The 57,671-nt window shown below is 71.8% G+C and carries 39 protein-coding genes, 1 tRNA gene and 1 pseudogene (2 of these 41 running past the window's edge); 23 read left to right on the top strand and 18 right to left on the bottom strand.

Going from position 1 to position 57,671, the window contains the following annotated elements; all coding sequences use genetic code 11:
* Window positions 1–3,496, top strand: the 3' portion of a protein-coding gene (locus ACFWPT_RS10820) for a beta-N-acetylglucosaminidase domain-containing protein (RefSeq protein ID WP_380481101.1). The gene continues 521 nt to the left of window position 1, outside the view; only the last 3,496 of its 4,017 coding nucleotides appear in the window; its start codon lies beyond the left edge, outside the window; its stop codon occupies window positions 3,494–3,496.
* A 112-nt stretch (window positions 3,497–3,608) separates the two neighbouring features.
* On the opposite strand, the gene ACFWPT_RS10815 is transcribed toward ACFWPT_RS10820, so the two are convergent.
* Window positions 3,609–4,253: an HNH endonuclease gene (locus ACFWPT_RS10815; protein WP_063349454.1), complete on the bottom strand. Its 645-nt coding sequence runs from the start codon at window positions 4,251–4,253 to the stop codon at window positions 3,609–3,611.
* A 436-nt stretch (window positions 4,254–4,689) separates the two neighbouring features.
* Here ACFWPT_RS10815 and ACFWPT_RS10810 point away from each other — a divergent pair, with 436 nt between their 5' ends.
* The 8 genes from ACFWPT_RS10810 (at window position 4,690) to ACFWPT_RS10775 (ending at window position 13,958) form a co-directional block, all read left to right on the top strand.
* Window positions 4,690–5,871, top strand: coding sequence for a mechanosensitive ion channel family protein (locus tag ACFWPT_RS10810; protein ID WP_380376748.1), 1,182 nt, complete (start codon window positions 4,690–4,692; stop codon window positions 5,869–5,871).
* Between the two features lie 235 nt (window positions 5,872–6,106).
* Window positions 6,107–7,297: an ROK family transcriptional regulator gene (locus ACFWPT_RS10805; protein ID WP_244293469.1), complete on the top strand. Its 1,191-nt coding sequence runs from the start codon at window positions 6,107–6,109 to the stop codon at window positions 7,295–7,297.
* Window positions 7,298–7,462: 165 nt separating this feature from the next.
* On the top strand, window positions 7,463–8,818 hold the full coding sequence (locus ACFWPT_RS10800) for an ABC transporter substrate-binding protein (RefSeq protein ID WP_380481099.1): 1,356 nt from the start codon (window positions 7,463–7,465) through the stop codon (window positions 8,816–8,818).
* 23 nt (window positions 8,819–8,841) lie between these two features.
* Window positions 8,842–9,840: a carbohydrate ABC transporter permease gene (locus ACFWPT_RS10795; protein ID WP_079135906.1), complete on the top strand. Its 999-nt coding sequence runs from the start codon at window positions 8,842–8,844 to the stop codon at window positions 9,838–9,840.
* Window positions 9,841–9,881: 41 nt separating this feature from the next.
* The gene (locus ACFWPT_RS10790) at window positions 9,882–10,790 is read left to right on the top strand and encodes a carbohydrate ABC transporter permease (RefSeq protein ID WP_063351434.1); all 909 of its coding nucleotides are present in this window, start codon (window positions 9,882–9,884) and stop codon (window positions 10,788–10,790) included.
* Complete coding sequence (locus ACFWPT_RS10785) at window positions 10,790–12,079, top strand: 6-phospho-beta-glucosidase (protein ID WP_380481096.1); 1,290 nt, start codon at window positions 10,790–10,792, stop codon at window positions 12,077–12,079. The genes ACFWPT_RS10790 and ACFWPT_RS10785 overlap by 1 nt, the downstream gene beginning before the upstream one ends.
* A 153-nt stretch (window positions 12,080–12,232) precedes the next feature.
* On the top strand, window positions 12,233–13,252 hold the full coding sequence (locus tag ACFWPT_RS10780) for an N-acetylglucosamine kinase (protein ID WP_380481093.1): 1,020 nt from the start codon (window positions 12,233–12,235) through the stop codon (window positions 13,250–13,252).
* Between the two features lie 130 nt (window positions 13,253–13,382).
* Complete coding sequence (locus ACFWPT_RS10775; protein WP_063349449.1) at window positions 13,383–13,958, top strand: hypothetical protein; 576 nt, start codon at window positions 13,383–13,385, stop codon at window positions 13,956–13,958.
* 44 nt (window positions 13,959–14,002) lie between these two features.
* Here the strand turns inward: ACFWPT_RS10775 and ACFWPT_RS10770 are convergent, their stop codons facing one another.
* A complete protein-coding gene (locus ACFWPT_RS10770; protein ID WP_063349448.1) occupies window positions 14,003–14,665 on the bottom strand; it encodes a response regulator transcription factor in 663 nt (220 codons plus the stop codon).
* Window positions 14,662–15,837, bottom strand: a complete 1,176-nt coding sequence (locus tag ACFWPT_RS10765; RefSeq protein ID WP_380481090.1) for a sensor histidine kinase — start codon at window positions 15,835–15,837, stop codon at window positions 14,662–14,664. Before ACFWPT_RS10765 ends, ACFWPT_RS10770 begins: the two co-directional genes overlap by 4 nt.
* 134 nt (window positions 15,838–15,971) lie before the next feature.
* Here ACFWPT_RS10765 and ACFWPT_RS10760 point away from each other — a divergent pair, with 134 nt between their 5' ends.
* Window positions 15,972–16,886, top strand: a complete 915-nt coding sequence (locus ACFWPT_RS10760; protein ID WP_063349447.1) for an ABC transporter ATP-binding protein — start codon at window positions 15,972–15,974, stop codon at window positions 16,884–16,886.
* Window positions 16,883–17,746 (top strand): ABC transporter permease, encoded by an 864-nt coding sequence (locus ACFWPT_RS10755; protein ID WP_380481086.1) that lies wholly within the window; start codon window positions 16,883–16,885, stop codon window positions 17,744–17,746. Before ACFWPT_RS10760 ends, ACFWPT_RS10755 begins: the two co-directional genes overlap by 4 nt.
* A 20-nt stretch (window positions 17,747–17,766) precedes the next feature.
* On the opposite strand, the gene ACFWPT_RS10750 is transcribed toward ACFWPT_RS10755, so the two are convergent.
* Window positions 17,767–18,534: a tyrosine-protein phosphatase gene (locus ACFWPT_RS10750; RefSeq protein WP_063349445.1), complete on the bottom strand. Its 768-nt coding sequence runs from the start codon at window positions 18,532–18,534 to the stop codon at window positions 17,767–17,769.
* Window positions 18,535–18,891: 357 nt separating this feature from the next.
* Here ACFWPT_RS10750 and ACFWPT_RS10745 point away from each other — a divergent pair, with 357 nt between their 5' ends.
* The 4 genes from ACFWPT_RS10745 to ACFWPT_RS10730 all read left to right on the top strand — a co-directional run bounded on the left by ACFWPT_RS10745 (window position 18,892) and on the right by ACFWPT_RS10730 (window position 28,000).
* A complete protein-coding gene (locus ACFWPT_RS10745) occupies window positions 18,892–20,007 on the top strand; it encodes a PucR family transcriptional regulator (protein ID WP_380481083.1) in 1,116 nt (371 codons plus the stop codon).
* A 155-nt stretch (window positions 20,008–20,162) separates the two neighbouring features.
* A complete protein-coding gene (locus ACFWPT_RS10740) occupies window positions 20,163–20,897 on the top strand; it encodes a hypothetical protein (protein ID WP_380481080.1) in 735 nt (244 codons plus the stop codon).
* A gap of 107 nt (window positions 20,898–21,004) precedes the next feature.
* Window positions 21,005–23,023 carry a flotillin family protein gene (locus tag ACFWPT_RS10735; protein ID WP_380481078.1) on the top strand — a complete coding sequence of 673 codons (2,019 nt, stop codon included), beginning with the start codon at window positions 21,005–21,007 and terminating at the stop codon, window positions 23,021–23,023.
* A gap of 81 nt (window positions 23,024–23,104) precedes the next feature.
* Window positions 23,105–28,000 carry a DNA repair ATPase gene (locus ACFWPT_RS10730; protein ID WP_380481075.1) on the top strand — a complete coding sequence of 1,632 codons (4,896 nt, stop codon included), beginning with the start codon at window positions 23,105–23,107 and terminating at the stop codon, window positions 27,998–28,000.
* Window positions 28,001–28,061: 61 nt separating this feature from the next.
* Here the strand turns inward: ACFWPT_RS10730 and ACFWPT_RS10725 are convergent, their stop codons facing one another.
* From ACFWPT_RS10725 to ACFWPT_RS10715, 3 genes are all read right to left on the bottom strand, one after another.
* Complete coding sequence (locus ACFWPT_RS10725; protein WP_380481072.1) at window positions 28,062–29,141, bottom strand: restriction endonuclease; 1,080 nt, start codon at window positions 29,139–29,141, stop codon at window positions 28,062–28,064.
* Window positions 29,142–29,239: 98 nt separating this feature from the next.
* A complete protein-coding gene (locus ACFWPT_RS10720) occupies window positions 29,240–30,916 on the bottom strand; it encodes an FAD-dependent oxidoreductase (RefSeq protein WP_380481069.1) in 1,677 nt (558 codons plus the stop codon).
* Window positions 30,917–30,987: 71 nt separating this feature from the next.
* Entirely contained in the window at window positions 30,988–31,917 is a 930-nt protein-coding gene (locus tag ACFWPT_RS10715; protein ID WP_380481066.1) for a diiron oxygenase, read from the bottom strand.
* Window positions 31,918–32,121: 204 nt separating this feature from the next.
* Between ACFWPT_RS10715 and ACFWPT_RS10710 the strand changes: the two genes are divergently transcribed.
* Window positions 32,122–32,826: a tyrosine-protein phosphatase gene (locus ACFWPT_RS10710; RefSeq protein ID WP_380481063.1), complete on the top strand. Its 705-nt coding sequence runs from the start codon at window positions 32,122–32,124 to the stop codon at window positions 32,824–32,826.
* A 95-nt stretch (window positions 32,827–32,921) separates the two neighbouring features.
* On the opposite strand, the gene ACFWPT_RS10705 is transcribed toward ACFWPT_RS10710, so the two are convergent.
* From ACFWPT_RS10705 to ACFWPT_RS10695, 3 genes are all read right to left on the bottom strand, one after another.
* The gene (locus ACFWPT_RS10705; RefSeq protein WP_380481060.1) at window positions 32,922–33,974 is read right to left on the bottom strand and encodes an alpha/beta hydrolase; all 1,053 of its coding nucleotides are present in this window, start codon (window positions 33,972–33,974) and stop codon (window positions 32,922–32,924) included.
* A gap of 456 nt (window positions 33,975–34,430) precedes the next feature.
* Window positions 34,431–35,489, bottom strand: coding sequence for an RNA ligase family protein (locus tag ACFWPT_RS10700; protein WP_380481057.1), 1,059 nt, complete (start codon window positions 35,487–35,489; stop codon window positions 34,431–34,433).
* Between the two features lie 215 nt (window positions 35,490–35,704).
* Window positions 35,705–39,502: a ricin-type beta-trefoil lectin domain protein gene (locus ACFWPT_RS10695; RefSeq protein WP_380481054.1), complete on the bottom strand. Its 3,798-nt coding sequence runs from the start codon at window positions 39,500–39,502 to the stop codon at window positions 35,705–35,707.
* A gap of 377 nt (window positions 39,503–39,879) precedes the next feature.
* Here ACFWPT_RS10695 and ACFWPT_RS10690 point away from each other — a divergent pair, with 377 nt between their 5' ends.
* Entirely contained in the window at window positions 39,880–47,121 is a 7,242-nt protein-coding gene (locus tag ACFWPT_RS10690; protein ID WP_380481051.1) for an RHS repeat-associated core domain-containing protein, read from the top strand.
* Between the two features lie 9 nt (window positions 47,122–47,130).
* Entirely contained in the window at window positions 47,131–47,373 is a 243-nt protein-coding gene (locus tag ACFWPT_RS10685; protein WP_380481048.1) for a hypothetical protein, read from the top strand.
* A 125-nt stretch (window positions 47,374–47,498) separates the two neighbouring features.
* Here ACFWPT_RS10685 and ACFWPT_RS10680 read toward each other — a convergent pair.
* Window positions 47,499–48,380: pseudogene (locus tag ACFWPT_RS10680) on the bottom strand (tyrosine-type recombinase/integrase); the annotation flags it as partial.
* A gap of 543 nt (window positions 48,381–48,923) precedes the next feature.
* Here ACFWPT_RS10680 and ACFWPT_RS10675 point away from each other — a divergent pair.
* The 3 genes from ACFWPT_RS10675 to ACFWPT_RS10665 all read left to right on the top strand — a co-directional run bounded on the left by ACFWPT_RS10675 (window position 48,924) and on the right by ACFWPT_RS10665 (window position 50,979).
* Window positions 48,924–50,003, top strand: coding sequence for an alpha/beta hydrolase family protein (locus tag ACFWPT_RS10675; protein WP_380481046.1), 1,080 nt, complete (start codon window positions 48,924–48,926; stop codon window positions 50,001–50,003).
* A 190-nt stretch (window positions 50,004–50,193) separates the two neighbouring features.
* Window positions 50,194–50,484, top strand: a complete 291-nt coding sequence (locus ACFWPT_RS10670; protein ID WP_371519152.1) for a hypothetical protein — start codon at window positions 50,194–50,196, stop codon at window positions 50,482–50,484.
* A 180-nt stretch (window positions 50,485–50,664) separates the two neighbouring features.
* Complete coding sequence (locus tag ACFWPT_RS10665) at window positions 50,665–50,979, top strand: hypothetical protein (protein ID WP_380481043.1); 315 nt, start codon at window positions 50,665–50,667, stop codon at window positions 50,977–50,979.
* A 187-nt stretch (window positions 50,980–51,166) separates the two neighbouring features.
* Here ACFWPT_RS10665 and ACFWPT_RS10660 read toward each other — a convergent pair whose 3' ends face one another.
* Entirely contained in the window at window positions 51,167–52,219 is a 1,053-nt protein-coding gene (locus ACFWPT_RS10660) for an alpha/beta hydrolase (protein WP_380481041.1), read from the bottom strand.
* Window positions 52,220–52,333: 114 nt separating this feature from the next.
* Here ACFWPT_RS10660 and ACFWPT_RS10655 point away from each other — a divergent pair, with 114 nt between their 5' ends.
* Entirely contained in the window at window positions 52,334–52,969 is a 636-nt protein-coding gene (locus tag ACFWPT_RS10655; protein ID WP_380481038.1) for a TetR/AcrR family transcriptional regulator, read from the top strand.
* Between the two features lie 83 nt (window positions 52,970–53,052).
* On the opposite strand, the gene ACFWPT_RS10650 is transcribed toward ACFWPT_RS10655, so the two are convergent.
* The 6 genes from ACFWPT_RS10650 to ACFWPT_RS10625 all read right to left on the bottom strand — a co-directional run bounded on the left by ACFWPT_RS10650 (window position 53,053) and on the right by ACFWPT_RS10625 (window position 57,268).
* A complete protein-coding gene (locus ACFWPT_RS10650) occupies window positions 53,053–53,727 on the bottom strand; it encodes a hypothetical protein (protein ID WP_380481035.1) in 675 nt (224 codons plus the stop codon).
* Window positions 53,728–54,137: 410 nt separating this feature from the next.
* A tRNA-Leu gene (locus tag ACFWPT_RS10645) sits at window positions 54,138–54,221 on the bottom strand.
* 61 nt (window positions 54,222–54,282) lie between these two features.
* The gene (locus ACFWPT_RS10640) at window positions 54,283–55,611 is read right to left on the bottom strand and encodes an esterase/lipase family protein (protein WP_380481033.1); all 1,329 of its coding nucleotides are present in this window, start codon (window positions 55,609–55,611) and stop codon (window positions 54,283–54,285) included.
* A gap of 132 nt (window positions 55,612–55,743) precedes the next feature.
* Window positions 55,744–55,995, bottom strand: coding sequence for a DUF397 domain-containing protein (locus ACFWPT_RS10635; protein WP_380481122.1), 252 nt, complete (start codon window positions 55,993–55,995; stop codon window positions 55,744–55,746).
* A gap of 228 nt (window positions 55,996–56,223) precedes the next feature.
* Window positions 56,224–56,364 carry a DUF397 domain-containing protein gene (locus ACFWPT_RS10630; RefSeq protein ID WP_380481120.1) on the bottom strand — a complete coding sequence of 47 codons (141 nt, stop codon included), beginning with the start codon at window positions 56,362–56,364 and terminating at the stop codon, window positions 56,224–56,226.
* Complete coding sequence (locus ACFWPT_RS10625; protein ID WP_380481031.1) at window positions 56,318–57,268, bottom strand: Scr1 family TA system antitoxin-like transcriptional regulator; 951 nt, start codon at window positions 57,266–57,268, stop codon at window positions 56,318–56,320. Before ACFWPT_RS10625 ends, ACFWPT_RS10630 begins: the two co-directional genes overlap by 47 nt.
* Window positions 57,269–57,428: 160 nt before the next feature.
* Between ACFWPT_RS10625 and ACFWPT_RS10620 the strand changes: the two genes are divergently transcribed.
* A protein-coding gene (locus ACFWPT_RS10620; protein ID WP_380380141.1) for an ATP-binding protein crosses the window boundary here: on the top strand, window positions 57,429–57,671 show its 5' portion. Its footprint extends 213 nt past the window's final position; 243 of the gene's 456 nt are visible here — the first part of the coding sequence; its start codon is at window positions 57,429–57,431; the stop codon falls past the right edge of the window.

Genomic DNA, 57,671 nt, shown 5'->3' with positions numbered 1-57,671 from the left:
CGGGGCGACGACCGTCACCCCGGAGCCGGACGCCGACGCGCCGGCCGCCGGGTCGCTGGTGGTGTACGTCGGCGGACCGGCCGAGGCCGCCGGCGGCGGGACGGACCGGGCGCTGCGCGCGCTGTCCGCCGCGGCCGGCGGCAAGGACGGCGCCGCCCCCTCGACCGCGGGCATGCCGGCCGGCGGGTACGTGCTGTCGGTCGGTCAGCTGCCGGCCCAGGGCGGCGGGACGTACGGCGCGGTGGTGCTGGCGGGCGCGGACGCGACGGGCACCTTCTACGCCGCGCAGAGCCTGCGCCAGCTGCTCGCCGCCGTCCCGGCCGGGCAGGGGCAGGCGCCGGGCGCCGCCGGGCTGGGCCTGCCCGGGATCACGCTGCGGGACTGGCCGAGCGGCGCGCCGGTGCGCGGCACCGCGGAGGCGTTCTACGGCAGCCCGTGGACGGCGCAGCAGCGGCTCGACCAGGTGGACTTCCTCGGCCGCTCCAAGCAGAACTTCTACCTCTACGCCCCCGGTGACGACCCGTTCCGGCTCTCCCGCTGGCGCGACGCCTACCCCGCCGCCCAGGCCGACGAGCTGCGCGAACTGGGCGGCCGGGCCCGGCGCGACCACGTCACGCTCGGCTACGCGATCGACCCGGGGCAGTCCCTCTGCTTCAGCTCCGGCAAGGACGTGGACGCGCTGGTGGCCAAGCTGGACGGGCTGCGCAAGCTCGGCTTCACCGCCTTCCAGCTCCAGTTCCTGGACGTCAGCTACGACGAGTGGCACTGCGGCGACGACCGCGACACGTACGGCACCGGCCCGGCTGCGGCCGCCAAGGCGCAGGCCGCGCTGGTGACCAAGGTGCGGGACCGGCTGATCGCGCGCAACCCGGGCCTGGCGCCGCTGTCCGTCGTGCCCACCGAGTACCACAAGCAGGGCGTCACGCCGTACCGCAAGGCGCTGGCCGCGGCGCTGCCGGACGGCGTGCAGGTGGCCTGGAGCGGGGGCGGGGTGATCCCGGAGAAGATCACCGGCGCCCAGGCCGCCGAGACCGGCGACCTGTACGGCCACCCGCTGGTCACCATGGACAACTACCCGGTCAACGACGCCAGCCCGGACCGGCTCTTCCTCGGCGCCTACACCGGGCGCGAACCGGAGGTGGCCACCCGCTCGGCGGTGATGCTCACCGGTGCCATGCAGCAGCCGGTGGCCTCCCGGATCGCCCTCGCCACGGCCGGCGACTTCGCCTGGAACCCGGCCGGCTACCGGCCGGAGGACTCCTGGCAGGCCGCGGTGCGCTCGCTCGCCGGCCCGACCGGCGCCGGCAGCACGCCCGCCGGCACCGCCCTGTCCGCGGTCACCGCACTGGCCGGCAACAGCTCCTCCTCGCCGCTGTCCAAGCAGGAGTCCGGCTACCTGACGCCGCTGCTCGACCGGTTCTGGGCCGCCGCCGAGCCCACCTCGGGCACCGCGTCGGACCTCGCCAAGCTGATAGAGGCCGCCGCGCCCCTGCGGGACGCCTTCGCCGCGATGGCCACCGCCCAGCAGACCCTCGCCGGCACCCAGGCCACCGCCCAGCTCGCCGCCGAGGCCGCGCCCTGGCTCGCCCCGCTGCACGACTACGGGCTGGCCGGGCAGTCCGCGCTGGACATGCTGCTGGCCCAGCACGGCGGCGACGGCGCGGCCGCCTGGAAGGCCCGGGTGGAGCTCAACCGGCTGCGCGAGCAGCTCGCGCAGAGCCCGGCCACGATCGGCGCGGACGTGCTCGGCCCGTTCCTGGAGCGGGCCGTCCAGGCCGCCGACAACTGGGCCGGGGTGGCCGGCGGCGGGATCACCCCGACCACCACCATGGGCACCGCGCACGACCACCTGCCCGCGCTGATGACCGACGGCGTGGCCGACACGTTCTACTGGAGCTCCGCTCCCCCGCAGCCCGGCGACGCGGTCGGCGTCGACCTCGGCGGCGGGCGCCCGGTCGGCGCCGTCACCGTGCTGATGGGCTCCTGGGGCAACGGGCCGGACGGCCGGAGCGCGGTCGACGACTACCTCCACGACGGCGTGCTGGAGTACAGCACCGGCGAGGGCGGCTGGAAGCAGCTCGCCGTGGTCAAGAACCAGAAGTCGGTCAGCGCCAAGCTGCCGGCCGGCCCGGTGGTGCGGGCCGTGCGGCTGCGGGCCACCGCCGCCCAGAAGACCGCCGTCGCGGTGCGCGAGTTCACCGTCACCGCGCCCGACGACGCCCCCGCCAGCGTCACCGGCGGCCCCGCCGCGCTGCCCGGCTCCTCGGCGTCCGCAGTGCTGGACGGCAATCCGGACACCGCGTACCGGGCCGCCAAGCCGCCCACCGCGCAGGACGAGCCGCTCACCGTCGAGCTGGGCGCCGCCCGCCCGCTCGACCGGCTCACCGTGCTCACCGACCCGGGCGTGCACGCCACCGCCACTGTCTCGGTGCGCCGCTCGGACGGCGGCTGGACGGACATCGGCACCGTGCAGCCCGGCTACAACGAGCTGCCGGCCGGCGGGCAGGCCGCCGACGCGTTCCGGCTGACCTGGAAGCCGGGCGGCGACCCGCCGGTGGTCAACCAGGTGATCCCCTGGTACGCGGACGTCCCGGCGGCCCGGCTCAGCCTGTCCGACCCGACCCTGGACGTGGTGACCGGCGCCGCCGCGCCCGCCCAGACCCGGGCCACCGTCGAGGCCGGCCGCCCCGAGGGGACCACCGGCGAGCTGCGCACCGAGGTGCCGGCCGCGGCCAAGGGCCTGACCGTGACCCCGGCGGCCGGGGTGACCGTGCCGCGCGGCGGCCGCATCGGCGTGCCGCTGCTGGTCAGCGCCGATCCCGGGACGCCGTTCGGGACGTACCAGGTGCCGGTGCAGTTCGTGGCCGGCGCCACCACCGTGAAGCAGGTACTCCAGGTGCACGTGGTGCCGCCGACCAGCGGTCCGGACCTGGCGCTCCACGCGAAGGCCACCTCCTCGGGCGACGAGACGCCGAACTTCCCCGCCTCGGCGGTCACCGACGGTGACCCGAAGACCCGCTGGTCCTCCCCCGCCAAGGACGACGCCTGGGTGCAGCTGGAACTGCCGCAGACGACCCACCTGGGCGCTGCGGTGCTGCACTGGCAGGCCGCGTACGCCGCCGCCTACCGGCTCCAGGTCTCGGCGGACGGCACCACCTGGACCGACGCGGCGACGGTGGACAACGGCAGGGGCGGCGACGAGACCGTGCGCTTCGACGCGCCGGGCGCCCGGTTCCTCCGGGTGCAGGGCGTGGCCCGGGCCAACAAGTACGGCTACTCGCTGTGGGGCGTCGAGCTGTACGCCGTCACCCCGCCCGCCCCGCCGCAGCCGCCGACCGTCCCCCCGGCCCAGCCGGACGGCGGCGCCACCACCGCGCCCACGGCCCCGACCACGGCCCCGACCGCTCCGAGCGCCCCGGCCACGCCCCCGGCGGGCGGGACTCCGGGCGGTACGACAGGCGGCACGACGGGCGGGACAGCGCCGCCGAAGAAGTAGTCGCCGCGCTCCCCACCGGACAACGCGGCGGGCCGCCGTGCTCCCCGGTGGGGGGCGCGGCGGCCCATGAGGCGTACCGACGATATGACGGGCTGGCCCTTGTGGAGCGGGGTCAGGCGGAGAGCGGTTCGGGCTGCTCACCGCGGCGGACGGGGGCGGAGTGGGCCGAGTGCGCCCGGCCGAGCGGGACGGGGAGGCCCTGCTCGGTATGGTCGAGGTGCTCGTACTCGCCCCACTGCGGGGCGCGCAACTGGTCGGAGCCGCCGTACGGCTCCAGGTAGGGGCGCCAGCGCGGGTCCTTGATGCCGGTGCCGATGATCCGCCAGGCGAGGCCGCTGGGCGGGGCCGGTGGGCGCTTCATCCGCCAGCCGAGTTCGGTGAGGTGGCGGTCGGCCTTGGTGTGGTTGCAGCGGCGGCAGGCCGCCACCACGTTGTCCCACCGGTGCTGGCCGCCCCGGCTGCGCGGGATGACGTGGTCGACGCTGGTGGCGGCGGCCCCGCAGTAGACGCAGCGGCCGTGGTCACGGGCGAACAGCGCCCGGCGGGTGAGCGGGACGGGCCCGCAGAACGGGACCCGGACGAAGCGGGTCAGGCGGACGACGGACGGCGCCGGAAGGGCGCTGGTGGCGCTGTGCAGAGTGACTTCCGAGTCCTCCAGGCTGACCGCCTTGTGGTTGAGGACCAGGATGAGTGCGCGGCGCATCGATACGACGCCGAGTGGCTCGTAGGACGCGTTGAGGACCAGGACATGCGGCACGGATGCCTCCTTGGACGCCTGCGGCGCGTGGCTCGCGCCGGGACGAGCGGTTGGATCGCACAACTGGTGCGCGATCTCCCCCAGTGTCGCCTTACGCCTTTGTACGGCGCCACCACTCCTGTGTAACGGACCTGGTGTGAACTTCCGGTGTGGCTTCTGTCATAGCCGGTATGCCCTGGGGAAGGTCGGGTTGCACCCGGGTGCCCTCGGGGTGCCGCCCGTGGCCCTCCCGGGGGAGCGCTCGGCCGGTCGGAGCAGCGGCCGACCCCGTCGTCCGGGGGAGCGCACCGGTGCGCTGACGGGGCGTTCGCGTTGCTCCGTACGCCCTTCGGCGTGTCCGGTCGGGTGTTCGGCGCCGGTTAGGCTGAGGCGGACGGTCCGCGGGCCGCGTGCCGCGGCGCGGGCCCGCCACGCCCCCTTGCAGGAAGGCCCGCACGTGTTCCGCTCCGGCGCCACCGGTATCGCCGACGCGTCCTCGACGCTCTCCACTCCGACACCGGCGCCCAGCCCGACCGCGCCGCAGCTGCCGCAGCTGGACCTGAGAATCCCGACCAGCGCGCAGGAGGTCAGCGACACCACCAAGCAGGCCGCCAGCTGGTTCGACACGCACTGGCAGGGCTGGCTGGCCGGCGGGGTGCGGATCGTCTTCATCGTGCTGCTGGCACTGGTGCTGCGCGCCGTGGTGCGCAAGCTGATCACCCAGCTGATCACACGGATGGCGCGCTCGCACGACCACCACGAGGAGAGCCGGCTCGGCGGGCTGCTGGCCAACACCGGGGTGGTGAACCCGGAGCGGCGCCAGCAGCGGTCGGAGGCGATCGGCTCGGTGCTGCGCAGCGTGGCGTCGTTCTCCATCCTGGGCACGGCCGCGCTGATGGTGCTGTCCGCGCTGGGCGTGAACCTGGCGCCGCTGCTGGCCAGCGCCGGTGTGGCCGGTGTGGCGATCGGTTTCGGCGCCCGCAACCTGGTGACGGACTTCCTCTCCGGGGTCTTCATGATCATGGAGGACCAGTACGGCGTCGGCGACGAGATCGACACCGGGGTGGCCGCCGGCACGGTGCTGGAGGTCGGCCTGCGGGTGACCAAGCTGCGCGGGGCCAACGGCGAGATCTGGTACATCCGCAACGGCGAGGTGAAGCGGATCGCCAACATGAGCCAGGGCTGGTCGACCGCCTCGGTGGACGTGCAGGTCGGGTACAAGGAGGACCTGCTGCGGGTCGAGGACCTGATCCAGGAGACGGCCGAGGCGCTGTCCAAGGAGTCGCCGTACGACGAGCTGGTCTGGGCACCGGTGTCGATCCTGGGCGTGGAGTCGGTCGCGGCGGACTCGGTGATGGTACGGATCGAGGCGCGGACCGCGCCGGGCAAGGCGCCGGCCGTGTCCCGGGCGCTGCGCCAGCGCCTGAAGACGGCCTTCGACCAGGCCGGGATCAAGGTCAAGGAGGAGGCCGCGCCGGTGGCCGCCGCGGCGACGACGGCCCCGGCCACCGGGGTGGTGATCTCCCCCGCGACCGAGTCGGCGCCGCCGTCCGCGCTGTCCGACCCGACCTCGCCCCGGTACCGGGCGACCGAACCGATACCGGCGCCGAGGCCGGCCGACGACCTCGCCAAGCCGTAGGACTTCCAGGCCCGGCAGCACGAAGCCCCGTTTCCCAAGACCCTTGGGAAACGGGGCTTCGTGCTGCCCGGTAACGCTTCGGCATCCTCCGGGCCACGGACCATTGACACCCCGCTGACGGGGCCCGTACGGTCCTTCCCAAGCGACTGGAAACTTTCCTAACAGTTCGGCTCCCCGAACCCGAGGGTTCACCCTCGTCGCTCCCCCCACCAGCCGGAAGAGGAGGATTTCGCGCGTGACCAAGACCACCGCCAAGGCCCCCCTCGCCGGCACCCCCAGCCTGCTGCGCGCCATCAACGACCGCGCCGCCCTCGAACTGCTGCTGGAGAACGGACCGCTCTCCCGCACCCAGATCGGCACCCTGACCGGCCTCTCCAAGCCCACCGCCTCCCAGCTGCTGGCCCGCCTGGAGGCGGCCGGACTGGTCCTGCCGGTCGGCACCACCGCCGGCGGCCCCGGCCCCAACGCGCAGCTGTACGAGGTGAATCCGGCCGCCGGCCACGTCGCCGGACTGGACGTCACCAACAGCGAGATCAGAGTCGCCGTCGCCGACATCACCGGCTCCACGCTGGCCGAGCACGCCGTGCCGACCAAGGGCGTGCCGGCCGCCGAGACCGTCGCCAAGGTCGCCGCCGCCGTCGCCGAGACCGTCCGCGCCGCCGGGCTGGCCGCGGGCAGCCTGCGCACCGCCGCGATCGGCGTCGGCGGCGCCCCCGACCCGGTCACCGGCAAGCTGCGCTACGCCTCCCACCTGCCCGGCTGGCACTCGCCGCGGCTGGTCGAGGAGCTGTCCGAGGCGATCGGCGCGCCCGTGTCGATCGAGAACGACGTGAACCTCGCCGCCGTCGCCGAACAGGCCTCCGGCGCGGCGCGGGGCTCCGAGGACTTCGTCCTGCTCTGGGCCGGTGCGGGCACCGGCGCCGCGATCGTCATCGCCGGCCGGCTGCACCGCGGCTTCACCGGCGGCGCCGGGGAGGTCGGCTACATGCCGGTGCCCGGCTCGCCGGTCGCGCGGGACGTGCGCCGCCGCAAGTTCGGCGGGTTCCAGGAGCTGGTCGGCACACCCGCCGTCCGGACCCTGGCCCGCGAGCACGGGCTCGGCGCGCCCACCGCCGAGGACTCGATCGCCAAGGCCCTGGAGACCCCGGGCGCCGGCGACGCCTTCCTCGTCGAACTGGCCGGCCGGCTCGCCGTCGGACTGGCCGCGATCGTCGCCGTCGTCGACCCCCAGCTGGTGGTCCTCTCCGGCGCGGTGCCCACCGCGGGCGGCGAACGCCTGCGCGCCCTCGTCGAGGACGAACTGGCCAGGCTCTCCATCGCCCGGCCCGAGGTCCGCAGCAGTGCCCTGCCCGGCTCGCCCGTCCTGCTCGGCGCCCTGCAACGTGCGCTGGCGGACGCCCGCGAGGCGGTCTTCTCCACCCACTGACAGCCACCCACCGACAGCCACCCACCGACGTTCACCGACGTTCACCCGCCGACGCTCCCCGGTCGCCCGCCACCCCGCACGCACCCTGCACCCACCTCTCCCCACCCCCGAACGCGGGCCCCGAGGCAATGACGCCTGCCCGCGCACCCCCAGGAGGACCTCGAAGTGCACTCCACCACCTCCCGCAGAGGCCGTCGCACGATCGCCGCCGTCACCGGCACCGCCGTCCTGGCCCTGCTCGCCACCGCCTGCACCGGCAGCAGCGAGAGCAGCGGCAGCGACGACTCGGCCAGCGGCAAGGACGTCACCATCACCTTCTGGCACGGCTGGAGCCAGGACAACGAGGTGAAGGCGATCAACGACAACATCGCCGCCTTCGAGAAGGCCCACCCCAACATCCACGTCAAGGCCGTGGACAACATCGCGGACGACAAGGTCAACCAGGCCCTGCGGGCCGGCGGCGACGACGCGCCGGACGTGGTCTCCTCCTTCACCACCAACAACGTCGGCATGTTCTGTTCGACCAAGGCGTTCACCGACCTCAAGCCGCTGCTGCAGAAGAGCGGCATCGACCCGGTCAAGACCTTCCCGGCCGCGATGCTCAACTACACGCAGTTCCAGGGCAACCAGTGCTCGCTGCCGCTGCTCGGCGACGCCTACGGCCTCTACTACAACAAGAAGGCCTTCGCCGACGCGGGCATCGCCAACCCGCCGAAGACCTTCAGCGAGTTCGCCGAGGACGCCAAGAAGCTGACCCTCGCGGACGGCGACGGCTACAAGCAGCTCGGCTTCATGCCGCTGTACCACGGCTACGAGTCGACCACCGAGCACTTCCTCGGCCAGTACGGCCCGACCTACTTCGGCGCCGACGGCAAGTCGAACATCGCCGCCGACCCGAAGGTCGCCGCGATGCTCAAGTGGCAGAAGGACATGGTCGACCAGCTCGGCGGCTACACCAAGCTGGAGAAGTACCGCGCCACCTTCGGCGAGGAGTTCAGCGCCAAGAACCCCTTCCTCACCGGCAAGGTCGCGATGGCCATCGACGGCGAGTGGCGCACCGCCGCCCTCTCCGACAACAAGCCCGACTTCGACTGGGCCACCGCCGCGTTCCCCGTCCCGGACGACCAGGCCGACACCTACGGCCGCGGCTACCAGACCGGCACCATCGTCGGCATCGCCAGCAGCAGCAAGAAGCAGGCCGCGGCCTGGGAGCTGGTCAAGTACCTGACCACCGACACCGACGCGGTGGTCGGCTTCGCCAACGCGATCCACAACGTGCCCAGCACCTTCGACGCGCTCAACTCGCCGAAGCTGACGAACGACCCGAACTTCAAGACCTTCATCGACGTCGCCAAGAACCAGTACTCGGGCACCACCCCGGCGGCCGTCAACGGCAGCGGCTACATCGCCTCCCTGCAGAACCTCGGCTACGACTACGAGTCCGGCAAGCAGCCCGATCTCGCGGCCGGCCTCGCGGCCACCGCCAAGGAGATCGACGCCGCCATCGCCCAGGCGAAGTAGCGGAAACGGTCCACGGAGCTCCCATGTCACTCGCGTTCGGCACCCGCAAGGGCACCGGATCGACCGACCCGGCGGCGCCCTCCACGCAGCACCTGCTGCGCCGGAAGCGCCGCCGGGAGGCGGCCCGCACCCTCGCCTTCCTCTCCCCCTGGCTGATCGGCTTCGGCGTCTTCTTCCTGTACCCGCTGATCTCCACCGCCTACTTCTCCTTCACCAAGTACAACGGCTTCGGCGCCCCCACCTTCAGCGGCCTGAAGAACTGGGACTACGTCTTCAACGACCTCCCGGCGTTCTGGCAGGGCCTGCGCAACACCGTGTGGCTGGTCTTCATCATGGTGAGCCTGCGGGTCGCCTTCGGCCTCGGCATCGGCCTGCTCATCACCAAGGTCAAGACCGGCGCCGGCTTCTTCCGCACCGCGTTCTACCTGCCGTACCTGGCACCGCCGGTGGCCGCCACCGTCGCCTTCGCCTTCCTGCTCAACCCCGGCACCGGCCCGGTCAACCACTTCCTCGGTGAGCTCGGCCTCCCGCAGCCCGGCTGGTTCGCCAGCGCCGACTGGTCCAAGCCCGCGCTCACCATGCTCGCCATGTGGGGCATCGGCGACCTGATGGTCATCTTCATGGCCTCGCTGCTCGACGTCCCCAAGGAGCAGTACGAGGCCGCCGAACTGGACGGCGCCGGACCCTTCCAGCGGTTCCGGTACGTCACGCTGCCGAACATCTCGCCGATCATCATGTTCGCCGTGGTCACCGGCGTCATCCAGACCATGCAGTACTACACCCAGGCGATCGTCGCCGGGAAGGTCGCCGGCGGCATCGCGGGCAACTCCGGCCAGCAGTTCGAGCCCGGATTCCCGCAGGGCTCCACCTGGACCCTGCCGCAGATGGTCTACAACCTCGGCTTCCAGCGCTTCAACTACGGCGCGGCGTGCGTCGTCGCCCTGGTGCTGTTCGCCATCTCGATGGCCGTCACCTCGCTCCTGCTCCGCCGCAAGTCCGGCTTCATGGCGAGCGACGACTAGTCCGTGTGCTGCGGACCCAGCGGACCGATGAGGACCCGATCATGACTCTCAGCTCCACACTCACCAAGGCGCCCGCCCCGGCCGGCCCCTCCCGCGCCTCCGGCCCGGCCGCGCGGGCGGCCCGCCGCCGCGCGATGCTCCACTGGGTGGCCGTGCACTCGCTGGCCATCGCCGCCGCGCTGTTCTTCCTGCTGCCGTTCGTCTTCGCCTTCCTCACCTCGGTGATGACCGACCAGCAGGCGCTCACCACCGACTACTGGCCGACCTCCTGGCAGTGGGGCAACTACGGCAAGGTCTGGGACACCCCCGGCTTCCTCACCTGGTGGCGCAACACCCTGCTCTACGCGGGCCTCGGCACCGTACTGACCATCGTCTCCAGCCTGCCGGTCGCCTACGCGCTCGCCAAGTTCCGCTTCCGGGGCCGCAACCTGGCGCTGATGGCCGTCATCGCCATGATGATGCTCCCGCCGCAGGTCACCGTCATCCCGATGTACCTGTTCTGGGCCAAGCAGCTCGGCCTCGGCGGCTCGCTCTGGCCGCTCATCATCCCGATGGCCTTCGGCGACGCGTTCTCGATCTTCCTGCTGCGCCAGTTCCTGCTGACCATCCCCAAGGAGTACATCGAGGCCGCCCGGATCGACGGCTGCGGCGACCTGCGCACCCTGCTGAAGGTCGTGCTGCCGATGGCCAAGCCGGCCATCGCCGCCGTCGCCCTGTTCCAGTTCTTCTACTGCTGGAACGACTACTTCGGCCCGCAGATCTACGCCAGCAACAACCACGCGGCCTGGACGCTCTCGTACGGCCTGGAGTCGTTCAAGGGCGCCCACCACACCAACTGGAACCTCACCATGGCCGCCACCCTCCTCGTGATGGCACCGGTGATCATCCTCTTCTTCTTCGCACAGAAGGCCTTCATCGAAGGCGTGACACTGACAGGGGTCAAGGGCTGATGTCCGCACTCAAGTTGGCAATCGTCGGCGGCGGTTCGACGTACACCCCGGAGCTGATCGACGGCTTCGCCCGGCTCCGCGACACCCTGCCGATCGGCGAGCTGGTGCTCATCGACCCGGCCGCCGACCGGCTGGAGCTGATCGGCGGGCTCGCCCGGCGGATCTTCGCCAAGCAGGGGCACGGTGCCGTCGTCACCACCACCGTCGACGTCGAGGCCGGTGTCGCCGACGCCGACGCCGTGCTGCTGCAACTGCGCGTCGGCGGGCAGGCCGCCCGCAACCGGGACGAGACCTGGCCGCTGGAGTGCGGCTGCGTCGGCCAGGAGACCACCGGCGCCGGCGGCCTCGCCAAGGCGCTGCGCACCGTCCCGGTCGTCCTCGACATCGCCGAGAAGGTCCGGCGCGCCAACCCGGACGCCTGGATCGTCGACTTCACCAACCCCGTCGGCATCGTCACCCGCGCGCTGCGCAACGCCGGCCACAAGGCCGTCGGCCTGTGCAACGTCGCCATCGGCTTCCAGCGCAAGTTCGCGACCCACCTCGGCGTCGACCCGGAACTGATCCGGCTCGACCACGTCGGCCTCAACCACCTCACCTGGGAGCGCGGCGTCACCCTGCTCGACGCCCCGGGATCGGCGACGGGCCGGGAGGTGCTGCCGGAGCTGCTCGCCGCGCACGGCAAGGCGATCGCCGAGGACCTGCACCTGCCGCAGCCCGTCATCGAGCGGCTCGGCGTCGTACCGTCCTACTACCTGCGCTACTTCTACCAGCACGACGCCGTCGTCGAGGAACTCAAGGTGCAGGGCTCGCGGGCCGCCCAGGTCGCCGAGATCGAGCGGCAGCTGCTGGAGATGTACGCCGACCCGGCCCTCGACACCAAGCCGGAACTCCTCGGCCAGCGCGGCGGCGCGTTCTACTCCGAGGCGGCGGTCCAGCTGATCGCCGCGCTGCTCGGCACCGGCGGCGGGACGTCCGTACAGGTCGTCAACGCGCCGAACAACGGCGTGCTGCCGTTCCTGCCCGACGACGCCGTCATCGAGGTCCCGGCCGAGGTCGACGCCAACGGCGTCCGGCCGCTCCCCCAGCGGGCCGTCGAGCCGCTGTACGCCGGCCTCATCGCCGCCGTCACCGCGTACGAGCACCTCGCCCTCGACGCCGCCCTGCACGGCGGCCGCGACCGGGTCTTCGACGCCCTGCTCGCCCACCCGCTGGTCGGCCAGCTCGAACTCGCCGACCAGCTCACCGATCGGCTGCTCGCCCACAACCGCGAGCACCTCGCCTGGGCCTGACGGCCCGGGGCCCGGCTACGCACCCGGGCCCCGCCGGGAAAGCCGCCCGGCCCGCGATATGAGGGTGTCGCGGGCCGGGCACTGCGAGGAGACCGACCACCCCCGGCCGGGGACAACGCCACGGCCGGGCCACGTACGAGCCGCGGGGACCTGATGACCCACCAGCCCGAACCGATCCTGCCAGGCGTCCTCGCCATCGACGCCGGCAACTCCAAGACCGACGTCGCCCTGATCGGCGCCGACGGCACCGTCCACGGCACCGCCCGCGGCGGCGGCTTCGCACCCCAGAAGATCGGCGGCGCCGCCGCCGTCGCCGGCCTCGCCCCGCTCGTCGAACAGGCCGCCGCCGCGGCCGGCCACCCCGCCTGGAGCGGCGTCCTCACCAGCCACGTCAGCGCCTGCCTGGCCAACGCCGACCTGCCCGTCGAGGAGGAGGCCCTGCGCGCCGCGCTGGAATCCCACCCCTGGGGCGCCAGCAACACCGTCGTCAACGACACCTTCGGCCTGCTGCGGGCCGGCACCGACGGCCCGCGCGGCGTCGCCGTCGTCTGCGGCGCCGGCATCAACTGCGTGGGCCTGCTGCCCGACGGCCGCACCGCCCGCTTCCCCGCCCTCGGTGAGCTCACCGGCGACTGGGGCGGCGGCGGGGGCCTGGCCGTCACCAGCATGTGGCACGCCGTCCGCCACGAGGACGGCCGCGGCGGCCCCACCGGGCTCTCCCGCGCCATCGCCGAGCACTTCGGCCTGCCCAGCGCCGGCGCCGTCGCCGAGGCCGTCCACCTCGGGCACCTGCCGACCAGCCGGCTGCACGAGATCGTCCGGGTGCTGTTCGCCGTCGCGGAGCAGGGCGACGAGGTCGCCCTGGGGCTGATCGACCGCCAGGCCGACGAGATCGTCCGGCTCGCCGTCGTCGCCCTGCGGCGGCTGGAACTGCTCGACACGCGGACCCCGCTGGTGCTCGGCGGCGGCGTGCTCGCCTCCCGGCAGCCGCTGCTGATCGACAACCTGACCGCCCGTCTGGCCGAGGCGGCGCCGCTCGCCGAACCGCGGGTCGTCGTCGCGCCGCCCGTCCTGGGCGCGGCCCTGCTCGGACTCGACCACCTCGGGGCGGGCCCCGCGGCCCAGGCCCGGCTGCGCGAGGCGTACGAGGCGCAACGGCCCGTCGCCGTCTGACCGTTACGCCGCCCCTCAAGACTCCCGCCGCCACCGGATCCGCACATCCGGCGGCGGCGGGAACCACAGCCCGTGCACCAGTCGTGTACCTGTGTGACGAGTTCCGCCGCCGTCCGGGGAGACTAGTGCCATGGCCGTGCCCCGAACCCTCCTCGCCGCGCTGCTCTGCTGCACCGCCGCAGCCGCCCTCGCCGCCTGCACTCCCGCCGACTCCGCACCCACCATCGCCGCCGCCTCCGCCGCCGCCGTCGCCGACGGGGCGTACGACGACGAGGACGACCTGCTGGACGACGACCTCGCCGGCCCCGAGCCCAGCATGGACACCTCCCCCTCCCCCTCCGCCGACTGCGCCACCCCGACCCCGACCGAACGCCCCGGGCACACCGTCCTCGTGGTCATCGCCACCGACGACGGCGACGTCACCGCCCAGCCCGCCCGCTACTCCTGCGACGAGGCCCGCTACGAGGGGACGGGAGCGCCGGCCCGCTACGGCTTCGCGACCGCCGGGGTCGAGGCCACGCTCGTCGACCACCCGCACGCCGACCCGACCAGACCCGTCCGGCTGGAGGACGTGCTCGGGCACCTGGAGGACTGCCTGGCCGAGCACGAACCCGACCCGCCGTACGGGTGCTACGGCAACGTGTACGACGTGGTGCTGGACTCGCACGGGCGGATCATGCGGATCGGGGAGCTGGTCGGGCCGTGATCCGGCCGTGGACCGGCCGTGGCGCGGCCGTGGACCGGCTGGGCTCAGGACGGGGCGACGAGGCCGAACTCGTAGGCCTGGATGACCAGGTGGACCCGGTCCCGGGCGTCCAGCTTGGTGAACAGCCGGGCCACGTGCGCCTTGGCGGTGGCCACGCTGATGGTCAGCTCCTCGGCGATCTCGCCGTTGGACAGCCCGCGGCCGACCAGCGTCAGCACCTCGCGCTCGCGGTCGGTGATCCCGTCGACCGTCGCCCGGCCGGACCGGGCGGCGGCGGGCTGCGGGCGGGCGGCGAACTCGCCGATCAGCCGGCGGGTGATGCTCGGCGCGATCAGGGCGTCCCCGGCGGCGACCACCCGGACGCCGTCGAGGATGGTCTCCAGGGCGAGGTCCTTGACCAGGAAGCCGGCCGCCCCGGCCCGCAGCGCGCCGTACACGTAGTCGTCGTCGTCGAAGGTGGTGAGGACGAGGACGTGGGTCGGCAGGCCGGGGTCGGCGGTGATCCGGCGGGTGGCCTCGATGCCGTCCATGCCGGGCATCCGGATGTCCATCACGGCGACGTCGGGGCGCAGCCGGCCGACCAGCTCCACCGCCTCGGCGCCGTTGCCGGCCTCGCCGACGACCTCCAGGTCCGGGGTGTCGGCGATGAGCACGCGCAGACCGGTGCGGATGAGCGGCTGGTCGTCGACCAGGACGACACGGATCACGGGGAGACCTCCACGGGGAGCGGCAGTCGGGCGGCGACCTGGAAGCCGCCCGCGGGGCGCGGACCGGCGCTGAACTCGCCGTGCAGCAGGCCGACCCGCTCGCGCATGCCGGCGATGCCGTAACCGGAGCCGGCGGACGGCCCGCCGGCTCCGGCGCCGAGGTCGACGACGGTGACGGCGACCTCCTCGGAGCCGTAGTCGACGGTGACCCGGCAGTCCCGGGTGCCGGAGTGCTTGACCACGTTGGTGACCGCCTCCTGCACGATGCGGTAGGCGGCGAGGTCCACCTCGGGCGGCAGCGGGCGGGGCTCGCCGAGGCGGGTGAGCGCGACCCGCACGCCCGCGCCGGCCGTCTGTTCGACCAGCCGGTCCAACTCGCCCAGCCCCGGGGCGACCTCCATCGGCGCGGACTCCGGCTCGCCCTGGCGCAGTGCCCCGAGCATCCGGCGCAGCCCGGCCAGGGTCTCCCGGCTGGTCGCCTCGATGGCGTTCAGCGCGTTGCGGGTCTCGGCGGGCTGGGTGTCCATGACCCGGCTGCCCATCCCGGCCTGGATCGCGATGATGCCGATGCTGTGGGCGACCATGTCGTGCAACTCGCGGGCGATCCGCAGCCGTTCGGCGGTGATCGCCTGCTCGGTGGCGCGGCCGCGCAGGGCCTCGGTGTGCGCCCGGCTCTGCCGGACGGTGTTGCCGACCAGCCAGGCGATCGCGGCGGTCGAGGCGAACGCGGCTTGGGCGACGAAGTCGGTGTGGTAGTCGTTCGCCACCCGCCAGACCGCCAGGGCGGCCACCAGGGCGACCGGCATCGCGGCGGCGCACAGCGACACGGCCCGGGAGCGGGTGGCCGTGCAGTAGCCGATCGCCGCCTCGGCGAGCAGCAGCTGCACCACGGCCGTCTCCTGGATCCGCATGCCGATCGTGAACGCGCACGCGGCCAGCGGGATCGCCACCGCCAGCAGCGGAAGCCGGACCAGCAGCGACGCCATCAGGGTCGTGACCACCGCGGTGACCAGCAACGGCATGTCCTCGAAGTTGCCGTTGTAGCGGAACAGGTGGGCCAGCTCGTTGCTCCGCTGGAAGCTGCGGAACGTGATGACGGCCACCCAGAACGCCGCCACCCAGACGCCCGGCGGCAGGCGCCTGAACAGGGGCGGACGAGGGTTGGTGATCATCGCCCGATGGTAGCGGCGGCCCGCGCGGCGGCGCATTGGCCCGAGGGCGTAATCCCCCGGGCCAGTGCGGCCGCCGGCGGTTGTGGCCTGCGGCCCGATGCCCGTCCGGGGCCCCGGACGGCACCGTTGTCCCCGTGATCGAGATCGAGCGACTGACCAAGCGGTACGGCGCCACCACGGCCGTCGACCAGTTGACCTTCACCGTCCGGCCGGGCACCGTCACCGGCTTCCTCGGCCCCAACGGCGCCGGCAAGTCCACCACGCTGCGGATGATCCTGGGGCTGCACACCCCGACCGAGGGGTCCGTCACGGTGGACGGCGTGCCCTTCGCGGACCGGCCGCGCGGACTGCGCCACGTCGGCGCCCTGCTGGACGCCCAGGACGTGCACGGCGGGCGCAGCGCCCGAGCCCACCTGTCGGCGCTCGCCCGCGGCAACCGCATCCCGCTCCGCCGGGTGGACGAGGTGCTCGCCGAGGTCGGCCTCGGCAAGGCCGCCGGGCGCCGGATCGGCGGCTACTCGCTGGGCATGAAGCAGCGGCTCGGCATCGCCGGCGCGCTGCTCGGCGACCCGCCGGTGCTGCTGTTCGACGAGCCGCTCAACGGCCTCGACCCGGAGGGCGTGCTGTGGGTGCGCGGCCTGTTCCGCCGCCTCGCCGAGGAGGGGCGGACGGTCTTCGTCTCCAGCCACATGATGGCCGAGATGGAGCACACCGCCGACCGGCTGGTGGTGATCGGCCGGGGCCGGCTGATCGCGGACGAGAGCCTGGCGGAGTTCTCCGCCCGCAACGCCGTCACCAGCGTGGCCGTCCGGGCGCCCGAACTGCCGTCGCTCGCCGAGGTGTTGCGGGCCGAAGGGGCGGCCGTACGGCAGGCGCAGGAGCCGGACGGGGCGGTGGTGACCGGGCTGCCCGCCGCCCGGATCGGCGAACTCGCCCTGCGGCACGGCCTGGTGCTGCACGAGCTCGCCACCCGTACCTCGTCCCTGGAGTCGGCGTTCATGTCGCTGACCGCCGACAGCGTCGAATACCTGGCAGGAGATGCCCGATGAGTACCGCCGCCCTCGCCCCCGCCCGCCCCCGCACCCGCCCGGCCGAGCCGCGGGCCCGGTTCGGCGACCTGCTCGCCGCCGAGTGGATCAAACTGCGCTCGCTGCGGTCCACGTACTGGGTGCTGGCGCTGGCCTCGCTGGCCGCGATCGTGGTCAACCTGAACGCCGTCCACACCGACCTGACCTACATCGACCACCCCCGCCCGCCGGTGCCCGGCTTCCCGCCGTACCGGTACGACCCGCTGTACCACGGCCTCAGCAGCATCTCCGGCGCCCTGATGGCCGTCGCGGCCGGCAGCCTCGGCGCGATCACCGTGTTCGGCGAGTACACCACCGGCATGATCCGCACCACCTTCGCCGCCGTGCCCGACCGGCGGGGCGTGGCCGTGGCCAAGGTGGTGCTGGTCGCCGGCCTCACCTCGCTCGCCGGGGCGGTGGTGTCCGCGGTGTCCTTCTTCGGCAGCAACGCCATGCTGGCCTCCCGGCGCGCCGGGCTCTCCATCACCGACGAGGGCTGCCTGCGGGCCGTCCTCGGCTACGCGGCGATCGTGCCCGTCTGCGCGCTGATCGGGATGGCCCTCGGCGCCCTGCTGCGGCACGCCACCGCTTCGATCGTCTCGCTGGTCATGCTGCTGTTCATCGTGCCGATGCTGTTCGGCGGCGACCGCTACCGCTGGCTGAAGGAGATCGGCAACCACCTGCCGCTCGCCGCCGAGGGGAGGCTGACGATCAACCCCAACTCCTCGACGACGATGGGCAAGTACGCGCCGAGCGTGCTCGACTCCTGGATCACCCTGGGCGCCTGGGCGGCCGTCGCGCTGGCGGCGACGGTGGTCCTGATGCGGCGGCGGGACGTCTGACCCCGACGGAAGCCGGGGTGTCAGGCGGCCGAGGTCGCCGCGGCGGCCGCCTTGGCGCGGAAGGCGCCGAGGGTGGCGGCGGGGACGCCGCAGGCGGGGAGGAAGGCCTCGGCGCCGCCGTGGCGGGTGCGGACGCGGTCGAGGAAGACGGCCATGGCCTCCGCCGGGGCGTCGAGGAGCGGGGCGGGGATGGTGAGTTCGCGGCCTTCGGAGTCGGTGACCCGGGCGCCGCGGGCGTTGAGCGCGGTGCGGTGGCGCTCGGAGAGGCCGGCGAAGATCTGCGGCAGGGCGTCGGCGGTGCGGGCGTAGTCGGCGACGATCCGCTCGGCGGGCACGCCGAGGAGGTCCAGCAGCAGGGCGGTCAGCAGGCCGGTGCGGTCCTTGCCGGCGGCGCAGTGCAGGAGGACGGCGCCCGGGCGGGCGGCGGCCTCGACGGCGGCGGTGACGGCCTCGGGTGCGGACTCGGCCAGCAGCACGTAGTAGTCGCCGAGGTCGGCGGCGGTGGCCATGGTGCGCATCCGGGCGGCGAGGCCGTCGCCGGTGGGGTTCACCGGGGCCGCGACGACGGCTATCCCGGCGGCCTCGGCGGCGGCCCAGTCGGCGGGGTCGGTCTCGCGGGTGTCGCGCAGGTCGACGATGGTGCGGATGTCGCAGGCGCGCAGCTGGGCGACGGTCGCCTCGTCGGCGGCCGGGAACGGCTGGGCGGAGCGGTACAGCACGCCGGGGCGGATCCGCCGGCCCTCGGGGTCGCCGAGGACGGCGGGGTCGCGGAAGTTGACCAGGGACATGCGCGGGCCTTTCGGTGGGGCCGTGGGGGGGGCCTGACATCCAGACGTCCATCTAGACGTCTAGATGTCTAGTCCCTCCCCGGGGTGCGGAGCAAACCACGGTCGCCCGCACCCCTCCATCCCACCCCCGCCGACCGGCCCCGTCGACCGGAGGGAGGGGACGGGAAGAAGGAGGGCGGGGAACCGGCGGTGGACGGGCGGCGGCCGAGCCGTCCCGGATGGACACGGTGATCCGGACCTCCGCCCGGCCCGCGATAGCGCCAGGTCAGCCGCCCACCCCGCACCGTTCGGCGCCGTATCGATCCTGCTAAAGTTCCGCGCCGGATCATCACGCGTCACGGGGGGCGGAGTACCGCGGTGTCCGAGGGGACCGAGCACGACATACCCACCGAACTCGCCGAGGTCTACCTCGGGCTGCTCGCCGACGCCTCCCGCACCGGGAGGCTGCTGCGCCGGGACGAACTGGAGTGCCTGCGCACGCTCGGCGAGCACTGCGCCGAGGCCGGGTACGGGCTGCGCGACGTCGTCGCGCACTGCCTGTCGGCCGCCCGGCGGGCCTGGCAGACGCTGCCGGGCATCACCGCGGCAGGCGGCGTCGGGGAACTGCGCCGGATCGGCGACGCCGTGCTCGCGGCGACCGAGGCCGCACTGGCCGCACTCGGTGAGGGGCACGAACGCGCGCAACGCATGGCGGTCCGCCAACAGGAGTCCGCGCGGCGCGAGTTCATCGACGACCTGCTGTACGGCCGCAGCGACCTGGGCCTGCTGGCGGAGCGCGCCGAGCGGTTCGGGCTGCGGCTGGCGGGCGCGTACGCGGTGGCGGTGGCCGTCGGCGACACGCCGTACGCGGACGTCCACCCGCTGGTGCACCGGGTGGAACGGGAACTGGTCGGGCGGTTCGGCGAGCGGGACGTCCTGCTCGCCGGCAAGGACGGCCGGCTGGTGTGCATCGTCCCGGACACCGAACGCGCCGTCCTGGAGGCCTTCGCCGACCTGGCGCTGCGCCCCGGCCCCGGCTACCGCCCGGTGCTGCGGGTGGCCACCGGGCGCCGGCACTCGGGGGCCAGCGGGGTGCTGCGCAGCTACGAGGAGGCGCTGGGCGCGCTCGACTACGCGGACCGGCTGGACCTGCCGGCGCAGCAGCTGAAGGCCGAGGAACTGCTGGTCTTCCCCGTGCTGATGCGCGACCGGGCGGCGATGGCCGACCTGGTGCGCAGCGTGCTGGGCCCGCTGACCGAGGCGCGCGGCGGCGCCCGCCCCCTGCTGGACACCATCGCGGTGCAGGCGGAGGCCGCGTACGTGAACGCGGAGGCGGCCCGGCGGCTGGGGCTGAGCGTGCGCACGCTCGGCTACCGGCTGGAGCGGATCAAGGCACTGACCGGCTACGACCCGTCGGACGCCCTGCAGCGGTTCACCCTGGAGACGGCGGCGATGGGGGCCCGGCTGCTCAACTGGCCGGAGCAGCCGCTGTAGACGGCGGCCAAACGCCCCCGGGCCGTGCGTTCCAGGGTGTCAAAGGACCGTAAAGATTGCCGGATCCTGGCAATGTGCGAACGGCCCCTCCGCTGTCACGATCTCCATGGCGCCGAGGTGCGGTGCCGTGGGAACAGCGGGGGAGCGTGGCCGGGATGGGGGGATTCGTCGCGGCCGCGCTGGCTTTTCCGACGGCGCTGTTCAGCTTCGCGCTGGTGGTGGTGGTCGGGTACTGGCTGCTGATGCTGGTCGGCGGCCTGGGCTTCGACGCCCTGCACGGGGGACACGGCGTCGGGCATGCCGGTCACGTCGGCCATGCCGGCCACGCGGGCGACCTGGGGCACGGTGCCGGGGGGCACGCGACCCACGGGGGACACGGGGGACCCGGTGCCCAGGACGGGCACGGCGCCGACGGCCGGGGCGCCCACCACCACGGAGGCGTGCTGGGCGCGCTGGGGCTGGGCGGGGTGCCCGTGACGGTGGCGGTGTCGCTGCTGGTCGCGCTCGCCTGGTTCGTCAGCCTGGCCGGCACCGTCCTCACCTCGGGGGCACCGGCGCGCGGCGGCGTGTTCGCCGTCGCGCTGGTCGCCTCCTGGGCGGGCACCCGGCTGCTGGTCCGGCCGCTGTCCCGACTGTTCCCCGAGGACCGCCCGGCGACCCGGGGGGACTTCGTCGGCCACGTCTGCGTGATCCGCACCGGCCGGGTGACGGCCGACTTCGGGCAGGCGGAGGTCACCGCCGAGGACGGCTCCACCGCGACCGTCCAGGTCCGCACGCTCACCGAGGAGCCCGGGCTGGCGGCCGGCCGTACCGCCCTGATCTTCGACTACGACGCCGACGGCGAGCACTTCCTGGTGGCGCCGTTCGACCCGGCGCTACCGGGCGACTGACTCCCCCGCGCTGCGCCTGAGGGCCGCAGGCGTCCGCTTGTTCCGCTTATCTCTCTCTCATCCGCTCGACTTCGCACCATCTCGTCATCTCGTCAAAGGACTCCGTGATGGACACCATCGCCGTGGGTTTCGGCATTCTCGTCGCCGTCGTACTGCTCATCGTGCTCGCCATGCTGCTGTTCGTGGGCCGCTTGTTCCAGAAGGTCGAGCAGGGCAAGGCGCTGATCGTCTCCCGCACCAAGAAGGTGGACGTCACCTTCACCGGCGCGATCGTCCTCCCGGTGCTGCACAAGGCCGAGTTGATGGACATCTCGGTGAAGACGGTGGAGATCCACCGCGCCGGCCGGGACGGGCTGATCTGCCGGGACAACATCCGGGCGGACATCCGGATCTCCTTCTTCGTACGGGTGAACAAGACCGTCGAGGACGTCATCAAGGTCGCGCAGGCCATCGGCACCGCCCGCGCCAGCGACCCGTCCGCGATCCAGGACTTCTTCGCGGCCAAGTTCGCCGAGGCACTGAAGACCGTCGGCAAGCAGCTCGACTTCACCGACCTCTACACGCACCGGCACGAGTTCCGGGACCAGATCATCGCGGTCATCGGCACCGACCTCAACGGCTACACCCTTGAGGACGCGGCCATCGACCACCTCGAACAGACCCCGATGAACCAGCTGGACTCCGACAACATCCTCGACGCCCAGGGCATCCGCAAGATCACCGAGCTGACGGCGATCGAGCACGTGCGCACCAACGAGTACCAGCGCACCGAGGAGAAGGAGATCACCCGGCAGAACGTGGACGCCCGGGAGGCCGTCCTCGAACTCCAGCGCCGCCAGGCCGACGCCGAGATCCGCCAGCGCCGCGAGATCGAGACCCTGCGGGCCACGGAGGACGCGGTGATCGCCCGGGTCCAGGAGGAGGAGCGGCTGAACGCCCAGACCGCCTTCCTCCGGACCGAGGAACTGCTCGGCGTGCAGCGCGAGAACCAGGCCCGCGAGGTCGCGGTGGCGCAGAAGAACCGCGAGCGGGTGATCGCCGTGGAGAACGAGCGGATCGAGAAGGACCGCCTGCTGGAGGTCATCGGCCGCGACCGGGAGACCGAACTCGCCACCATGGCCAAGCAGAAGGAGGTCGAGTCCCGCCGGCGGGAGGTCGCCGACGTGGTCCGCGAGCGGGTGGCGGTGGAGCGGACCGTCGCCGAGCAGGAGGAGGCCGTCAAGACGCTGCGCGCCACCGAGGACGCCGAGCGCACCCGCCGCGCGGTGATCATCCAGGCCGAGGCGCAGGCGCAGGAGAAGCTCGTCAAGGACATCAAGGCCGCCGAGGCCGCCGAGCAGGCCGCCTCGCACAAGGCCCGCGAGTCGCTGGTGCTGGCCGAGGCCCGCCAGCAGACCGCCGAGCTGGACGCCACCGCCAAGATCCGGATGGCCGAGGGCATCCGGGCGGAGGCCGCCGCCGAGGGGCTGGCCCAGGTGCAGGTGCGCGAGCAGGAGGCCGCGGCGGTGGAGAAGGTCGGCCGCGCCGAGGCCGCCGTCCAGGCCGAGAAGGCGAAGGCCGCCGCGCTGGAGATCGGCGCCAAGCTGAAGGCCGAGGCCGAGGGCCTCACCGAGAAGGCCGCGGCGATGGCGAAGCTGGACGAGGCCTCGCGCGGGCACGAGGAGTACCGGCTGCGGCTGGCCGCCGAGAAGGACGTCCGGCTGGCCGGGCTGGACACCCAGCGGCAGATCGCCGAGGCGCAGGCCGCGCTGGTCGCGGCCGGGCTGGAGAAGGCGAAGATCGACATCGTCGGCGGGGACGGGGTGTTCTTCGACCGCCTGGTGCAGTCGGTGACGGCCGCCAAGAGCGTCGACGCCTTCGTCGGGCACTCGCAGACCGCCCAGGCCCTGGCCGGGCCCTGGCTCGACGGCAGCGCCGGCTTCACCGAGGACCTGACCCGGGTGCTGTCCTCGGTGTCCACGGCGGACGTGCAGAACCTGACGGTGTCCGCGCTGCTGATGCGGATGATCGGCGCCGGAGGCGGCGAGCAGGCCGGGCAGCTGCGGCAACTGCTCACCTCGGCCCAGAAGTTGGGGATCGCCGAGACGTCGATCGGGGCGCTGGCGTCGGTCAACGGCTCCAGGTGAACGTGAACGCCTGAGTCGCCCGAGTCGCCTGAGTACCCGATCTCCTGAGCAGTCGAGAAACTGAGTAGTTGAGGAACTGACGTGGTGGACGCCCTCGACGCCCGGCTCGACGCCGGCACCTACGAGGTCCTGCGCGGCCGACTCGCCCGGTCCGCCGCCGAACTCGCCGAACGCGCACAGGCGTTGAACGCCCGCCGGGTCGGGGAGTTCGGCGGCGGGGAGCTGCGGCTGGTCGGCACCGGCCGGCTCACCACCGGCCGGGCCTGCCTCCCGCAGGACCTCACCGCCGCCGGCGGGCTGCTCCTGCTCGGCACCCGCCCGGGCGGCGCGCCCGACACCGCCGTCTCCGCTTCCGCCATCTCCGCTTCCGCCGTCTCCGCCTCCGTTTCCGCCGGCGCCCCGGCCGAGGGCTCCCCGGGCGCCGGGCCGCTCGGGGAGGTCCTGAGCGTCCACCACCCCGACCTCACCCCCGTCCCCGCCGAGGGCACCCTGCTGGACGACCCGCGCCTGCGCCAGGACCTCGCCGACCTGCACCGCTACTTCCGCGACGCCCGACTGGAACGGCTGCGCCCCGTCGGCGGCCGCCTGCTCGCCGTCTTCCGCACCGGCCCCGCCGCCGCCGACGTCCGGGTGCTGCGCTGGCGCCCCGTCGACGACCTCGCCGACGACGGGCACCCTGCCTACCAGGACGGGCGCGGCGAACGCGACCACACCGCCGCCGACGGCCAGCAGCTCGCCTGGACCGCCCTCACCCGGGACGACCAGCTGCCCGCCGCCCCCGGCAGCCCGCCGCGCGCCGACCTCGGCGGCGAACTCCGGCTCGGCATCGACGGCGGCCGGCTGACCGTCACCGCCCCCGACGGCCGGGAGCTGCACCACGAACCCCTCGCCGAGGCCCTGCAGACCCTCGCCGACGCCCAGATCGCCCACGCCCGGCTCGGCACCCTGCTGCTGGTGCGCGTGCGCCCGTACCAGGAGGAGACCGTCCGGCACCTGGTCTGCCACCTGCCCACCGGCCGGGTCACCCGGATCGACGCGCTCGGCCAGGCCTGCCTGCGGCTGCCCGCCGACCAGGGCGTGGCCTTCCCCGGCGGCTGCCACCTCACCGACGGCACCGTGCGCAGCTACGACCAGCCGGTGGACGGCCTGGTCTACGAGCGCACCCTCGTCTCGCCCAACGGCGAGGACGTGCTGTACGAGTTCCGCTCCCCCGCCGACGGCCGCGCCCTGCTCCAGCCGTACAACAGCGTCCGCCAGGAGGCCGCCGCCCCGCTGCCCTGCCAGGGCTACGCGCTGCTCGCCGACGGCACCCTGATCGCCCTCCGCCCGGCCGAGGACGGGCCCACCCGGCTGCACCCCGTCCAACTGTGGCAGACCCCGTTCACCAGCGAGCGCCACGCCGCCGCGCAGCCGCCCGGCACCGGCCCGCTCGCCCGGATCGGCAACGCCGACCTCGTCCGCGGCCTCGCCGACAGCCTCTCCCTGGCCCGGCTCGCCGCCGCCGGCGCCGACACCCCGGCCGGCCACCAGGCCGTCCTCGCCGCCTGCACCCGCACCGCCGACCGGCACCACTGGCTGGGCCAGCCCGGCCTCGGCGACCTCGCCGCCCCGCTCGCCGAGATCCGCGACACCGCCCGGCAGGTCATCGCCGAGTACGAGGCCGTCGCCGAACTCACCGCGCACGCCGCCCGGCAGACCGAACAGGCCGCCGAACACGTCGAAGGCCTGCTGCGCACCGCCCGCGGCGAGACCCTCGCCGACGCCGCCGAATGGGTCGACCGGCTCGCCGGGCTGCGCCGCGCCCAGGGCCGGGTCGAGGCGCTGCGCGACCTGCCGCGCGCCGACCCCGCCCGGATCGACGCGCTCGCCGCCCACCTCGCCGAGGGCCTGACCGAGGCCGCCGCCCGCGCCGTCGGACACCTCGCCGAACCCGAGGCCTTCGCCCCGCACCGCCGGCGCGCCGGCGAACTCGCCGACCGCTGCGCCGCCCTCGCCACCGCCGCCGAAGCCGAGCCGCTGGGCCTGCGGATCTCCGAGCAGAGCGAGGCGTTGCAGACCGTCTCGGAGCTCGTCGGCACCCTCGACCTGGCCGACGCCACCACCCGCACCGCCATCCTCGACCGGCTCGCCGACGTCCTCGGACTGCTCAACCGCGCCCGCGCCGCCCTCACCGTCCGCCGCCGCGACCTGCGCACCCGCGAGGCCGCCGCCGAGTTCGCCGCCGAAACCGCCCTGCTCGCCCAGGCCACCACCGCCGCGCTCGCCGCCGCCGACACCCCCGAGGCCTGCGACGACCAGCTCGGCCGACTCCTGCTGCGGATCGAGCAGTTGGAGACCCGCTTCGCCGACGCCGACCCGGCGCTGGGCGAACAACTCACCGACCGGCGCACCGCGATCCACGACGCCCTCACCGCCCGCCGCCAACACCTGCTGGAGGAACGCGCCCGCCGCGCCGACCGGATCGCCGCCTCCGCCGAACGCATCCTCGACACCCTGCACCGGCGGCTCACCGCCCTCGACACCGCGGCCGAGATCGACGCCGCCCTCGCCGCCGACCCGACCGCCGTCAAACTCCGCGACCTCGCCGCCCAGTTGACCGCACTCGGCGACCGGGTCCGGGCCGAGGAGCTGACCGGACGGCTGCGCGCCGCCCGCAGCCGCGCCCACCGGGCCCGACGCGACCGCGCCGAACTCGCCGGCGACGGCCCCGGCACCCTGCGACTGGGCCGCCACCTGTTCGCCGTCACCACCCAGCGGCCCGAACTCACCCTCGTCCCCTGGCGCGGCCGCCCCGCCTTCACCCTCACCGGCACCGACTACCGCTCCCCCGTCACCGACCCGGCGTTCGCCGCCACCGAGCGCTACTGGGGCCGGCCGCTGCCCTCCGAGACCCCCGCGCTGTACCGGTCCGAATACCTCGCCGCCAGTCTGCTGCTGGCCGCCGAACCGGACGGGCTGGACACCCTGCGTGCCGAGGACGACCTGCTGGAGTTCGTCCGCCGCGCCGCCGAACAGCGCCCGGACGAGGGCTACCAGCGCGGCGTCCACGACCACGACGCGGCGCTGCTGCTCCGCGCCCTGCTCGAACTCCACGCCGAGGCAGGCCTGTTGCGCCACCCGGCGGCCGCCCGGGCGGCCGCTCAGCTGTACTGGGCGCACGGCGCCGACGAGCGGCAGCGACTGGTCTGGCACACCCGGGCCCGCTCGCTCTCCCTCGCTCGCACCCTCGCCCGGCAGGCCTTCGGCGCCGCGCCGCGACTGGGCCTGCCGGCCGCACCGGCAGCCCTGACCGCGCCAGCCCCGGCCGCACCTGCGGCCCTGACCGCGCTGTCCGACCTGTCCGACGAACTGAGCTCCGCCGTCACGGAGTTCACCTCGTGCCCGCAACCCGCAGGCCCGTACCTGGTGGCCGAACTCGCCGCCGCCACACCCACGTTCGCTTACGCGCCGGGGGCCGCAACCCTGCTCGACAAGTTCCACGCCGCACCCGAGTCCGCCGGTCTCACCGAAGCACTGGCCGCACTGGCCGCACTGCCCGCCGAGCCCGCACTGCTGCCCGCCCGACGCCAACTCGCCCAGGCCTGGCTGGAGTCCAGCGCCGTCGACGCCGACCCCGGCGACCTCGCCGAGGCCGCCGCCGCGCTCCTCTGCCCGTCCCTGCCGCGCCGGCCCGCCGAAGGCGCCGCCACCACCCGCCTCACCGGCCTGCTCGGCGACCACCCCCGGCTCCCGGGCGGCGCGCTCGACCTGCGCCTCGACGAACTCCTGGCCCGGGTGGCCGACTTCGCCGCCACCGAGGCCCCCGGATACCGCGCCTACCAGCGACTGCGCGCCGACCTGCTGGCCGCCGAGCACACCCGGCTGCGACTCGACCAGTACCGGCCGGCCCCGCTCAACGGCTTCGTCCGCAACCGACTCATCGACCAGGTCTACCTGCCGCTGGTCGGCGACAACCTCGCCAAACAGCTCGGCACCGCCGACGCCGGCGGACCGGTCGACCGCAGCGGCCTGCTGCTCCTGGTCTCCCCGCCCGGCTACGGCAAGACCACCCTCGTCGAGTACCTCGCCGAACGGCTCGGCCTGCTGCTGGTCACCGTCAGCGGCCCCGCGCTCGGCCACCGGGTCACCTCCCTCGACCCCGCCGAGGCCCCCGACGCCACCTCCCGCCGCGAGATCGAGAAGCTCAACTTCGCCCTGCACGCGGGCGACAACGTGCTGCTCTACCTCGACGACGTCCAGCACACCTCGCCCGAGCTCCTCCAGCGCTTCATCCCGCTCTGCGACGCCCAGCGCCGGATCGACGGGGTGTGGGACGGCGAGGCCCGCGAGTGGGACCTGCGCGGCAAGCGCTTCGCCGTCGTCATGGCCGCCAACCCGTACACCGAGTCCGGCCGCCTCTTCCGGCTGCCCGACATGCTCGCCAACCGCGCCGACGTCTGGAACCTCGGCGACGTCATCGCCGGGCGCGAGGACCTCTTCGCGCTCAGCTTCGTCGAGAACGCCCTGCCCGCCAGCCCGCACCTGGCCCCGCTCGCCACCGCCGAGCGCGCCGACCTGGACACCCTGCTGGCCCGCGCCACCGGCACCCCGGGCGGCACCCTCGCGGGCGCCTGGCCCGCCGCCGAGGCCGAACGGATGACCGCCGTCCTCGCCGGACTGCTCCACCTGCGCGGCACCGTCCTCGCCGTCAACCGCGCCTACCTGGCCTCCGCCGCCCAGGACGACCGCACCCGCACCGAACCCCCGTTCCTCCTCCAGGGCTCCTACCGCAACATGGCCAAACTCGCCCAGCGCCTCGACCCGGCCCTCACCCGCCCCGAACTCGACGCCCTCCTCACCGACCACTACCGCGCCGAAGCCCAGCCCCTCGGCGCCGACGCCGAAGCACAGCTGCTGAAGCTGGCCGAACTCCGAGGCTGCCTCACCTCCGCCCAGGCCACCCGCTGGGAGGAGCTCAAGCACACGCGGCGGGGGTGACGGCCGGCGGCGCTCCCCACGTCAGGGGCCGGTTCGGCTCCTCTGCACCGCGCTACGGGGTCTACACCTCGGCGCCGCGTTGAGGGGCCAACGCCTCGGCGCCGCGCTGGGGGGCCAACACCTTGGCCAGCGGGGTCCGCTGCTCCGCCCAGGACACCAGCATCTCGCGGTCGATCAAGGTCGCGCCCACCGTCGGCAGGGCGGCGAACTCGCGCGCCGGCTTCGAGAACCCGCGGTTCGTCACGATGAGGATGATCCCGGCCTGGAACACCGCCCTGGCGCCGCCGAGCGCGTGCTGCACGACCGGCTGGCCGACCGTCGCCCTCGGGTCACCGGAGTGCTTGCACTGCACCATGAACGGGACGTTCAGGTCGGTGACCCCGAGGACGTCGCCGCCCATGTCACCGGCGCCGCCCTGCACCCGCGTGACGGTGAACCCGTCCCGTTCCAGCAGCGCCGCGACGGTGTGCTCGAAGGTCGTGAAGTGACCGTCGTCGATCTGCCCCAGGGTGATCGTGCTGCGCTTGGAGAACGCCTCGGTGGACATCCTTTCGTCGAGCATCCTCTCGTCGAACGTCCTTCCGTCCGCCGTCCCGTCGTCGTCCATGTGCCACTGGCGGCGGCCGAGCTTCGCGACCACCTCGACGGCGACGGCCCGCGCCTCCCAGTCGATCTCACCGAGGCCGTCCGCGTCCCACGGGGGCGCCGCCTCGCCACCGCTCTCCGCCGCCGCCTCGCCCGGGCGTCCGGCCCAGTACTGGCGCTCAAGGCCGCCGAGAGTCCTCCGCAGGCCGCACAGGTCGCGCTGCCACCCCCGGATCCGCAGCGTCAGCGACCCCAACCACCGCTCCAGGTCCGGGGGCGCCGGAAAGAGGCTGAGCTCCTCGGCCCGCGCGGCCGCCCGCTCGATCAGGTCCACGGTGTCGATCACCGTCTCGATCAGGTCGACGGTGTCGCGGAGCGACCGCCGGAGCCCCTTCGCTCCGACGGTGTGCCGGACGAGCACCATCGACTCACTGCGGTACCGATCGCCGAACCGGTCACGGTCCCGCTCGTACGAGAGCCACCGCTCCAGGGCCTCGACCGCCTGGTCCACGAACCACCGCAGGTCGCCGTGCTCGTCGTCCTCGTACTCGTACATTCCGCCCCTCCCGTGAACCACCGGGGGCAGCCTAGGCAACGGGTCCGACACTGCGAGCGGCGCCGACCAGTGCAGACCAGTGCCGACCCGCTGCCTGTCTACCGTCGGCGGGCGGCCGCCAGCAGCTCGGGGACGGTGGCGAGCTTGACGCGGGGGCGGCCCTCGGCCTCGCCCCGGGCGCGCTCCGCCCGCTCCACGGCCCGCAGTCCCTTGAGCCCGACGGCGTCCGGGCGACGGTGGCGGACGAGGCGGTCGAAGTCCGTACGGCTCGCCGCCGGGGCGGCCAGCGCGTGGGCCGCCGCGTCGTCCAAGAGCGCGTCCACGGTCTCGCGGGCGCACGCCCGGTTGGCGCCGATCCCGCCGGACGGCCCGCGCTTGGCCCACCCCACCACGTACGTCCCGGGCAGCGGCCGCCCCGTCGCCGGGTCCACGACCCGCCCGCCCCGGTGCGCGACCGTCGCCGTCCGCTCGTCGAAGGGCAGCCCGGGCACCGGTACGCCCCGGTGCCCTATGGAACGCACCACCAGGCCGGCCAGCAGCGTGTCCGTCTCGCCGGTCGGCTCGGCTGCCCGGCCGCCCGCGAGGGTGGTCCGGGCGACGGTCAGGCCCGTCACCCGCCCGGCCCCGGTGAGCGCGGTCGGCACGGACAGGAAGCGCAGCACGATCCGCCGGCCCGGCGCCGGCTCGGCGCCCCCGTCGAACGGCACCAGCGGCAGCCCGGCGAGCAGCGCGGCCCGCGAGTCCGACGCGGTCGTCCCGGCCGCCGCCTCGATCGCCGCCCGCACCTCCGGGTGGTCCTCGACTACCACCTCGACGCCCGGCAGTTGCCGCAGCGCCAGGAACTCCGCCTTGGTCCAGGCGGCTTCGGCGGGCCCGCGCCGGGCGAGCAGCACGACTTCCCGCACCCGGCTGCGGCGCAGTGCAGCGAGGGCGTGGTCGGCGATGTCGGTGGTGGCGAGCCGGTCTGGGTCGGTGAGCAGGATGCGCGCGATGTCGACGGCGACGTTGCCGTTGCCGATGACGACCACCCGTTCGGCGCCGGGCCCGGACAGCTCCACCGCGTCGGCGGGTACGGTCGGTTGGGCGTTGTACCAGCCGACGAAGGTGGTCGCGGGCAGGCTGCCCGGCAGGTCCTCGCCGGGGATGCCGAGCCGCCGGTCGGCGGCCGCGCCGACGGCGTACACGACGGCGTGGTGGTGGGCGGCGAGTTCCTCGTGGGTGAGGTCGGTACCGATGTCCACGTTGAGGTGCATCCGCAGCCGGGGGTCGTGGAAGACGCCGGCGAAGCTGTCCGCGATGCGTTTGGTGGACTGGTGGTCGGGCGCGACCCCGTGCCGCAGCAGGCCGCCGGTGACGGGCAGCCGGTCGATCATGGTGATCTCGGCGCCGGTGCTGCGCAGCAGTTCCTGTGCGGTGTACCCGGCGGACGGGCCGGTGCCGACGATGGCGACGCGCAGCGTGCCGATCCCGTCGGGGAGGCTGCGCGGGAAGGTGGGCGCGCCCCAGGCGTGGTCGTTGGGGTGGTCGCGGTACCAGTCGCGGTTGAGGTCGCCGAACACGGTGTCGGGCCCGCGCAGCCGGTCGACGGGGAACACCGCGTCCACGGGGCAGGCGTCCGCGCAGGCGCCGCAGTCGATGCAGGCCGCCGGGTCGATGTACAGCATGTCGGTGGCGCCGAACTCCGGTTCGTCCGGGGTCGGGTGGATGCAGTTGACCGGGCAGACGGACACGCACGAGGCGTCGTTGCAGCAGGTCCGGGTGATCGCGTAGGCCATGGCCGGGGTGGGGTCCCTCGCTACAGGTGGTGAAGTGTGGGAGTCGGAGCCTTGTCGTTTTTGACATGTCGTCAGAGCATGTGGATGCGCCGGTAGATGGCGGCCGAGCGGCTGGTGAGCAGTCCGGTCTCGGCGAGGAACGCGATCAGGTGCCGGGAGCTGGTGCGCATCATCGCCTTGCGGTGCTCGTTGGCCCGCACTTCGGCGATCGCCCGCTGGGTGTCGAGCCCGGCGGCCCGGTAGACCCCGGGGTGCACCATGCTGGAGACGATGACGTACGCGCCGACGGCGATGCCGGTGGCCGAGGCGCGGCGGCGGGCGGGGCCGGCGTGGCGCACCCGTTCGCGGATCTCCTGCCGGGCGAACTTCATGTGCCGCGACTCCTCGACGACGTGGATCCGGGAGGTGCCGCGGACGATGTCCAGGACGTTCTCGCCGCGCATCCAGTCACGCTGCATGACGTCGAGGACCTCTTCGGCCACCAGGATGCCGCCGTAGGCGAGTTCACCCTTCGCCAGGGCCTTGAACGCGCGCCCGGCCTGGGCGATGACCTTGTTCGGCCGGTACGCGGGGACGCCCATCTTCTCGCAGGCGCGGGCGAACATGATCGAGTGGCGGCACTCGTCGGCGATCTCGGTGAGCGCGAACTGGAACTCGGCGTTGGCGGGGTTCTTCAGGTACTGATCGCGCAGCACCATCTGCTGGAGGATCATCTCGAACCATATCCCGGTGTTCATGATCGAGCAGACCTCGTGCCGGGTGAGGGTGACCCGCTGCTGCTCGGTCATCTCGTCCCACAGCCGGGTGCCGTAGAGGGTGCTCCACTCCGGGTTGAGTCCGTAGTGGTCGGCCGGGAGGGGCGCGTCCCAGTCGATCTCGGTCGAGGGGTCGTAGGAGAGGGTCGCGGCGGACTCCAGCAGCCGCTTCGAGACGTCGTCGTCGGCCGCGGTGTGCCCGTGCGCACTCGCCGCCCGCCCTGCCGCCGCGTTGGTGAGAGCCATGGCTGCCTCCAGATGCCTGCCCCTACGGGTGCCCGCTCACCCGCTTATTAGACGGACAGTACAATAAGAGCCCGCCGCCGAGAACCCCCTGCGCAGCACCGGACGGGCGCACGACCACAACTCCCGCGCCCCTTCTCGTCCGTGACCTCCCCCAGCCGCCCCCTCCGCCCTCTCCGGTTCCTCCGCCCCCGGATACAGTGAGGCGTGATCACCGACCAGCCCGAGGCGGATCCGGAGCGCGTCGCCCCCACCGGCGTACGGAACTTCCGCGACGCCGGCGGCGTCGGCTCCCTGCCGCGCGGCGTGCTGTACCGCTCCGCCGCCCTGCACGGCCTACACGACCTGCACGGTCTCGCGGCGGAGGGCGCGGACACGCTGCGGCGCCTCGGCCTGCGGACGGTCGTCGACCTGCGCAGCGACCCGGAGGTGGCGGAGCGCCCGGACGCCGTCGACCTCGTCGACGCCCGGCACCTGCACGCACCGGTCTTCACCGAACGGCGTTGGCCCGCCGACCAGTTGGAGCTCTACCCGCTGATGGCCGAGCGCGCCGGCGCGGCATCGGTGGCCGTTCTGCGCCGACTGCTCGCCGGTGGGGGCGAGGCCGCGCCGGTCCTGGTCCACTGCGCCTCGGGCAAGGACCGCACGGGAGTCGTCGTCGCCGTCCTGCAGACGCTGCTGGGCGCCTCCGAGGCGGAGGTCCTCCAGGACTTCCTGCGCTCGAACGACGAACTGGGCCTGACCAACCAGCCCCCGGCCGGGGCCGCGCACAACGCCCTGCCCGTACGCGAGGTGCATCTGCGGCGCGCGCTGCTGTCGATCCGGAGTCACCACGGATCGGTGGCGGAGTACCTCCTCGCGCACGGCGCGCAGGTGTCGGAGCTCGCCGCGGCGCGGCGGATCCCGGCCTGAACGAGCAGCCGGGCAGGGGCCGTTGAGTCCTCCGAACGAGCCCCCGCCCGGTGCTGCGCCGAGCGCCTCCGATCCGTACCGCCCCTGGTTGCGTGCTACGCGGCGCCCAGCGCCTGCCGCAGCGCCTCGGCCGCCTCCGCCGTCGCCTCCCGGAAGCGGCGGCCGATGCCGAGGTAGCTGGCGTAGCCGTGGATGAGGTCCGGCTGCCGGCTCAGGCGCACCGTCACCCCGGCCGCCTTCAGCGCCTCGGCGTACGCCTCGCCCTCGTCCCGCAGCGGGTCGAAGCCCGCGGTGCCGACGTAGGTGGGCGGAAGCCCGGACAGGTCGGCAGCGAGCAGGGGCGACAGCCGCGGGTCCGTCCGGTCGGCCGGCGCGGGCGCGTAGCGGTCCAGGAACCAGTCCATGTCCGCGCTGGTCAGGAAGAACCCGTCGGCGAACAGGTCGCGCGAGGGCCGCCGGACGGAGGCGTCGACCGCCGGGTACAGCAGCAACTGGAACACCGGCGCCGGACCGCCCCGCCGCACCGCCGCCTGTGCGGTGACGGCCGCCAGGTTCCCGCCCGCGCTGTCGCCGCCGATCGCGATCCGCTCCGGATCCGCGCCCAGGTCGGCCGCCTTGGCGTACGCGAAGTCGAACGCGGCCAGCGCGTCGTCCGCAGCCGCCGGGAACGCGTGCTCGGGCGCGCGCCGGTACTCCACCGACAGCACCCGCACCTGCGCCCGCTGCGCCAGGAACCGCACCACGTGGTCGTGGCTGGCCCGGCTGCCGACCACCCAGCCCCCGCCGTGCAGGTACACCAGCAGCCCGGAACCCGCCGCCAGCCCGCCCGGCGTGTACAGCGTGGCCGCCAACTCGCCGTACTCCTGCGGGATTCCGACGTTCCGGACGGATACCGGCTGGATCGTCGCCCCTCCCACCAGGTACCGCGCGTGCTCCATCGCCTCCCGCGACGGCCCGACCCCGGCGGGCAGCACCAGGGCGGCCTTCGACAGGCGCTGCAACTTGAGGATCAACTGCGCGTCCAGCGAGAGCACTTGACCGTCCCGCACCACCGGCGCGCCCGCGATCGCCCGCCGCAGCCCCTCCGGCAGCGCGTACGCGCCCCGGACGACGGCGGACTGGATCCGGACAGGGAAGGGAATCGTCATCTCTGCTGCCTCCTGGAGCCTCACCCGGAGCCCTCGACCGGGGACTCGGACCGGGAGCCCATGATGGGCCCGACCCACCCCAGACGGAAACCCCCCTCGACGCCCCCTTCACCCACCCTCGACCGCCGACGCCCTCTCCGGCAAGAAATATGTAGACCGGTCTACAGTTTCTCCATCGCCGCCATCACCGCCATCTCCACCGCCTCCATCAGCACAGGAAGTCGGCCAGACCGACTTCCTGTGCGCACACCACCCGGGTGGCGGCAAGGAATCAGTAGACCGACCGACATATTTTTCCCGAACGCCCCACCCACATCCACGCCCCCACCCACCCTTGCGCTGCCGCCCTTCGGTCGGAGTCGGCGACGGGCCCTCGACATGGGCGGGCGACTTTCTTCAGGAATCTTTCCGCGCCCGACCGGCCTGACCAGCCCGACGAGTCAGCCCGTCAGCCCGTCAGCCGGCCCGGCTCGTCGGCGAGCGCCGGTCCTCGGCGTCGAACGCCACCAGGGAGCGCGCTCCGGGTCCGAGGGCGGCTTCCAGCGCGCGTAGGACGTCACCGTCCAATCCCCCCACCGCCTCCGCGAGTTCCTCCGCCACGTCCCGGGTGAGCTCCACCGCCACGACGTCCTCGGGCGCGCGCGGACCGAGCTTGCTGACGGCAGCTGCCGCGCGGGCGGGGGTGAAAAGTGCCGCGGCCTGGACCAGGAGCCAGGCGGGGACCCCGGCCGCGCCCTGCGGCGGCGGCAGGTACGGGCGGGCGCCATCGTAGCGCTCGTCCTCGGCGAAGGCCTGCTGCTTCACCCTCACCACCGGACGCGCGCCGACCCCCTCGGGGCCCGTCTCCCGCCAGGTGCCGGCGGGTTTGAGGACGTAGCCCTCGGCGAGGTTGTCGGCGAGTTCGGGGAGCCCGAGGAGCGCGGGGACCAGGGTGGGGAAGGCGGCCGGCAGTTCCTGGAGCACGGTGGGCGCGCCGCGCCCGATCGAGGGGGCGCAGCCGAGGCCGGCGGTGGCCGCACCGCCACGCAGGTCGCGGTCGGAGATCCAGGACCGGCCCTTGGTGGTGTCGACGGTGGCGTCGAAGAGCAGCCACCCCAGCCCCGGCGCGTACCAGACGCCGGTCTGCACGGGCTCGACTGCGGCGACGGCGGACACATCGGGGTGCGGGTAGCACCCGCCGGCCAGTTCACCGTAAACAGTCACCACAGCGCCCGCGCCCCCACCTGCACCCCCGCCCGCCGCCTCGCGCATCGCCGAGGCGAACCGGGCCGCCGCCACCGCCAGCGCCGGCCAGACCCGGCTGACGCCGAAGAAGCCGTCCAGCGCGTCCTCGCCCAGGAGCTCCCGCCGCTTGGCCGGACGGACCGCACCCCCCTCGCAGACCACGGCGAAGTGCGCCCCGTGCACCTTCTCCACCGCGACCCACTCCCGATTCCCGGACGCGGAGAGCCGCCCCCTCCCCGAGATCTTGGGGTACGGCCGCAACACGGAGCCTTCGAACCTGGTGTCAGCCACACCCGAGATCATCGCCGCGAGCCCACCCCCGGACAACGGAGTTTCACCGCCCACCCCAGCCCCCGGCTACGCGTAGCCCCCGCCGCCACAGAGCGTCCGCACCAGACGGGCCACCACAGGCCGGTGGGCCTCGACGCAGCGTCGAGGCCCACCGGCCTGTCTACAGGCTGTTCACGTTCTTCAGATCGGTTCAGATCGCCCCCCGGCGAGTGCCATCAGGGCGCGTGCTGCTCGTAGTTGAGGCTCCACTGCTGGTTGGCCTGCAGACCGGGGCAGTTCCAGATCCCGAGCCGGGTGCCCTGCTCGGTGGCCCATCCGGGCAGTTCGAGGCAGCGGCCGCCGGGGTTGTCCGCAGTGACGGTGGCGGGGAGGTAGATCCGGCCGTCCGGGCGTACGGCCCACTTCTGGCCGGTGTTGCCCACGCAGCGGGACAGGATCAGGCCGGTTCCGTTACCGAGGGCGTTGCCCTTGGTGGAGACGCACCAGCTGCCGGAACGGATGGTGCCGTCGGTGGCGAAGTTGAACCGCTGGTTGATGGTCTGCCAGCAGGCGTAGGCGGCGACCTCGGTGCCTTCGTTGGGTCCGCCGATGGAGTCGGCGCACAGCCAGTTCACCAGCTGGGAGTGGATGGTGACGCTGGAGTCGGAGAAGCCGGCGAAGGCCGGCGGGACGAAGCCGTCGACCTTGCCCTTGGTGCCGGTGCTGCTCTTGCCCGCGAAGATGGAGAGCGCGTTGCTGTTGTCCATGACCCAGAGGTCGGGGGTGCCGTCGTTGTTGAGGTCTCCGGCGCCGATCCGGGGGTAGTCGCCCGCCTTGACCGGCTGGCCGACGTCCAGCTTGATCCCCTGGTCGGGCTTGGTGAGGGCGGAGTAGTCGACCGTTCCGTCGGCCTTGTAGCCGAGCGGGTAGGCGAAGAGGTCACCCGTCGTGCGGTTCCGCGCCCAGATGGTGGTCTGGTAGGTGGGGTCAGTGGTGCCGGGGACGGCGGTCGCCCCGTTGGCCGCACCCGGGTTGAGCAGTTCCAGGTCGGCCCAGCTGCCGGAGACGGCCGGGAGGTAGGTCGCGGCGTCGAGGGAGTCGACGAGGCCGTTGGGCTGGAACAGGTAGAGGTTGTTGTTCTCCAGGGAGAGAACAGAGGTCTGGGTCATGATGACCTTGCGGGCCTCGTTACCCGGCTCACCGCCCACGGCCTCGCCGTCGGTCGTGCCGATCGCGATGACCTGCGAGGCGCCGCTCCAGTTCTTCTGGCTGTAGCCGGAGCAGGGCTTGCCGGTCTCGTAGGTCGTGCAGGCGGGCCGGTTGAGGGCGATCGGAGTCAGGGTGTCGAAGCGCCCGGTGCCGTTGTTGGGGATCAGGTAGAGGGCCTCGCGCAGCTTGGAGGTCGTGTCCTTGGTGTAGTGGGCGAGGATCTCGTCGACGGCCTGTCCGACGGCGAAGGTGCCGTGGTGGCTGACCTGGTAGTCGGACCAGGTGGCGCCGAAGTCGCGGTTTCCCGGGGCGGCGGCGGCGGGGGCGGCCAGGGACGTGGTGGGGTCGATGGTGCCGCCGATGACGCGCAGGTCACCGTTCCTGTCGACGGTGATGACGTCGGGCTTCTGGTCGTTGTCGACGTCGCCGAACAGGGGCTGGGTGTCGGGCTTCCAGGGGACGTAGAAGTTGTAGACGGCCGGCTGGCTGTAGTTGCCGGCGTTGTCCATGGCCCAGGCGTACAGGGTGTTGGTGCCCCAGTCCCTGGGCTTGTAGGTGTACGGCTGGCCGGGGGGCAGGGTGCCGTTCTGGCCGCAGCGCCAGCCGACCACCGGTGTCGGGTCCGTGCTCACGCGCACGCAGGCCACGCCGGAGGCCTGGAGCCCGGCGCCGGGGGCGGGGTCCTCGGCGTTGATGGTGAAGGCGCCCGGGTCGTTCATGTACTTGGCCGGGGTGGGGTTGGGGGTGCCCGACGGCGGGAAGTCGGTAGAGCTGATGCTGACGCGGGGGTTGGTCCTGTCGACGCGGAAGTAGCACCACGGGGTCATGGGCGAGGTGAGGATCTCGTCGGTGGCGCGAGCCGTCCAGCCGTACTGGTGGCCGTCCGACAGCGATCCCACGCCCACGGAGGGGCCTGGGTCGTTGTAGCTGGTCCCCCAGCGTCCCTGAGTCCAGCTGAAGTTGGCGTCGTTGTCGTCCCACATCTGGTAGTCGGTGTGGAGGGTCTGCCCGGCGGGCGAGTAGCTGTTGGCCGTGAGGTTGATGTTCTGGTTGGCGCCGATCCAGCCGGGGTTGTCCCAGGGGTGCGCGCCGCCGGTGGTGCACTCGGCGGCGCTGTTGTTCCAGGCGAAGCCGGGGGCGGGGCTGGTGCGCGGGTACCAGACGGTCGGAGTGATGTCGTAAGTGGTGGTGATGGACGGATTGTTGGCGATGTAGTGCCGGAACGTCATGTCCCACTCGTTGCCCATCGGGGCGATGCCGACGGTCCACCACGGCCACTGGCCGGCGATCGCCTGCTTCATCATGTCGGTCACGTCGACGGCCAGCGGGCCGGTGCCGGTGATCCACTGCCCGTTGACCGTCGGGCAGTTCTCCATGACGACGGCCTTGTTGTCCCCGCAGGGCTGGTCGGTCCAGTTGGTGTGCTCGTGGATGGGCTTGGGAGCCGAGTACACCACGAGCGGCGTGTTCGTGCCCGGGCTGGAGGCTCCGGTGACCTGGAAGTTGAGGGTGGAAGTCCGGATGCTCGGCGGGCTCTCGGCGCCGCCGGGCTTGGTGTAGAGCACCGGGTTGATCCCGAACTGGAAGTAGGCGCGCTGGCGGCCCAGGTCACCGCAGTCCAGGCTCGGGTCGCTGCTGTGGTAGCCGCAGTAGCCGGTGGCCAGGTTGCTCTTCTTGTTGAAGTTCTCCGCCTTCTTGTGGTTCTCCTGGACCTCCACCGAGCCCTGGACCGAGCTCGTCGCCGCCACCAGGGACGGGTCGAGGTACCAGGGGCCGTCACCGGATCCGAGGGCGTCGTGGTCCGGCGTCAGTTCGATCGCCGCGGGCGTGATCTTGGTGGTGATGGCGGCCACGTTCGCGCCGTCACCCGGCTCCTCGGCGGTCGACGGAATCCCGCTCGCACTCCCCGTGGGCGCGGGCGTCGGGGCGGCCGCCAACGCCGCACGCACCGAGTCCCTGGAAGCCCGGTCGGCGGTGGCGGTCGACGGCGCGGGCTTGCTGGAGTCCCACTGCAGCGGCACGGGGGCTCGGAAGCGCGTGACACCGCTGTCGTCGACGACGGTGATGCCGCCGGACTGGTCCTTGGTCATGGACAGGCCCTGCGCGGAGACGGGGAAGGTCAGCGACTTGAGCGCCGCGCTCTCGGCGGCCTCCTTGGTTCGCACGATGATGGCGTCCCGCCAGCCGCCCTGGGACAGCGCGGTCAGCTGCAGGTCCACACCGGGGAGGACATCGGTGTAGGTGGCGTTGGCGCCGGTCACGGACGGCTTGGGCAGGGCGAACGGTGCGTTCACCGCCAGGCTCTTGCCGTCGTCGGTCGTCACGGTGGCCATCGGGCCCGCCCCGCCGCCGGAGAACTTCAGCCCGGTCGTGGCGACGGCCGGGCTGAACGTGCCGTCGGTGTTGGCCCGCAGTGTCGAGTCGATGTCCGCCCAGGCACCTCCGCGCTTGGTCCGTACGGCCTGGGCGTTGTCGGTGCTGGTCAGCGTGCCGTCGGGGTTGGCGATGGTTCTGGAGGCCTCATTGGTCAAGGTCTCGACGGTGACCGGCTTGCCGGTCGTCTTGGCCTTCGCGAGCGCGTCCAGCATGGCCTGCTGCGCGGGGGTGCGGGCGGGTGCCGGTGACGAGGGGACGATCGGTGCCAGTCCACCCACAGGGCCGTGGGTCGGCGGGGCGGGGGCGGTGTCGGCCGCGAGCGCTGCCGGCGCGCTGAGCAGGGCCAGACTCAGGGCGCAGCCGGTGCCGAGGGCGGTCAGCGCGAGTATGCGCCTGCGTATGGACGGTGTTGGTGGTGTGTGCGCGATTGTGCGCGGAGTGCTGGGCATGCGGATTGAAGGTCCCTCCCGGTCGGCCAACACCCTCGACAGGGTGCGTTCGGGTGGGAACGATGCGTGCTGGTCGGCGGATCGGTCAAACCCTTTGTCGGTTCGTGCCGATGTGTCCGGATAAGCCGCAGATCAGGAGATCAAGACTTCATAAACATCTCATGTACGGCACTCATGCGACCTGGTGGCGTGTCAGTGGGTGCACATATCGTCACCTCGATCCTGGCACATCCATGTCCATATGACGTTGTGTCGACAATGAGTGAGGAGACACCACTGTGGTGGTTTGGCCTGCCCGGAAACGGGCCGGAAAACGAATAGGCGGCCGATGGCGGTCGCCGGCTGTGGCGGCCCTGGTCGCTCTCACACTGACCGGGGTGAGCGTGCCGCCGGCGGTGGCATGGACCTACCCCGAGCCCGAGGGGGAGGTCTGGGCTCCTCCGAACACGCCCCTGGGAAGCGCGGCCCCCTCCGTCAAGGGACACGATGCCCAGCCGCCGGGCGCCAAGACGGCGGTCAAGGCAGCGGGCTGGAAGCCGGAGACCGCTCCGCCGGTCGTCACCGGCACCGCGACGGTCGTGCTCGGCTCCGACAGCGCCGAGGCCGAGGCGGCCCGCAGGGCCACCGGCGGGGCTTCACCCGCCTCCGGTGGCATGACCGGAACCAAGGCCGGAGATCTGGCCGTCCGGGTCGCACCGGGAACCGGCCAGGGTGAGAGCGCGCACGCCGTCACCGTCGAGGTGGCCGGACAGGACAAGGGCAAGGCCGCAGGCGTCAACGGGCCGCTGGTGGCGCTGACCGACGCCAAGGCGTCGGTCGGTGGCGACGGACGGCAGGCGAGCGTCACCCTGGACCTGAAGGCCCTCCAGGCGGGCGGGTGGTCGGACCGTGCCGGCCTCGTCTCGCTCCCGGCCTGTTCACTGACCACGCCGGAACGCCCCGAGTGCCGTACGCAGACCCCGGTTCCGGTGAAGAACGACGGCTCCGGCACGATCACTGCGGATGTCACCCTTCCCCCTGCGGCACCTGGCAACGCCCAGGGCGGTGCGGTGAAGGCGTCGTTCACCACAGCGAAGTCGACCGCCCAGGCACCTGCGCAGGCCCTGAACGTCGGCAGCACCGGGGGAACCGGCGGCTCCGTGGTCCTGGCCCCCGCGGCCTCCCCGTCGGGCCCCCTGGGCAACTTCACCGCGACGCCGCTGTCGTCGTCGGTGTCCTGGTCCGCGGGCTCCAACACGGGCAGCTTCACCTACAGCTACCCGATCCAGACACCGCCGGCCCTCGGCGGCGCCGCACCCACCGTGGCGCTGAGCTACAACTCGGCGAACGTGGACGGCAAGACGTCGTCCACGAACGCGCAGCCCTCGTGGATCGGCGACGGCTGGGGCTACGAGCCCGGCTACATCGAGCGGTCCTACCGCAGCTGCGACAAGGCTGGCATCACCGGTTCGGGCGACCAGTGCTGGGGCGGGCAGAGCGCCTCCCTCTCGCTGGGCGGGCGCTCCGGCACCATCGTGCGCGACGACGCGACCGGAGCCTGGCACCTGGAGAGCGACGACGGCTCCAAGGTCGAGCAGCTCACCGGCGCGCCGAAGGCCGCGGGCGACGTCGACTACCAGGGCATGGAGTACTGGCGGATCACCACCCCGGACGGAGTGCAGTACTACTTCGGCCTCAACCACCTGCCGGGCGGTGACGGCAGCGACCCTGCGGCGAACTCCGTCCTGACCCTGCCGGTGTACTCGCCCAACAGCGGCGACCCCTGCTACAACTCCGCCAGCGGTAACAACTCCTGGTGCCAGATGGCCTGGCGCTGGCAGCTCGACTACGTGGTCGACCCGCACGGCAACCTGACCACGTACAAGTACGCCACCGAGGGCAACAAGTACAACCGTGGTCGCGTCCAGAGCGGCGGCACCGGCACCCTCGCCGACTACCAGCGGGCCGGCTACCTCAAGGAGATCGCCTACGGCCAGCGCCTGGACGAGCAGAAGGCGGCCAAGGGCGGCGCGAACCCGGCGGCGAAGGTCCTGTTCACCGTCGCGGAGCGCTGCATTCCCGGCGGCACGATCACCTGCTCCGAGGACCAGCGCACCGCGGCCAACGCGGACGCCTGGCCCGATACGCCGATCGACCAGATCTGCACCGACGGCTCGTGCGTGAACTCGGCGCCCACATTCTTCACGACCAAGCGCCTGACCGGGATCTCGACACAGGTCATGGTCGGCTCCGCCTACCGCGCCGTCGACACCTGGAAGCTCAACCAGGAACTCGCCGACCCCGGGGACGCCACCAAGCGAATCCTGCAGCTGGACTCCGTCCAGCGGGTGCCGAGCAACGGACAGGCCGCGATCGAGGACCTGCCCGCCGTCCAGTTCAAGTACACGATGCGCGCCAACCGCGTCGACGGCCTGGACTTGGGCGAGAAGATGTACATGCGCCCGCGCATCCAGGAGATCACCACCGAGACCGGCGGGCGGATCGGCGTCGTCTACGCCGACCCCGAATGCTCCCGGGTGAACAACCACATGCCGTCCTCCGAGGACAGCAACACGATGGCCTGCATGCCCGTCAAGTGGTACCCGACGTTCCTGTCCTCGAAGGACCCGATCAACGACTGGTTCGACAAGCCCCTCGTCAAGACCGTCGTCGAGCTGGACCTCGTCAGCACACCCAATGTCGGCAAGACCACCGAGTACACCTACAACGGTGAGGCCGCCTGGCACCGCAACGACGCGGAGTTCACCGACTCCAAGACCCGGACCTGGGACCAGTTCCGCGGCTACCAGTCCGTCACCACCACCACCGGCAGCGGTGGCTCCAGCGAGGCCCCCAAGACCCAGCAGAAGGTCACCTACCTGCGGGGCATGAACGACGACTACCTCGCCAACGGCAAGACCCAACGCAGCGTCCAGGTCCCCAGCCCGCTCGGCGGCACCGTCACCGACAGCGCACAGTTGTCCGGCCGCGTCGTCGCCACCGAGGTCTACGACCAGGCCGGTGGAACAGTCACGGCCGTCTCCGGGAACACCTACAACGGGCAGATGAGCTCCGCGACGCATGCCCAAACCGCGGGCGCGCCGAAGATCCAGGCGTGGCTTTCGGACTCCGAAACCACCGCGATCACCAAGGCCAAGCTCTCCGACGGCAGCTGGCGCACGACCACGACGGTCACGACCACCGAGCCGGCCAACGGCAACCGCGTCGTCAAGGTCGACAACAAGGGCGACGGCACCGCCGCCACCCCCGAGACCTGCACGACCACCGGCTATGCGGTCAGTGACAACCCCCAACTTCTGACCCTGGCATCGGAGACGACCACTTTCCAGGGGTCCTGCTCGACGACGGCTACAGCCGCGAACACCCTGTCCAGCAACCGCAGCGTCTACGACGGCAAGTCCTTCAAGCAGGCCGGCGCGGCCGGAGACCCGACCGGCAGCCAGGTCCTCGACCATTTCGACCAGTCCGGCAACCCCGTCTACCTCCACAACGGCAGCGCCTCCTTCGACACCTACGGGCGGAGCCTGACGACCGGTATGGCCGACGGGTCGACCTACGACCGCAACGGCGCACAGACCAGCGGTCCGTCCGTCACTCCGGTCGTCACATCAGTCACCCTCAACCCGGCAGCCGGACAGCTGCCGACGGAGATCCGCACCACCGGACCGATGGGAGCAGCTTGGACCACCACCGTCACCCAGGATCCGGCCCGCGGCTCACCTCTGGTCAGTAAGGACATCAACGGCCGGGTCACCACCGCCCGGTACGACGCCCTCGGCCGCATCACCGCGGTCTGGGCGCCCGACCGGCCGACCGAGGAACTGCCCAGCCGGAAGTTCACCTACCTCCTGAACGGCTCCAAGGCACCGCCCACCATCACGACCGAGTCGATCAACGACGACGCGGTCACCTACTCCGCGAGTGTCCAGATCTTCGACGGCCTGGGACGGCCGCGGCAGACCCAGAGCACCAGCGCCGCCAAGCCGACCGGGCGCCTGATCACGGACACCGTCTACGACACCCATGGCTGGGTGATCAAGACCTCGGACCCGTACTACGAGCAGGGGTCATTCCCCACCAACTCCGTCTTCATCCCGGCAGCAGACGGCCAGGTCCCGGGCCAGACGTGGAACACCTACGACGGCAACGGGCGCGTCGTGCGCTCGGAGTTCCGCTCCTACGGAAACCTCCAGTGGGCCACCAACACCGCCTACCCCGGCGCTGACCGTACCGACGTCACGCCTCCCTCAGGTGCCACTCCGACGTCGACCGTGGTTGACGCCCGAGGCCGCACCACCGCCCTGGGGCAGTACCGGACACCGACCGCGACCGGCAACCTGGCCGACGCGGACGTCACCAGCTACGGATACACGCCAGCCGGTCTCACCGCATCCCGGACCGACAGCAGCGGCAACACCTGGAACTACGTCTACGACCTGCGCGGACGCCAGACCTCGGCCTCCGATCCGGACACCGGCACGACCCGGACGTTCTACGACGTCAACTCGCGCATCGACCACACCGTCGACGCCAAGAACAACACCCTCTCCTACACCTACGACCTGCTCAACCGTAAGACCGGCACGTTCAACGGCGCCGTGGCACCCGCGAACCAGCTGGCCTCCTGGAGCTACGACACCCTCGTCAAGGGCCAGCCCACCTCCTCGACCCGCTACGTCGGCGGAGCAGGCGGCACGGCCTACACCAAGGCCGTCACCGACTACGACACCGCCTACCGCCCTCTCGGCTCATCGATCACCATCCCGTCCGCCGAGGGCGCACTCGCCGGTACCTACACGACGACCAACACCTACAGCCCGGTCATCGGCTCCCTGACGAAGGTCGGCATTCCCGCCGCCGGCGGCCTGCCGGCCGAAACCGTCAGCTACGGCCGGACCATCACCGGCCTGCTCACCGCGGCCGCCAGCCTCAGCAAGGCCGTCATCGCCAAGGTCGAGTACGACGCCCTTGCACGCCCCGTGCGCACGACGGTCGGTCAGTACGGCAAGCAGGTCGTCTCCACCCAGCAGTACGACTGGGCCACCGGACGGGTCATCAACAACTTCACCGACCGCCAGGTCGGAACCGTCTCGGTCGACCAGACCAGCTACACCTACACCCAGTCCGGCCAGATCACCTCGGCCACCACCATCCAGGACGCCTCGGCGACCGACACCCAGTGCTTCACCTATGACCACCTCCGCCGGCTGACCGGCGCCTGGACCGACACCGCGGGCACCTCCACCACTGCCGACTGGACCGACTCCTCAGGCGAGGTCCACGGCACCGGCAGCTCCACCACCGTGCCCGGCGTCGGCGGCTGCAACAACGCGAACGGCCCGGCCACCGTCAACCCCGGCGGACGGACCATCGGCGGACCGGCACCCTACTGGAACACCTACACCTACGACGCGACCGGCAACCGCACCGGCCTCGTCCAGCACGACATCACCGGCAACAGCCTCAACGACATCACCACGACCCAGACCTTCGGAGCCGCCAAGAGCACCAACTCCCCCACCAACGCCCCCAACACCGGCGGCGGAACCGGCGGGCCCCACGCCCTGCTCACCTCCACCACCAGCGGGCCGGCAGGTACCAAGGCCGTCAGCTACCAGTACGACGCCAACGGCAACACCACCGCCATCACGGACACCAGCGGCACCACCACCCTGACCTGGAACGGCGAGGACAAGCTCGACTCCCTCACCAAGACCGGCCAAGCCGCCGCCACCACCTACCTGTACGACGCCGACGGCAACCAGCTCATCCGCCGCAACCCCGGCAAGACCACGCTCAACCTGCCCACCGACGAGCTCACCCTCGACACCACCAGCCCCAGCGGGTCCCTGAGCAACATTCGCTCCATCCCCGCCCCGGGCGGACTGACCTACACCCGCGTCACCGCCGCCATCGGCGGAGGCACCGTCCTGATCCAGGCAGCCGACCCGCACGGCACCAGCGGCCTCCAGGTCAACACCAACGCAACCCAGACCGTCACCCGCCGCCCCACCGACCCATTCGGCAACCCCCGCGGCGCCCAACCCACCGCTAATCAGTGGGCCGGCACCAAGGGCTTCGTCGGCGGCAGCAAGGATGACACCACCGGACTCACCAACCTCGGCGCCCGCCAGTACGACCCCATCCGCGGACGCTTCATCAGCCCCGACCCCATCCTCGACGCAGCCGACCCCCAGCAGTGGAACGGCTACACCTATAGCAACAACAACCCCGTCAACCTGAGCGACCCGTCCGGTCTGCGCCCCGAAGGCAAATGTTCCAACACCTGCACGGACGGCAGCACCGACCAATGGGGCGGCGGCCCCGGTCACTGGGTGTACAACAACATCGGTGTCAAAGAAGTTGACGCCACAGGCACCGTCACCGTCCAGCACATCGACTTCTCTGACAACTCCGCCTCCTTCAAACTCACTGCCACCTACACCGTCAAGCCCAAGCCCAAGCCCAGCCCACAAACCTCCGGCTATTGCAAGGGCTACATAGCACAGCAGACCAACTGCAAGACCCCCGGGTACGAGGACAAGCCCAGCGCAGCAAACATCCCCGACCTCGAGAACTGCAAGGCCCCCGGGGCGGACTGGGGTTGCAACGCCCGGAACAGTCTGTTCAAGACCGCGATAGCTGGCGGATTCCTCGGAGGAAGCTATGGCGTGCTGGGCGGACTGGGCCGTAATCCTGCCAACCCTTGCCACAGTTTCCTTCCCGGAACTCTCGTGGCCATGGCAGATGGCAGCACCAAAAAAATTGAGGAGATCACTACCGGCGACCAAGTCGAATCCAGTGACCCTCAGGCGAGCACCACAAACTCGGAACGAGTCATCCGGGTGATCAAAACTCCCGATGACTCAGAATTCACCGACCTGACAATCTCCATCGCCAACAAGCAAGCTGACCCTCAAAACAGCAACGGCACCGCTGAGCCGACCACGATAACCTCCACCCGGCACCACCCGTACTGGAACGAGAGCACACACCGCTGGACCAATGCGGCCGACCTCCATGCCGGCGACACCCTGCGCACTCCCGACGGCAATATAGGAGCGGTCAGCTACGTCCGCAGCTACAGGACTGCCCCTCTCCTGGCATACGACCTGACAGTCAGCAACCTCCACACGTACTATGTGCTGGCAGGCCTGACGCCCGTACTGGTCCATAACTGCAATGGCACTGGCCCTGGTGGACCTGCTCTTGACGGCGACCCCTATAGTCCGAATGCTGTCGCTGCTCGCAGTGGTGCGAACGCAAGTCACTACATGGATCGAGATGCAGCTGCTAAATCGGGTGCCGACATCTCACCCTCTGACAGTCGTGGCGAGTATACAAATGCTGGACGCGCCCTAGCGAAGCACGCCGGCCGCGGTGGGAACCCTCACGGATTCCCGATGCCCGAGGGAAAGCAAAATCCTGATGGCTGGAACACCGCGGGACAAACCTTCCTCAGTGATATACTGAATAACCCTGAGTCAACCTTCGAGAATGGCTACGGACGAATAGGCGGCCAGTACCAACCCACCTTTGACGTGCGCCTCCCGGGCGGACTTGGCGCCAGGTTCTCACTTTCGGGAGAGTTCTCCGGATTTCTCGACCCCTCATTTTAGGTGCCTTGAATGACGATTCAACCGTACAGCAGGCGCAGTATCAAAATAGTTAGGTTTGACGACAACACTTCCGACGAGCAGGTATTTGAGTTCATAGATTCAGACTCCCCGGACAGGGGTCCTGTTTTCGCTATTTCTGTCCCCGATGACGGCGGCTGGGATGAAGCGTCAATCAGCGTCAGCCCCAGGTTTGAAAATGCTTCTCTTGACCTCGTGGTTTGGGCGATCGAAGCGGTAAAGAAGCTCCTCTGAGGAGAAGCGCAATGCGTCGGAGTAGATTTCCGACGGGCTTGAGCGGCATATCAAGGGCCCCCTGGATTACTTCCGGTGGGGCCCTTGATCGTTTGACGTCACCAGTTGACGTCAGCTGGTGGGGATCAAGATCCCATCTGCGGGTGGATCCTCGTCCTCGCCGCCCTTGGCGGAGTTGGTGTGCGGCGTGCGGAGCGCGTGGTCGAGAGGTCTATGGCGTCGCGCTGGAAGCGGCATCGAACGTGGGCGTGGACGGTGGCGGTGACGCCGATGTGGGCGTGGCCGAGGAGGTCCTTGATGACGACGAGTTCGACGCCCTGGTCCAGGAGGAGGGTCACGGTCGAGTGCCGCAAGTCGTGAAACCGGATCGACCACAGGCATGGGCAGCGGAACAGGGCGTTGAAGTGGCAGCTCAGGATGGCGGGTTCGATGGGGTGCCCGTCCAGGCGGGTGAAGACGTAGCCGTTATCCGCCCGCCCTGGACCAACCTGCTACTTCTCGCGGAGCTGCCGGTCACGGTGCGCGCGGAGCGAGGTGACGCAGGCGGCAAGGAGGGCGATGTGGCGCTCCGAGCTGACCGTCTTGGTCGGCAGCCGGTGCGGATGCGCTGGAGGGTTCGCCAGATGCTGGCGGTGCCGGCGTTGAGGTCGAGGTCTTCCCAGCGCAGACCGAGAAGTTCGCCCTTGCGGAGCCCGGTGCGAAGAACGAACTCAAACAGGACCCGGAAGCGGTGGCCCTGCGCGGCGGTGAGGAACGTACGAGCCTCGTCGGCGGTGAGCGGGTTGAAGCGGCACGGCCGGGGCGTCCCAGTGCGTACGTTGCGGGCGACGTTGCGCGGGATCTTCTTCCCTGACGGCGTGCTCCAGGACAGACTTGAGCACGGAATGGATGTAGGCGAGGGTCAGCGGGGAGAGGCGCTTGCCGCAGCACGTGCCGGTGGTGCAGCAGCGGGGCTGGTCGCGGGCGGAATCGCGGCCGCAGGTGCAGCACTGCCAAGTAATGCCGAGCTGGCCCCGCGAGATGGGTGCAATCCAGGGCCACGGTCCAGCAGTCGGCTCGGGCGGGGTGTCGTCGGACGGCGGGGGGACATCACACTGCCGTATGGGTTGTCCTCGAACCGTAGATCGGTGATCCCGGGCGGAGTTCAGGGTTCGCGTGTCTGTGGTGCCTGGGAAGAACCGTAAGCCGGTGCATGGAGTCGACGGCGTGGCCGGTGTGGGCTCCGATGCGCCGCAGGGCGGGCAGGGCCGGTGGGCCCACCGGGGCGGTCAACTCTGCGCAAAGGTGGGCGATTTGCGCAAGGGCGGGCGGGTGGAGGTGGGGGTGTCCGGGCGGGGGGCGTGGGCGGCGTGGCGGGTGCGACCTGGGGTGGAGGGGGTTAGGTCGTGGGCAGGACGCGGTGGGGGTGGGGGCGGGCCTAGCGTGGCGGTATGTCGACAACTTCTCGGTGGCGGAGTGCTGTTCTGCTCGCCGTGCCCATTGCCGTCCTGCTTTCGTTGGCCGGTCCGCAGGCCGCGCTGGCGGCTTCCCCGACGGTCGGAACGCTCTCGTTGAGTGCGGCGACGGAGGTGCCGCAGGTACCGCAGGTACCGCAGGTGCCCGCGCCGACGACGCGACGGACGATCGGTGCCGCGTCGGTGCACCTGGTGGACAAGACGCGGCACGACCCCTGGCGGGCGGACGCCGCCAGTCGCGAGCTGATGGCCACCCTCTGGTACCCGGCGCAGCCCGCGCGCGGGGAGCACGGGGAGCAACTGCCGTACGTCTCCCCCGAGGTGTCGTCCGCGCTGTTCGGCACCCCGGCTGTCAGCGAGGTGCGGACGGGTGTGAAGGCCCGTACGGTGCCCGCGCCCGGGCGGCACCCCGTGGTGGTGCTCTCCCCCGGTTACGGCTTCAGCCGCACCTCGCTCACCGCCCTCGCCGAGGACCTCGCGGCCCGGGGCTACGTGGTGGCCGCGCTGGACCACACCTACGAGACGGTCGTGCAGTTCCCCGACGGGCGGGTGGAGACCTGCCTGATCTGCGATCACGTGGACGACCAGCGGGCGGCCGAGGTCACCCGCAGTCGGGCGAAGGACATCAGCTTCCTGATCGACCGCCTGACCGCGCCCGGCCCCGGGCTCGTCCGCGGGTTGCAGGTCGACCGCTCCCGGATCGGCGCGGCCGGCCACTCGATCGGCGGCGCGAGCGCCGTCGAGGCGATGAGCGAGGACCGGCGGATCCGCGCCGCCGCCAACCTGGACGGCGACTTCTTCGCCCCGCTGCCCGCCGACGGCCTCGCCCGCCCGGTGCTGCTGCTCGGCGCCCAACGGCACGCCGGCAGGCCCGCGACGGCCAACTGGGACGAGACCTGGCAGCACCTGACCGGCTGGAAGCGCTGGCTGGACCTGCCGGAGGCCGGCCACCTGTCGTTCTGCGACATGCACTGGCTGGTGGACTCCCTCGGCGTCCGCGACCAGTTGCCGCCCGACACCACCCCGGAGCAGTACGGCACCATCAAGGGCGACCGCGCCCTCGCCGCCACCCGGGCGTACCTCGGCGCGTTCTTCGACCGGCACCTGCTCAACCGCCCGAGCCGACTGCTGGACGGCCCCTCGGCGGCCTTCCCGGAGGTCCGCTTCGCCAAGTAGCAGGTGGCGATCGGCGAGCAGAGAGCGGCAGGTAAGGAGTGGCGAGTGGGCCGCCGACCGGACGGCGGCGGCCCGGGGCGCCCGATCAGGTGATTCGGCCGCCGCAGGGCTGTGACCTGCGGCGGATCGGGGCAGTCCTCCGGCGCAGCCGCCATCCGCGGCGGCTCCCCGGGCACTCTGGAGTGACGACATGCGACGGATCAGCAAGGCGCTCGGCGCGGTGGCCATGGCCGCGGCGGTGGCAGTGGCGGTGCCCGGTTCGGCCCAGGCGGCCACCGGTCAGCTGCGGGTCGGGTTCAAGACCTACAACAACCCCTCGGGCTGCTACCAGAGCGACATCTGGCCCCTCATCGTCGAGAACCTCACCGACAAGCCCGCCGACGTCCACGATCGGCCGGGCTGCGAGGGGCCCGTCATCGGTGTGGTGAACCCGGGCGAGACCAAGACGTTCGAGTTCGGCGCGAGCGTGAGAATCGCCTGACCCTCCGGACGGCGAAGAGGCCGGTCGATCCGACGTGATGTCGGGGCGGCCGGCCTCTTCGGTTCGCTGCCGTCGCCAGGGCGCGCAACGGGGTGACGTGTTCATGCGAATGGGTCGATACGCAGGTGGACTGCAAGGGAACTGTCTGCGGAGCCCCATCCCCACCAAGGAGGTTTCCTCGTGAAACGACTGCTCTTCGTCGCCGGCATGGCCACCGCCGTCCTGAGCCTGACCGGTGTCGGCGCCGCCGGTGCGGCCGACGGGAGCGCGCACGGCGTCCCCAGCAAGCGGGTCGGTGAAGTGATCCGGTGCGATGAGGTAGACGCCGACGGGCCGAGCGTGATGGGCCGCTCCTGCGACAGCACCACCTGGGGGCCGCTGAGCGACTTCGTCGTCATGGACCGGACGTCACGCGCCGGGTACGAGTGTCAGAGCGGCTGGGCCGAGGGCTCGCTGTGGGTGAACGGGCAGGGCTGTCGTCCCATCCCCGCCTGATCGGCGGTCGGCTCCGGGCCCCCGCGTGGGCGGCACCCCACCGCCCACTGAAGAACCGGAACGGCCGGTCGACTGTCGAGTCGACCGGCCGTCCGTGCGCGGCGAACCGGCACAATCCCAGACGAAGGAAACCGTCGCCCACCTGAACCGACTGCCACGGTGAGCTCCCTGCGACAGGAGCGCCGGATCAGCCGGCCAGGGTGTCCTTCAGCCAGGGGGCGATCACGGCCATCGCCTCGCCGAAGCGCGAGATGGCGCAGTGGCCGGTGTCCGGGATCAGTTCGACCCGGGTGTCCCGGCGACCCTTGAACACCAGGGTGTCGTCCAGTGGGACGTGGACGTCCTCGGTGCCATTGACCACCAGCATCGGCCCGTTGGCGTCCTGGTCCAGCAGCGGGCGCAGGTCGAACGCCGCGAAGGCGTTCTCCAGCTCGGCCCCACTCGGCGCGGCGTCGAAGCCCAGGGCGTTGCCGACGATGCCGTCCATGCCGAAGGCGAAGCCGCGACCGGGAGCGAAGGAGCGCTCCACCGGGCCGCCGAGCACCACGGAGGCGTCCACCGACCCCGTCAGTCCGGTCCGGGCGGAGTAGTAGCCGCCCATCGAGATGCCGAAGTGCCCGACCTTTCCGTTGCCGGCCGCGCGGGCGAAGGAGACCAGTCCGGCGATCACCTCGGCCCCGCCGTCCGGGGTCATCGGCAGGTGGGCGGTCTCGCCGGTGCCGGGGAGGTCGAACAGCAGCAGCCGCGCCGGCAGGGTGAACGCGAGCTGCTCCCACATGCCGTGCAGGTCGGTCTTCCAGGAGTCCACGCCGCCGCTGGCCAGCACGACCGGCGCGTCGGCGGGCAGGCCCGGGGCGGCCATCAGGTGGATCGGCAGGGTGGCGTCGCCGCCGCGGTACGGGACGGTGAGCGTGCGGCGCTCGAACTCCACCGGGAAGCCGGGGGCCGCGAGGACGTACTGCTCGACCTGGCGGGCGAGTGCGGTTCGCTTCGGCTCGTCGGCGAGCGAGGGGAACTTGGCCCAGCCGTACGCCTGCGCGGCCGGACGGTGGCGCCCGGCCTCGGCGTGCCGGGCGGCGAGGGCGGACCACTCGTGCACCCAGCTGCCGGGCCGGTCGGGCCACATCTCGGTGACGGCGGCGCGGACGGCGTCCACCTCGTCGGCGGGGAGGCCGAGGGTCATCTGCGGGTAACGCTCGACGAACAGGTCCTGCGGGTCCAGGGGCCAGGTGAAGGACATAGTGGTGCCTCCTGCTGCACTTAAAGCCGGGACGCTTGCATTAGCGACTATTCGCCCGAGCAGCACCTAATGCAAGCGGTCTTGCGTTAATGTGGTGGCCGAGGTGATCAACACATGACCGACGAAGAGCCGGAGCCAGCGCAGAAGCCGGCGCAGGAGCCAGCGCCGGAGCCGATCCGCCGCCGCCCGGGCGGCCGTGCCGCGCGCGTCCGCCAGGCCGTCCTGACGGCCGCCACGGAGCTGCTGGCCGAGGAGGGCATCGACCGGCTCAGCATCGCCGGGGTCGCGGCCCGCGCAGGGGTCAACGAGACTACGGTGTACCGGCGTTGGGGAAGTCGGGAGAAGCTCGTACTGGACGCCATGCTCACCGGCAGCAACGAAGGCATCCCCGTCCCCGACACCGGAGCCGTCCGCACCGACCTGGCCGCCTTCGCCCGCGCGCTGGCCGAGTACCTCGCCACCCCGACCGGCCGTTCCGTCGCCCGGGCGGCCGCACTCAGCTCCGACGACCCCGACCTCGCCGAGGCCTGGCAGACCTTCTGGCAGTCCCGCCTCGACCAGGCCGGCGTCATCGTCAGCCGGGCCGTCGAACGCGGGGAACTTCCGACGGGCACCGACACGGCCCTGGCCCTGGAACTGCTCTGCGCCCCGCTCCAGACCCGCTGCCTGCTCGGCCACCGCCCGATCGAGCCGGATCTGCCGGAGCGCCTGACGGACATGGTGCTGAACGGCCTGCGAGGGACGGCCTGAAAGGGAGGAGCCAGGGAACCGCCCCGCGGCGTCACCGGGGTCCGCGGTCGACCGCCGGTCGGCACGGCCAGGGCGAGGTGGGGTCAGCGAGGAGTCTCCGTTGCTGCGGGAGGCATCAGGCAGGGGGTTCTGACCCTGAAGGCCAGAAGCCCTCCGCTCGTGGTCTCGACGGTGATCAGGTACCGGCTCGATGCCTGGGATGCGTCGAGGACTGTGTCCACCTTGCCGTTGGCGCTCTCCCGGTAGCCGTCGATCTTGAAGCCCTGCTGTTCGAGCATCGTGCGGACCTTGCGGACGGCCTCAGGATGCTGTTCGAGCGGGGTGGAGCTGTAGACCGCGTACGACAGCTTGTACCGGCCGTCCTCCCGGACCTCGTCGTTCCTGCCGACACAGTCGCTGAAGAGCGGCTCGACGCTGCCGGGGTCGAGGGCTGCTCCGGCGGTCTGCGCCGTGTCCTCGGTCATGTGCTTGGCCCAGTCCTGGGCGTCCTGGCGGGCCTTGACGGGGAGAGGATCGTTGGGGCCTGGCGTGGACGCGCATCCTCCGAGGATCAGTGACAGGCAGGGCGCCAGCGCGGCAGCGCCCAGACGTCGGGCTCCGACACGGCGTGCGGCCACCGACCAACCCGTCAGCTGGCTGACAGCCGTGTGACTGGCAGTAGCGACTGCCTGACAAGGCTTCGCGAAGTCCTCGCCGATGGCCCGCGCCACACCTGCGGACTTGTACATCTCGCCCGGGTCAACCTTGAGATCGCCCACTGGCTCACCCCTCCCGACAACCTTCGGTCAGCAAGAAACCTATTTCGGTGATCAGCCGGTCTCTATCCGCATAGATACTCATCCGAAATCAGATGATTGGTCCTGTTCTGGCAAAACGAGGCCTTTGCGTCGCTTCTGTGGCTGCGCCGGCCTACGTCGTCCGCACCCAGTTCCGGCGCGTGCCGGCGCCGTGGACCGGTGCGATCTGGCGGCCGTCGGCGACCAACCGCCACGCCGCCGCCCAACCCGACGGCGCAAAACCAAGCTCTCGACATCCGGCCCCCACCGGCCGTCTCGAACAAGCGGCCTGAACAAACACGGGGACGGTCACTGGGCCCACAAGCGCCGAGACGGCGTCTCCGGACAACAGAACGGCCGGTCGACTGTTGAGTCGACCGGCCGTTCACATGTGCGCGAGGGGGGAGTTGAACCCCCACGCCCTTTCGGGCACTGGAACCTGAATCCAGCGCGTCTGCCTATTCCGCCACCCGCGCATCTGGGTGATGTGGAATAGCTTAGCCCATCCGCGGGGGTGCTCCGAACCAGGTGGGAGGGTCAGGAGGCGAGCTGCTCGATGATCCAGTCGACCAGCACGCGGGAGACGTGGCTGTGCTCGGTGTTGGCGTCGTCGAACTTCACGGCGTCCAGGTGGCCGGCCTCCAGGGCGGCGTCGGTGATCGCGGCGGCCGGGTCGACGTCCCACTTCACCGGGTCGAAGTCCAGCGCCACCGCGCTGACGGCCGGCACGAAGGTGCCGCTGCGGTAGTCCTCGGAGATCTTCGCCTTGAGCGCGTCCGCGACCTTGCCGAAGGAGTCCAGGGTGCCGCCGGGCACGGCGTCCAGCGCCGGGACGTCGCTGGTGGTGCTGCGGCGCACGGCCAGGCCGAGGTGCATACCGCCGATCCGCTGCTTGTCACCCTTGTTCGGCTGGAAGCGGGCCGTGGCGCTGGCGATCAGCGCCTGCCAGTCGAAGGCCACCTCGCCCGCCGGCAACGGGAGACCGGCCCCGTCGCGGCGGCCGTTGGAGACGCCGAGCTTGCGCGGGATCTGCGGGAAGTTGCCGACCTGGTCGAGGTCGGCGAGGAACTCCTTGCGCAGGTCGCTGGAGGTGGCCACCGGGCCGGAGTACTTGGCGTTCTCGACCCACGCCCAGAGCAGCTGCTGAGCAGCGGGACTGCGGATCAGTTCGGCCTGCTTGACGCCGTCCGGCCCGGCCGGGGTGTAGTCCTCGAAGAAGTACGCCATCTGCTGGAGGATCAGCGGGATCCAGGCGCCGTTGTGCGGGGAGTCGAAGGAGAGGTACGTCGCCGTCTCGTGGTCCACGGTCGCGGACTCCAGCTTGGCGAGCGCGTAGCGGGTGACGATGCCGCCCATGCTCACCCCGCCGACGGTCAGCCGCTCGTCGCCCTTGCGCTCCGCGACGGCCCGGAGGATGGCCGCGATCGCGACCTCGGCGTTGGCCTGGATGTGGGTGTGGCGCTCGGTGAAGCCGACCAGCACGATGTCGTAACCCCGGCTGAGCAGTTGGTCGAAGAGGCCCGGCCCGCCGTCGGCGGCGGTGCTGAAGTAGGCGAAGAGGCCGGGGAGGTCGCTCGGGCCGTAGTTGAAGCCGTCCGCGAAGACGAAGGGCTTCCGCAGGCCGAACTTCGGGTTGGCGTAGTAGACCGCCGCCTGCCCCGTCGCCACCTGCCCCTTGTACGGCGAACCGGTCAGCTCCCACGTCACGTCGGCATCGCGGCCGGCCCGCTCACCCGACAGCGCGTTGGTGAACCAGACGCCGGGCGAGATCGACTTGGCGATCTCCGCCAACTCGGCCTTGCTGGGCTCGGGCTGGCCCTCCTTGAGAGCCGTCAGAGCTACGTCGATACGGGCTTCTTGTGCCATGGGAGTACCGCCTCGGTCGATGCGAGCAGGTCATGTGCGCACAGTGATCGACCGTAGGGGTTCAGTTACTCGCGGCACCACCGACGCACCGGAACTGATCGAAATCGTTCGGGTGTGGCGGGGGATGACCGGTTAGAGCAGGAGCTCGCCGGCCCGGACAGCGGCGATGAAGGAGTCCCAGGAGGCGGCGGGGAAGACGAGGGCCGGGCCGTCGGGGTCCTTGGAGTCACGGACCGGGACGGCGTCGGGAAGGAACCCGGGGGCCACCTCGATGCAGTTGCCACCGTTGTCGCCGCTGTAGCTGCTCTTGCGCCAGGCGAGGGCCACCTCGACGCAATCGCCTCCATTGCTGCCGCTATAGCTGCTCTTACGCCAGGTCACCATCGCCAGCTCCTCGGAGGTCTTACGCCGGGAAGTCCTCCTCGCGGACTGCCCGCACGAGGCTTCCCAGGCGGCCTCAGGGAAAACAAGAGCCGGGCCGTACGGGTCCTTGGAGTCGCGCACCGGGACGGCGTCGGGAAGGAACCCGGGAGCCACCTCGATGCAGTTGCCACCATTGGTGCCGCTGTAGCTGCTCTTGCGCCAGGTCAACACAGCTGCCTCCTTGGAGACTTACGCCGGAAAGTCGCCCTCACGGACGGCCGACACGAAGGCTTCCCAGGCGGCCGCAGGGAAAACAAGGGCCGGCCCGTGCGGGTCCTTGGAGTCACGCACCGGGATGGCGCCGGGAAGGAATCCGGGGGCTGCCTCGATGCAGTTGCCGCCGTCGTCGTGGCTGTAGCTGCTCTTCTTCCAGACGGCTGCGGCGAGCTCGTTGCTCATCATCCTTGAATCCCTCCAGGGCCTCGGCGATCAGCCGAAGCGAGTCGCTCTCTGACAGGCATTCACCACGGAGCTGGTCATAGCGACGCTGATGCCTGGCCACGGCCTCCGAATCACCGCTCAGATGCCCCCGATCGAGGCTCTCCGAGTACACCAAGCGCTGTCCGTCCGGCAGCTCCAACAACACCATAGCGGTCTTGATGCGAGCCCGACGATTCGTGAACGGCGCCACATGAAGGACGACGTTGGGGAGCTGAGCGACCTTCAGCAGGTGCTCCATCTGGCGCCTCATCACGCCGGGCCCACCCACGACAGTACGGATGGTGCTCTCATCGAGGATGACGAGCAACAACGGCCCGTCGGGTGCGAGAAAGCGGCCCTGTCGACCGAGTCGAGCCCTGGTTCGCTCCTCGATCTCCTCCGGGTTGCCCGCCGCAACGCCATTGGCGAAGAGCGCATGCGCGTACTGCTGGCACTGCAACAGGCCGTACATCACGCCGTCCTGGTACGCCCGCATCCCGACGGAGATGGCCTCCACATCCACGTACTCCTGGAACCAATCCGGATGCTCGATCGAGGCGTTCCAGTCGACCCGCCCGTACAGCCGCGTCAGCAGGTCGCCAGTGTTCAACAGCCTTTCGATCTCCTCGACTTCCTCGACCGACGGCTTCCGCTTCCCGCCCTCGGTCCGCGAGATCACCGTCCGGTCGCAGTGCAGGAGCTTGCTCAGCTCCTCCTGCGTGTAGCCCGCCGACTCACGCGCGTAGCGAACCTCCGCGCCGAACATGATCGCGGAGCTCGCCGTCGTTCCCCGCTTGACCTTCCGCTGTGTCATCGCTGCCCCCACTTGTGCGTCACACGTCCCACACGCCGATTTGGCGTCACCGTACCTCCGCAGCCCCGACCATTGACACCGGAACGCAATCATTTGCATGCACAGCGTGATTGCGCACTACCTTCGCGCTCCCCCATCCGCCCCCTTGAGGTGCCCCGCCATGCTCAAAATCCGTACCGCCCACCGCCCCCGCCCGTTCGCGGCCCGCCTGGAATCCCGCACCGAATCCACCTCCATCGCAAGGCAGTTGCTCCGCGCCTACCTCGCCGCACTCCCCACCGGCGACCGCTACCGCGACACCGCCGAACTCCTCCTCGGCGAACTCTTCGCCAACGCCGTCCAGCACACCGCCGACGCCCCCACCGACTGCCTCATCGAAGTCCACTTCGCCCTCGCCAACGAC

Origin of the sequence: Kitasatospora sp. NPDC058478 (assembly GCF_042720345.1) — a bacterium.
In the GTDB taxonomy this organism is placed as follows: Bacteria; Actinomycetota; Actinomycetes; order Streptomycetales; family Streptomycetaceae; genus Kitasatospora.
The sequence above is the reverse complement of the archived record's forward strand: the minus strand, read 5'-3'. Positions and strand labels throughout refer to the sequence as shown.

Bases quoted from the DNA above. Each gene is read 5' to 3' on its own strand.
- ACFWPT_RS10795 (WP_079135906.1), top strand. From the start codon at position 8,842: ATGTCACTCGCGTTCGGCACCCGCAAGGGCACCGGATCGACCGACCCG.
- ACFWPT_RS10790 (WP_063351434.1), top strand. From the start codon at position 9,882: ATGACTCTCAGCTCCACACTCACCAAGGCGCCCGCCCCGGCCGGCCCC.
- ACFWPT_RS10785 (WP_380481096.1), top strand. From the start codon at position 10,790: ATGTCCGCACTCAAGTTGGCAATCGTCGGCGGCGGTTCGACGTACACC.
- ACFWPT_RS10780 (WP_380481093.1), top strand. From the start codon at position 12,233: ATGACCCACCAGCCCGAACCGATCCTGCCAGGCGTCCTCGCCATCGAC.
- ACFWPT_RS10775 (WP_063349449.1), top strand. From the start codon at position 13,383: ATGGCCGTGCCCCGAACCCTCCTCGCCGCGCTGCTCTGCTGCACCGCC.
- ACFWPT_RS10765 (WP_380481090.1), bottom strand. From the start codon at position 15,837: ATGATCACCAACCCTCGTCCGCCCCTGTTCAGGCGCCTGCCGCCGGGC.
- ACFWPT_RS10755 (WP_380481086.1), top strand. From the start codon at position 16,883: ATGAGTACCGCCGCCCTCGCCCCCGCCCGCCCCCGCACCCGCCCGGCC.
- ACFWPT_RS10750 (WP_063349445.1), bottom strand. From the start codon at position 18,534: ATGTCCCTGGTCAACTTCCGCGACCCCGCCGTCCTCGGCGACCCCGAG.
- ACFWPT_RS10740 (WP_380481080.1), top strand. From the start codon at position 20,163: ATGGGGGGATTCGTCGCGGCCGCGCTGGCTTTTCCGACGGCGCTGTTC.
- ACFWPT_RS10735 (WP_380481078.1), top strand. From the start codon at position 21,005: ATGGACACCATCGCCGTGGGTTTCGGCATTCTCGTCGCCGTCGTACTG.
- ACFWPT_RS10725 (WP_380481072.1), bottom strand. From the start codon at position 29,141: ATGTACGAGTACGAGGACGACGAGCACGGCGACCTGCGGTGGTTCGTG.
- ACFWPT_RS10720 (WP_380481069.1), bottom strand. From the start codon at position 30,916: ATGGCCTACGCGATCACCCGGACCTGCTGCAACGACGCCTCGTGCGTG.
- ACFWPT_RS10715 (WP_380481066.1), bottom strand. From the start codon at position 31,917: ATGGCTCTCACCAACGCGGCGGCAGGGCGGGCGGCGAGTGCGCACGGG.
- ACFWPT_RS10705 (WP_380481060.1), bottom strand. From the start codon at position 33,974: ATGACGATTCCCTTCCCTGTCCGGATCCAGTCCGCCGTCGTCCGGGGC.
- ACFWPT_RS10695 (WP_380481054.1), bottom strand. From the start codon at position 39,502: ATGCCCAGCACTCCGCGCACAATCGCGCACACACCACCAACACCGTCC.
- ACFWPT_RS10685 (WP_380481048.1), top strand. From the start codon at position 47,131: ATGACGATTCAACCGTACAGCAGGCGCAGTATCAAAATAGTTAGGTTT.
- ACFWPT_RS10670 (WP_371519152.1), top strand. From the start codon at position 50,194: ATGCGACGGATCAGCAAGGCGCTCGGCGCGGTGGCCATGGCCGCGGCG.
- ACFWPT_RS10660 (WP_380481041.1), bottom strand. From the start codon at position 52,219: ATGTCCTTCACCTGGCCCCTGGACCCGCAGGACCTGTTCGTCGAGCGT.
- ACFWPT_RS10655 (WP_380481038.1), top strand. From the start codon at position 52,334: ATGACCGACGAAGAGCCGGAGCCAGCGCAGAAGCCGGCGCAGGAGCCA.
- ACFWPT_RS10640 (WP_380481033.1), bottom strand. From the start codon at position 55,611: ATGGCACAAGAAGCCCGTATCGACGTAGCTCTGACGGCTCTCAAGGAG.
- ACFWPT_RS10635 (WP_380481122.1), bottom strand. From the start codon at position 55,995: ATGGTGACCTGGCGTAAGAGCAGCTATAGCGGCAGCAATGGAGGCGAT.
- ACFWPT_RS10625 (WP_380481031.1), bottom strand. From the start codon at position 57,268: ATGACACAGCGGAAGGTCAAGCGGGGAACGACGGCGAGCTCCGCGATC.